Origin of the sequence: Hymenobacter canadensis, from assembly GCF_027359925.1 — a bacterium.
Lineage (GTDB): Bacteria > Bacteroidota > Bacteroidia > Cytophagales > Hymenobacteraceae > Hymenobacter > Hymenobacter canadensis.
Map to the genome: position 1 here is coordinate 57,672 of NZ_CP114769.1, position 55,212 is coordinate 112,883.

63 protein-coding genes and 1 pseudogene (1 of these 64 cut by a window edge) are annotated in these 55,212 nt (G+C 51.4%); 30 read left to right on the forward strand and 34 right to left on the reverse strand.

What is annotated here, in order from left to right:
- Positions 1–190: 190 nt before the first annotated feature.
- The 3 genes from O3303_RS21345 to O3303_RS21355 all read left to right on the forward strand — a co-directional run bounded on the left by O3303_RS21345 (position 191) and on the right by O3303_RS21355 (position 2,201).
- Complete coding sequence (locus O3303_RS21345; protein ID WP_269562372.1) at positions 191–901, forward strand: hypothetical protein; 711 nt, start codon at positions 191–193, stop codon at positions 899–901.
- A gap of 120 nt (positions 902–1,021) precedes the next feature.
- A complete protein-coding gene (locus O3303_RS21350) occupies positions 1,022–1,444 on the forward strand; it encodes a hypothetical protein (protein WP_269562373.1) in 423 nt (140 codons plus the stop codon).
- Positions 1,445–1,541: 97 nt separating this feature from the next.
- The gene (locus O3303_RS21355) at positions 1,542–2,201 is read left to right on the forward strand and encodes a hypothetical protein (protein WP_269562374.1); all 660 of its coding nucleotides are present in this window, start codon (positions 1,542–1,544) and stop codon (positions 2,199–2,201) included.
- A gap of 58 nt (positions 2,202–2,259) precedes the next feature.
- On the opposite strand, the gene O3303_RS21360 is transcribed toward O3303_RS21355, so the two are convergent.
- The 3 genes from O3303_RS21360 to O3303_RS21370 form a co-directional block, all read right to left on the reverse strand.
- On the reverse strand, positions 2,260–2,682 hold the full coding sequence (locus O3303_RS21360) for a hypothetical protein (RefSeq protein WP_269562375.1): 423 nt from the start codon (positions 2,680–2,682) through the stop codon (positions 2,260–2,262).
- A 230-nt stretch (positions 2,683–2,912) separates the two neighbouring features.
- Positions 2,913–3,452 carry a hypothetical protein gene (locus O3303_RS21365; protein ID WP_269562376.1) on the reverse strand — a complete coding sequence of 180 codons (540 nt, stop codon included), beginning with the start codon at positions 3,450–3,452 and terminating at the stop codon, positions 2,913–2,915.
- Between the two features lie 125 nt (positions 3,453–3,577).
- Entirely contained in the window at positions 3,578–4,192 is a 615-nt protein-coding gene (locus O3303_RS21370) for a hypothetical protein (RefSeq protein WP_269562377.1), read from the reverse strand.
- A gap of 180 nt (positions 4,193–4,372) precedes the next feature.
- Between O3303_RS21370 and O3303_RS21375 the strand changes: the two genes are divergently transcribed.
- The 6 genes from O3303_RS21375 to O3303_RS21400 all read left to right on the forward strand — a co-directional run bounded on the left by O3303_RS21375 (position 4,373) and on the right by O3303_RS21400 (position 9,263).
- Complete coding sequence (locus O3303_RS21375; protein ID WP_269562378.1) at positions 4,373–4,795, forward strand: hypothetical protein; 423 nt, start codon at positions 4,373–4,375, stop codon at positions 4,793–4,795.
- A 93-nt stretch (positions 4,796–4,888) separates the two neighbouring features.
- Complete coding sequence (locus O3303_RS21380) at positions 4,889–5,356, forward strand: hypothetical protein (protein WP_269562379.1); 468 nt, start codon at positions 4,889–4,891, stop codon at positions 5,354–5,356.
- 178 nt (positions 5,357–5,534) lie between these two features.
- Entirely contained in the window at positions 5,535–6,599 is a 1,065-nt protein-coding gene (locus O3303_RS21385) for a sensor histidine kinase (RefSeq protein ID WP_269562380.1), read from the forward strand.
- Positions 6,596–7,318, forward strand: a complete 723-nt coding sequence (locus tag O3303_RS21390) for a LytR/AlgR family response regulator transcription factor (protein ID WP_269562381.1) — start codon at positions 6,596–6,598, stop codon at positions 7,316–7,318. The genes O3303_RS21385 and O3303_RS21390 overlap by 4 nt, the downstream gene beginning before the upstream one ends.
- Positions 7,319–7,455: 137 nt before the next feature.
- Complete coding sequence (locus O3303_RS21395; protein WP_269562382.1) at positions 7,456–8,808, forward strand: hypothetical protein; 1,353 nt, start codon at positions 7,456–7,458, stop codon at positions 8,806–8,808.
- Positions 8,805–9,263, forward strand: a complete 459-nt coding sequence (locus O3303_RS21400; protein ID WP_269562383.1) for a toxin-antitoxin system YwqK family antitoxin — start codon at positions 8,805–8,807, stop codon at positions 9,261–9,263. Before O3303_RS21395 ends, O3303_RS21400 begins: the two co-directional genes overlap by 4 nt.
- Positions 9,264–9,325: 62 nt before the next feature.
- On the opposite strand, the gene O3303_RS21405 is transcribed toward O3303_RS21400, so the two are convergent.
- Both O3303_RS21405 and O3303_RS21410 read right to left on the reverse strand, forming a co-directional pair.
- A complete protein-coding gene (locus tag O3303_RS21405; RefSeq protein WP_269562384.1) occupies positions 9,326–9,556 on the reverse strand; it encodes a DUF7336 domain-containing protein in 231 nt (76 codons plus the stop codon).
- A 551-nt stretch (positions 9,557–10,107) separates the two neighbouring features.
- Positions 10,108–10,776, reverse strand: coding sequence for a hypothetical protein (locus tag O3303_RS21410; protein ID WP_269562385.1), 669 nt, complete (start codon positions 10,774–10,776; stop codon positions 10,108–10,110).
- A 604-nt stretch (positions 10,777–11,380) separates the two neighbouring features.
- On the opposite strand from O3303_RS21410, the gene O3303_RS21415 reads away from it, so the two are divergent.
- Positions 11,381–11,881: an SMI1/KNR4 family protein gene (locus tag O3303_RS21415; RefSeq protein ID WP_269562386.1), complete on the forward strand. Its 501-nt coding sequence runs from the start codon at positions 11,381–11,383 to the stop codon at positions 11,879–11,881.
- Positions 11,882–11,939: 58 nt separating this feature from the next.
- Here the strand turns inward: O3303_RS21415 and O3303_RS21420 are convergent, their stop codons facing one another.
- Complete coding sequence (locus O3303_RS21420; protein ID WP_269562387.1) at positions 11,940–12,428, reverse strand: hypothetical protein; 489 nt, start codon at positions 12,426–12,428, stop codon at positions 11,940–11,942.
- A 699-nt stretch (positions 12,429–13,127) separates the two neighbouring features.
- On the opposite strand from O3303_RS21420, the gene O3303_RS21425 reads away from it, so the two are divergent.
- From O3303_RS21425 to O3303_RS21435, 3 genes are all read left to right on the forward strand, one after another.
- A complete protein-coding gene (locus tag O3303_RS21425) occupies positions 13,128–13,508 on the forward strand; it encodes a hypothetical protein (RefSeq protein ID WP_269562388.1) in 381 nt (126 codons plus the stop codon).
- A gap of 75 nt (positions 13,509–13,583) precedes the next feature.
- Positions 13,584–14,111, forward strand: a complete 528-nt coding sequence (locus O3303_RS21430) for a hypothetical protein (RefSeq protein WP_269562389.1) — start codon at positions 13,584–13,586, stop codon at positions 14,109–14,111.
- Between the two features lie 88 nt (positions 14,112–14,199).
- Positions 14,200–14,760, forward strand: coding sequence for a hypothetical protein (locus O3303_RS21435; protein WP_269562266.1), 561 nt, complete (start codon positions 14,200–14,202; stop codon positions 14,758–14,760).
- Between the two features lie 63 nt (positions 14,761–14,823).
- Here the strand turns inward: O3303_RS21435 and O3303_RS21440 are convergent, their stop codons facing one another.
- Both O3303_RS21440 and O3303_RS21445 read right to left on the reverse strand, forming a co-directional pair.
- Positions 14,824–15,297: a hypothetical protein gene (locus O3303_RS21440; RefSeq protein ID WP_269562267.1), complete on the reverse strand. Its 474-nt coding sequence runs from the start codon at positions 15,295–15,297 to the stop codon at positions 14,824–14,826.
- An 85-nt stretch (positions 15,298–15,382) separates the two neighbouring features.
- Positions 15,383–15,673 carry a colicin immunity domain-containing protein gene (locus O3303_RS21445; RefSeq protein WP_269562268.1) on the reverse strand — a complete coding sequence of 97 codons (291 nt, stop codon included), beginning with the start codon at positions 15,671–15,673 and terminating at the stop codon, positions 15,383–15,385.
- 157 nt (positions 15,674–15,830) lie between these two features.
- Between O3303_RS21445 and O3303_RS21450 the strand changes: the two genes are divergently transcribed.
- From O3303_RS21450 to O3303_RS21475, 6 genes are all read left to right on the forward strand, one after another.
- On the forward strand, positions 15,831–16,172 hold the full coding sequence (locus tag O3303_RS21450; protein WP_269562269.1) for a DUF805 domain-containing protein: 342 nt from the start codon (positions 15,831–15,833) through the stop codon (positions 16,170–16,172).
- A gap of 80 nt (positions 16,173–16,252) precedes the next feature.
- Positions 16,253–16,696, forward strand: coding sequence for a DUF4262 domain-containing protein (locus tag O3303_RS21455; RefSeq protein ID WP_269562270.1), 444 nt, complete (start codon positions 16,253–16,255; stop codon positions 16,694–16,696).
- A 96-nt stretch (positions 16,697–16,792) separates the two neighbouring features.
- The gene (locus O3303_RS21460; protein WP_269562271.1) at positions 16,793–17,248 is read left to right on the forward strand and encodes a hypothetical protein; all 456 of its coding nucleotides are present in this window, start codon (positions 16,793–16,795) and stop codon (positions 17,246–17,248) included.
- A gap of 99 nt (positions 17,249–17,347) precedes the next feature.
- Entirely contained in the window at positions 17,348–17,770 is a 423-nt protein-coding gene (locus O3303_RS21465; RefSeq protein WP_269562216.1) for a hypothetical protein, read from the forward strand.
- A gap of 241 nt (positions 17,771–18,011) precedes the next feature.
- Positions 18,012–18,737, forward strand: a complete 726-nt coding sequence (locus O3303_RS21470; protein ID WP_269562272.1) for a hypothetical protein — start codon at positions 18,012–18,014, stop codon at positions 18,735–18,737.
- 174 nt (positions 18,738–18,911) lie between these two features.
- A complete protein-coding gene (locus tag O3303_RS21475; RefSeq protein ID WP_269562245.1) occupies positions 18,912–19,223 on the forward strand; it encodes an immunity 53 family protein in 312 nt (103 codons plus the stop codon).
- Between the two features lie 39 nt (positions 19,224–19,262).
- Here O3303_RS21475 and O3303_RS21480 read toward each other — a convergent pair whose 3' ends face one another.
- Complete coding sequence (locus O3303_RS21480; protein WP_269562273.1) at positions 19,263–19,808, reverse strand: hypothetical protein; 546 nt, start codon at positions 19,806–19,808, stop codon at positions 19,263–19,265.
- Between the two features lie 96 nt (positions 19,809–19,904).
- Here O3303_RS21480 and O3303_RS21485 point away from each other — a divergent pair, with 96 nt between their 5' ends.
- The 3 genes from O3303_RS21485 (at position 19,905) to O3303_RS21495 (ending at position 23,505) form a co-directional block, all read left to right on the forward strand.
- Positions 19,905–20,492, forward strand: a complete 588-nt coding sequence (locus O3303_RS21485; protein WP_269562274.1) for a hypothetical protein — start codon at positions 19,905–19,907, stop codon at positions 20,490–20,492.
- A gap of 111 nt (positions 20,493–20,603) precedes the next feature.
- A complete protein-coding gene (locus O3303_RS21490) occupies positions 20,604–21,254 on the forward strand; it encodes a hypothetical protein (protein WP_269562004.1) in 651 nt (216 codons plus the stop codon).
- 790 nt (positions 21,255–22,044) lie between these two features.
- On the forward strand, positions 22,045–23,505 hold the full coding sequence (locus O3303_RS21495; protein WP_269562018.1) for an IS1182 family transposase: 1,461 nt from the start codon (positions 22,045–22,047) through the stop codon (positions 23,503–23,505).
- A gap of 1,038 nt (positions 23,506–24,543) precedes the next feature.
- On the opposite strand, the gene O3303_RS21500 is transcribed toward O3303_RS21495, so the two are convergent.
- Positions 24,544–25,005 carry a hypothetical protein gene (locus tag O3303_RS21500; protein ID WP_269562276.1) on the reverse strand — a complete coding sequence of 154 codons (462 nt, stop codon included), beginning with the start codon at positions 25,003–25,005 and terminating at the stop codon, positions 24,544–24,546.
- 200 nt (positions 25,006–25,205) lie between these two features.
- Between O3303_RS21500 and O3303_RS21505 the strand changes: the two genes are divergently transcribed.
- Positions 25,206–25,949, forward strand: coding sequence for a peptidase associated/transthyretin-like domain-containing protein (locus O3303_RS21505; protein WP_269562277.1), 744 nt, complete (start codon positions 25,206–25,208; stop codon positions 25,947–25,949).
- Positions 25,950–26,104: 155 nt separating this feature from the next.
- Positions 26,105–26,485: a hypothetical protein gene (locus tag O3303_RS21510; protein WP_269562278.1), complete on the forward strand. Its 381-nt coding sequence runs from the start codon at positions 26,105–26,107 to the stop codon at positions 26,483–26,485.
- A gap of 392 nt (positions 26,486–26,877) precedes the next feature.
- Here the strand turns inward: O3303_RS21510 and O3303_RS21515 are convergent, their stop codons facing one another.
- Together O3303_RS21515 and O3303_RS21520 are read right to left on the reverse strand one after the other, a co-directional pair.
- A complete protein-coding gene (locus O3303_RS21515) occupies positions 26,878–27,258 on the reverse strand; it encodes a hypothetical protein (protein ID WP_269562279.1) in 381 nt (126 codons plus the stop codon).
- Positions 27,259–27,440: 182 nt separating this feature from the next.
- Positions 27,441–28,247, reverse strand: a complete 807-nt coding sequence (locus O3303_RS21520) for an IS5 family transposase (RefSeq protein WP_269558484.1) — start codon at positions 28,245–28,247, stop codon at positions 27,441–27,443.
- 155 nt (positions 28,248–28,402) lie between these two features.
- On the opposite strand from O3303_RS21520, the gene O3303_RS21525 reads away from it, so the two are divergent.
- Entirely contained in the window at positions 28,403–28,870 is a 468-nt protein-coding gene (locus tag O3303_RS21525) for a recombinase family protein (protein ID WP_269562280.1), read from the forward strand.
- Positions 28,871–29,579: 709 nt separating this feature from the next.
- Here the strand turns inward: O3303_RS21525 and O3303_RS21530 are convergent.
- From O3303_RS21530 to O3303_RS21595, 14 genes are all read right to left on the reverse strand, one after another.
- Entirely contained in the window at positions 29,580–31,766 is a 2,187-nt protein-coding gene (locus O3303_RS21530; RefSeq protein ID WP_269562281.1) for a peptidase domain-containing ABC transporter, read from the reverse strand.
- 116 nt (positions 31,767–31,882) lie between these two features.
- Entirely contained in the window at positions 31,883–32,908 is a 1,026-nt protein-coding gene (locus O3303_RS21535; protein ID WP_269562282.1) for a hypothetical protein, read from the reverse strand.
- 248 nt (positions 32,909–33,156) lie between these two features.
- A complete protein-coding gene (gwsG, locus tag O3303_RS21540; protein ID WP_269562283.1) occupies positions 33,157–34,146 on the reverse strand; it encodes a grasp-with-spasm system ATP-grasp peptide maturase in 990 nt (329 codons plus the stop codon).
- A 149-nt stretch (positions 34,147–34,295) separates the two neighbouring features.
- Positions 34,296–34,439 (reverse strand): ComC/BlpC family leader-containing pheromone/bacteriocin, encoded by a 144-nt coding sequence (locus O3303_RS21545; RefSeq protein ID WP_269562284.1) that lies wholly within the window; start codon positions 34,437–34,439, stop codon positions 34,296–34,298.
- A gap of 40 nt (positions 34,440–34,479) precedes the next feature.
- Positions 34,480–34,623, reverse strand: coding sequence for a ComC/BlpC family leader-containing pheromone/bacteriocin (locus O3303_RS21550; protein WP_269562285.1), 144 nt, complete (start codon positions 34,621–34,623; stop codon positions 34,480–34,482).
- A 32-nt stretch (positions 34,624–34,655) separates the two neighbouring features.
- The gene (locus O3303_RS21555; RefSeq protein WP_269562286.1) at positions 34,656–34,799 is read right to left on the reverse strand and encodes a ComC/BlpC family leader-containing pheromone/bacteriocin; all 144 of its coding nucleotides are present in this window, start codon (positions 34,797–34,799) and stop codon (positions 34,656–34,658) included.
- A gap of 40 nt (positions 34,800–34,839) precedes the next feature.
- The gene (locus tag O3303_RS21560) at positions 34,840–34,983 is read right to left on the reverse strand and encodes a ComC/BlpC family leader-containing pheromone/bacteriocin (protein WP_269562285.1); all 144 of its coding nucleotides are present in this window, start codon (positions 34,981–34,983) and stop codon (positions 34,840–34,842) included.
- Positions 34,984–35,015: 32 nt separating this feature from the next.
- The gene (locus tag O3303_RS21565; protein WP_269562287.1) at positions 35,016–35,159 is read right to left on the reverse strand and encodes a ComC/BlpC family leader-containing pheromone/bacteriocin; all 144 of its coding nucleotides are present in this window, start codon (positions 35,157–35,159) and stop codon (positions 35,016–35,018) included.
- A gap of 40 nt (positions 35,160–35,199) precedes the next feature.
- Complete coding sequence (locus tag O3303_RS21570) at positions 35,200–35,343, reverse strand: ComC/BlpC family leader-containing pheromone/bacteriocin (protein ID WP_269562288.1); 144 nt, start codon at positions 35,341–35,343, stop codon at positions 35,200–35,202.
- A gap of 40 nt (positions 35,344–35,383) precedes the next feature.
- Positions 35,384–35,527: a ComC/BlpC family leader-containing pheromone/bacteriocin gene (locus O3303_RS21575; RefSeq protein WP_269562289.1), complete on the reverse strand. Its 144-nt coding sequence runs from the start codon at positions 35,525–35,527 to the stop codon at positions 35,384–35,386.
- Positions 35,528–35,567: 40 nt separating this feature from the next.
- Complete coding sequence (locus tag O3303_RS21580) at positions 35,568–35,711, reverse strand: ComC/BlpC family leader-containing pheromone/bacteriocin (protein ID WP_269562289.1); 144 nt, start codon at positions 35,709–35,711, stop codon at positions 35,568–35,570.
- Positions 35,712–35,751: 40 nt separating this feature from the next.
- Positions 35,752–35,895 (reverse strand): ComC/BlpC family leader-containing pheromone/bacteriocin, encoded by a 144-nt coding sequence (locus tag O3303_RS21585; protein WP_269562289.1) that lies wholly within the window; start codon positions 35,893–35,895, stop codon positions 35,752–35,754.
- A gap of 40 nt (positions 35,896–35,935) precedes the next feature.
- A complete protein-coding gene (locus O3303_RS21590) occupies positions 35,936–36,079 on the reverse strand; it encodes a hypothetical protein (RefSeq protein WP_269562290.1) in 144 nt (47 codons plus the stop codon).
- Between the two features lie 243 nt (positions 36,080–36,322).
- Positions 36,323–38,725 (reverse strand): outer membrane beta-barrel family protein, encoded by a 2,403-nt coding sequence (locus tag O3303_RS21595; protein ID WP_269562291.1) that lies wholly within the window; start codon positions 38,723–38,725, stop codon positions 36,323–36,325.
- A gap of 781 nt (positions 38,726–39,506) precedes the next feature.
- On the opposite strand from O3303_RS21595, the pseudogene O3303_RS21600 reads away from it, so the two are divergent.
- A pseudogene (locus O3303_RS21600) lies at positions 39,507–40,250 on the forward strand (IS5 family transposase).
- Between the two features lie 586 nt (positions 40,251–40,836).
- Here O3303_RS21600 and O3303_RS21605 read toward each other — a convergent pair.
- Both O3303_RS21605 and O3303_RS21610 read right to left on the reverse strand, forming a co-directional pair.
- Positions 40,837–40,998: a hypothetical protein gene (locus O3303_RS21605; protein WP_269562292.1), complete on the reverse strand. Its 162-nt coding sequence runs from the start codon at positions 40,996–40,998 to the stop codon at positions 40,837–40,839.
- A gap of 79 nt (positions 40,999–41,077) precedes the next feature.
- Entirely contained in the window at positions 41,078–42,163 is a 1,086-nt protein-coding gene (locus tag O3303_RS21610) for a lanthionine synthetase LanC family protein (protein WP_269562293.1), read from the reverse strand.
- 1,231 nt (positions 42,164–43,394) lie between these two features.
- Here O3303_RS21610 and O3303_RS21615 point away from each other — a divergent pair.
- Both O3303_RS21615 and O3303_RS21620 read left to right on the forward strand, forming a co-directional pair.
- On the forward strand, positions 43,395–44,438 hold the full coding sequence (locus O3303_RS21615) for a sensor histidine kinase (RefSeq protein WP_269562294.1): 1,044 nt from the start codon (positions 43,395–43,397) through the stop codon (positions 44,436–44,438).
- Between the two features lie 21 nt (positions 44,439–44,459).
- A complete protein-coding gene (locus O3303_RS21620) occupies positions 44,460–45,173 on the forward strand; it encodes a LytR/AlgR family response regulator transcription factor (protein WP_269562295.1) in 714 nt (237 codons plus the stop codon).
- Between the two features lies 1 nt (position 45,174).
- Here O3303_RS21620 and O3303_RS21625 read toward each other — a convergent pair whose 3' ends face one another.
- Together O3303_RS21625 and O3303_RS22080 are read right to left on the reverse strand one after the other, a co-directional pair.
- Positions 45,175–48,255, reverse strand: coding sequence for a lantibiotic dehydratase (locus O3303_RS21625; RefSeq protein ID WP_269562296.1), 3,081 nt, complete (start codon positions 48,253–48,255; stop codon positions 45,175–45,177).
- A gap of 86 nt (positions 48,256–48,341) precedes the next feature.
- The gene (locus O3303_RS22080; protein ID WP_350356637.1) at positions 48,342–48,656 is read right to left on the reverse strand and encodes an integrase core domain-containing protein; all 315 of its coding nucleotides are present in this window, start codon (positions 48,654–48,656) and stop codon (positions 48,342–48,344) included.
- A gap of 311 nt (positions 48,657–48,967) precedes the next feature.
- Here O3303_RS22080 and O3303_RS21630 point away from each other — a divergent pair, with 311 nt between their 5' ends.
- Positions 48,968–49,258, forward strand: a complete 291-nt coding sequence (locus O3303_RS21630; RefSeq protein ID WP_269562297.1) for a transposase — start codon at positions 48,968–48,970, stop codon at positions 49,256–49,258.
- Positions 49,249–50,121: an IS3 family transposase gene (locus O3303_RS21635; RefSeq protein ID WP_269562298.1), complete on the forward strand. Its 873-nt coding sequence runs from the start codon at positions 49,249–49,251 to the stop codon at positions 50,119–50,121. The genes O3303_RS21630 and O3303_RS21635 overlap by 10 nt, the downstream gene beginning before the upstream one ends.
- A gap of 346 nt (positions 50,122–50,467) precedes the next feature.
- Here the strand turns inward: O3303_RS21635 and O3303_RS21640 are convergent, their stop codons facing one another.
- The 4 genes from O3303_RS21640 to O3303_RS21655 all read right to left on the reverse strand — a co-directional run.
- Complete coding sequence (locus O3303_RS21640; RefSeq protein WP_269562299.1) at positions 50,468–51,616, reverse strand: hypothetical protein; 1,149 nt, start codon at positions 51,614–51,616, stop codon at positions 50,468–50,470.
- Positions 51,579–51,929 (reverse strand): hypothetical protein, encoded by a 351-nt coding sequence (locus O3303_RS21645; protein ID WP_269562300.1) that lies wholly within the window; start codon positions 51,927–51,929, stop codon positions 51,579–51,581. Before O3303_RS21645 ends, O3303_RS21640 begins: the two co-directional genes overlap by 38 nt.
- Positions 51,930–52,115: 186 nt before the next feature.
- A complete protein-coding gene (locus O3303_RS21650) occupies positions 52,116–53,138 on the reverse strand; it encodes a peptidoglycan recognition protein family protein (RefSeq protein WP_269562301.1) in 1,023 nt (340 codons plus the stop codon).
- Between the two features lie 530 nt (positions 53,139–53,668).
- Positions 53,669–55,212, reverse strand: the 3' portion of a protein-coding gene (locus O3303_RS21655) for an amidohydrolase family protein (RefSeq protein WP_269562302.1). The gene runs 154 nt beyond the window's last position; only the last 1,544 of its 1,698 coding nucleotides appear in the window; its start codon lies off the right edge, out of view; its stop codon occupies positions 53,669–53,671.

Sequence of the window (55,212 nt, forward strand, 5' to 3'; positions counted from 1 at the left end):
TTTGGTCCAACGGGTTGCCCCGTCAGCGTACCTTCTACAAACAGGGTAAGCCACGCTCATGGGGGCAAAAGCAGTATGATAAAAAGGGGTATCCACTGAATGGCATGAGGCCTTTCTAAGTTGCCCTCGTTTTGCTCTAATCACTCTTTTATTGAACAGCCTATCTTGAACTTAGCGGGCTAGCACTACTATGGGAGCGTACCAAGAGGAATTGCACGCCCTGCGCCAACGCACCCCCATTGGCGTGCGCCACGGGCTGGCGCTGTTACAGCAAACCAACGGCGATGTGGCAGCCGCCGAATCCCTGTTTCAGCAGGAACTCACGCGGCTGGTAGCCCACCAAGCACAGGTGCCCGATGCCGCGGCGCGCCACGCGTTGGAACGAGCGGGCTATGATGTACCGCGCACCTTGCAGCAGCTGGAGCAGGCCCGATACTCACTCACGCAGCGCATCCTGCGGCGGTATCCCGTATCCGACGATGCCGTGCGCCGGGTGGCCGACGCGGTGGAGCAGGCGCACCAAGTGCCCCGCACGTACTGGCTCGACTTCGAGGCCGCCCAGTTGTTGCCGCCCCCCGTAGCCTGTGTGCTGGTGGTGAGCGAGTGGCTGGCCTACGAAGACTGGGAAAGCTTGGAAGCAGCCGTGTATTTCTACCTCGAGCCGGTGCTCGCGTACGTCGACCAGCTGTTGGCGCTCCCACAGGTCAGCCAGGCCCTGCTGTCTGTAGCCGCGCTCGAACAGGCGCAAGCTGAGCCCCGTCGCCGCCAACTGGCCCGCACGGAAAGCTACAGCCCTACGCCGGAACTTGAGGCGGCCAGTGCTGCGTTTGAGGCGATGCGCCCGCGCATCGTGCAGCGCCTGTACGAGTTGATTGAACACCATATCGCGCTCTTCCCATAAGCAACGGTACCGGGACCGTTTAGCTTCGGACCGTTTCGCTGAACAGTTTAAGGGACTACCCCTTGCCAGGTGGCTAGAACCTTTTCGCCTCGTTGCGTCCCTCCGCATTACTTTGTCGCCATGTTCAAAAACCGCGTGTTCGCTAGTTGTTGTGTGGTACTCCTGACCACGTGTGGCGAGGCTGGCGACGGTGCGAATGGGGACTATCGCGCTGCGGCGCTCGTGTCGAGCAAAGGCGATACGGTGTTCGTCAAGAGCTACAATTGGGGCCTTATTGGCGACAGTCAAATCTCTACGGTCGCTGATAATGACCGCCCCATTGGGTGGGACGACCAAGGTCATCCGGGCATCGTCAAAGGACTGGACCCATTTCAGTACCGCTTTGCCCACGACACGCTGACGCTGTACGCCCGCTCGCCACTCCCAGCTTTTGCCATTCGCTGTCCGTCCATCGTGATCCAGTACCAACTCGTGGACAATTCGCACTATATGCCCTTGTATCAACCACTCGGCAACTCCGCTTACCATCGCGTGCCAGAGTAAGCCTCAATCGCTCGTTTCGACGAATCACCCTTTCGCTAAACTTTTCTCAGCTGTTGCCCCCTTGTTTGCGCGGTGCTGCTGACCTTGTGCCGTGCAAATGAACAAGAAGACATGGTGGCTCGTGGTGCTGGGCGTGTGGGCACTGGCCGAAGTCGGCTACCGCACTTACGTGAATCACGCCTCCCATTTCGGTGGCCGCCCCTACTGGCCCTATTACGCCTACTACCGCAACCGCGCCGCCATTGGGCGCCTCTACGCCCTGACCGCCCCAGGCCGGAACCAATATGCCTCGCTCGAAGCCCGCGAGGGGCGGCTGGCCGACTCGGCGGGTCACCTGCCGCCGGCCGCCCGGGCCCTGGTGCAGCAGCTGGCCCGCGACATCGCCCCTGCCGGGTACTTCTATTTCGCCGTGAACCCGGTGCAACAGGGCGACTCCCTCATGGTTACGGTGTCGGTGCCGTGCCCGGTGTCGTGCGGCTGCTTTGAGTGGCTGCGCCCGGCCGCAGGGGGCAGCGTCTTGTTTACTCTCTCGGGTAGCGGCCCTGAACGCCGCCATACCCCGACCGAACTCGAGTACGTCCGGACCGACAACGCCTCCGTGCAGGCCGCTTGGCGGCAGTACCCGTGCTACGCCCCCCTTGGGCCCGGAGAGTTCCTGAACGCCCAAGCACTGCGCGCGAATGGACCGTTGCCCTACAGCGAGTACCAATCGGACCTACTGCTCTTCAAGCCCCTGCGGGCGATTGGACTTTTATAATGCTCGTTTTACTATTTGAACTGTTTCGCTGAACCTGCTCGGTAGTTTGGCAACGCCCCTATCCGTAACGGAGGGATATACCACTGCTGCCGCCTTTTGCGTCATATACAACCTCCACGGTGCCCCATGGGAAACGCCCTTCATGTCCCAGCTCGTCGCGTACCCACTGCTTATACTCCCCCAGTCGCTGCCGTTCGGCGCTTTCCGACCACGTATCCCAGCTGCTGGATAATTCAAGTCGAGTGGGCGAAAAAACCAAATGGACTTGCCTTAAGCGGTTGTTATAAAAGGCAAACCCGATAGAGAAGTACTGACTTTCCTTGCGCACGTTTTGAGTCCGCAACCATGTCCACCCGGTGCCCATGTCCTGCACCTGATGGCCCTCGCCTAGCGCAAGAGAGGCAACCGTTTCTAGCTGATCGCCGACGCAGACACGCACCGACGGGAAAAAAATCAAGTCTCCGGTTGAGCGGTCAATCATGTCAGTAAAGGAACGCTCGTTTTGCTATTCAGGTCTTTTCCAGGAACGGATAGAGACGGATGGCTAGGAAGATGGACCATACAATTTGGTCCCAAAGGCGTTGCGTAACCTCTGCCGGTAGAAGAGGCCGTACAAAACCAGGCTGAACCCTCGTTTTGGCAAATTTGACTGTTTTGCTGAATGAATCAGCGCGTTTGCCCACTGCAAGCAGGAAGCCCCCGCTCTTTGGCTCAGTCGAGGGATGAGGCCATGAACCGCTTGTGGCGGGTATATCGTCCGGCCGTGGCGGCTAGCAAGTGCGAAAACGCCTGTTCCAAGGGGCGGTTTGCCAGCAAGGAGGTCAGCAAATGGGTCTGGCCCTGATGCTGTATTTTCAGGTAGTGGTAGGACTGAAAAGCGTAATTCTCCCAATCTATTTGCAGGTACGTGGCCCCAGCGGCATGCAATTCGACCGCCTCCATCTCCCTGTACGGCAGGACGACCATTGCTCCCCCCTGCGTCACCTCCAGTCGGTCCTCAAACGCGGCGACGGTTGTGTGGCGGTTGCGTAGATAATACTCCCCGTGCATGTAAAGCCCAGGGCCGAAGTAGGGCACCATGCCTAACAGAATGAAGCCTACCGGTAAGGCATAGTTCCCTGTCACGGCCAGTAAAATTCCGAGCGCGATGAAGGAATAGAACAGGTGCCGCAAGGCGTAAACATGCGTGCGCAGCGTAATTACAAAAGGGTTCATCCAGTAGTAGCTGCCAGCATAACGGGTACCCGACAAAGGTGCGTTTAAAAAGCGTTGTAATCCCTCGTTTAACGTCAGACCATTTTAGTAAACTTAAGCGTTCGTGGTGGCCTGTAACACGTGACCCTGCGGTAGTGGCCGTAGGACCAGCACCCGTGCCTTTATAGCTTGCAAGCGAAATACTGCCCCCGCACGGATTGGAAGTACACCACACGGCCGTCCGGCGAAAACCACACCCGGTCCCGTCCCCGGGCGTGGGTCTGGGCCTTTGCGAGCGGCACCGTCTGGGTGCGCACGACTTTTTGGGAGGGGGTGACGCGCCAGACGTAAAGCGTGTCGTGTGCGTCGGTGTCGCGCTCCTCGTTGAAGCAGACGATGACGTTGCGGTGGCGCATGGGGTACCCGCGCAATTGGTACGGCGCGCACCCACCGGGGGGGAGCAGCAGGTACGCGGAGCCGTGGTACCGTTCCTGTTCAAGAACGGCGAACCGTGGCGCCGGGCCGAGGGCACCGACCGCCCGGTAGGTGAAACGGGAGTCGTCGGCGCGGTTGTTTTTGAAGAATGGACAGCCCGCCACCGCCACGCCAGCGCCGCGCGTTTGCAAGGCCGGGGCCGGGGTTGGTTTTTCCGGCGCCACGCTGCGTGCCCGAAACCGCGGGTCGGCAGGCATCACTTGACCCGAACAGGTCGCCCCGGACAACAGCGCCAGCAGCACCAGATGAGCGTTCAGCGAGGAAACCCGAAGCGGCGCGGAAGGAAGGAATCGAGTTGGCATTGACGTGCTTTAACCGATTGCCCAAGAGGGGCAGTGGCGACCGACAATGTTACGGCACAGCCCCGGGTTGTAAAAGAAACTACAGAACGGATGACGTATATCCTCCTTCAACTGAACTGAGCACGTTTACCTTGCCACCGTTTGACTGTTCACCTTTCTTTTTTCTGACAATCCTGAAGCATGCGTAAGCAAGGATTCCTTACTCAGTTCCTCTACCTTATTCTCTACGCAGCAAGTGGGCTCTTCACCTTGTTCTGGGCCAGTGTCTTCTTTCTCGGGTCGGAGGATACCGTTTTCCGGCAGATTGAAGAGCACGGATTGTTGGTACTGTTTTTAAAGCGATTTCTAGGTTTTGCGATGCTGGGCGGACTGGTCGCCTTAGGCATCACGGTGCCTAGTATCCTGCTTCAGGTTTGGCGGGAGCAAAAGGATTGGTCGGAATCCAAAGAGGTATTTAAACGGGCCCTTTTCTCGCAAGTACTTTGTGCGTTGTTCGGTAGTGCGTTTTTCTCCCTTTCGGTAAGGGACAGTATACCAGATGTAAAATCTGCCATTGACCACTCCCTGATTAGTGAAGAAGCAAGCATGCCACTTCGGTCTTAAATCCAGTCTACACACTCTTCATTCCGCTATTCGGACCGTTTTCTTGAACACAAGGTGAAGAGTTATTACTTGCCTTAACACCTGCTCTTGTCTATGCACCCCGACACCATTGCCGCCAACCTTCTGCTTCAACGGGCGCTTGGCCGCTCGGCTGTCGAAAGTTTTGGCCTATCTCACCAGATTCACTTTCTGGAGTTTCGCGACGACGAGCCCCACGATCACGTACTGTCCATTGACACGGACATGTCCTCAAACGTCAGCTTCGACGGGGACCCTAGGCTCACGGCAGACGAACAACGGCTGCTGGTCTTTAACCGGGTTAACCTGCGCACCGTGACCCGGGTGGTCTGCGATGATGAAGCCAACCTGTTTCTCGACTTTGACAACGGGGTCCAACTCCGATTTGCCGGCACCTCGGCGGAGGGGTATGAACCCTGGCAACTAGGCAGTCGGATGCCCTTGGACGAGCCCGGCGGGTACTTGCTTATCGCCCAGTGCAGCGGTGGGTATGCTATTTGGGATGGGTCAGCGACGCCTACATCCCACCCTGAAAAGGTCTAACTCACTCAGTTGCTTTCCTCGTCTAGCTTCCGACGGTTTGGCTAAACTAACGAGGCAAAAAGAGATTTTACCACTGACCAGCGGGAACGTGTCTAGCCGTTCTAACCACAGAAGTGCGAATCTGCATTCAGCATCATAAATACGATCTCGTTCGCCGGTTTTCTGTATTTTGACTCCCATGCTCCGCATCACAAACGCCGCCGCCCTTCCTTTTACCCGGCGGGACGCGGTATGGCTGGGTTTGTTTTACCTGGGGGCGGCCCTACTGGACCGCACGACGGTGTGGCTGCTGTGGGGCGGCAGGCAGGCGGCGCAGCCGCCCTACTGGGACCCTAGCGAATTGATGGCCAGCTCCGGAATTGACTTCCTGCTCCGATTTCTGTGCGCGCTCGGTATAAGCTACCTCGTGTGCGCCCGGCTGCACGCCCTCGCTCCGGGCGGGCAGGTCGTGGCATACGCCGTATTGGGGGTGGCTTTTGTGTTGATTTGCGGACTGCTAGGTGCGCAGATAAAGGCGCGGCTGGGGTGGGTGGAGCTGTTCGGCGGCAAGCTGGGGGTGTACGCCTACTACGTTTCGGCGCTGTTTTACCTGCTGCAGCTGGGCCTGATTCTGCTGCTGGTGCACATGCGCAAGTACAAACAGGCCGTGCACGCGCAAGCCGAATTGCGGGACGCGCTGGCCCGCAGCCAGCTCGCCGCCCTCAAGGCGCAACTCAACCCGCACTTCATCCACAATACGTTCAACAGCATCAACGCCGCCATTGAGCCGGCCAACGAGCGGGCCCGGGAGCTCATTATTGAGTTGTCGGACCTGTTCCGACACCAAAATGCCGTAGCCCAGCGGGAGTTCGTGACCGTGGCCGAGGAAATTAGCTTTTTAACCAAGTACCTGGGGCTGGTGCAGCGCCGGTTTCAAGACCGGCTGCATGTGACGTTTGCCGTGGACGAGACCATATTGTCGCGCCAGATGCCGGCCATGCTGCTGCAGCCGCTGGTGGAAAACGCTGTGCAGCACGGCGTGACGCCTCATATGGGGCCGTGCACCATCCACGTATCGGTGCAGCCCATGGGCAACCAATTGCTATTCACGGTCGCTGACACGGGCGCGGGGCTGCCGGAACAGGGCGTCCAATTGGGCGTGGGCTTGCGCAACACCCAGCTGCGGTTGGAAAAACTAGGTTACGCGCCACTGCGCCTCACCCCGAATACGCCCCGCGGCACGCGGGCCCACTTCCGCTTATGAAACGGGTGCTGCTGGTCGACGACGAGCCGGACGCCCGGCTGCTGCTGCGGCAGTACGTGGGCCAGGAACCCGGCTATGAGCTGGTGGGCGAGGCCCGCGACGGCCCGGAGGCTGTGCGGGCCATTCACACCCTGCGGCCCGACCTCGTGTTCCTAGACATTCAGCTCCCAGGCTGCTCGGGCTTCGAGGTGCTGGCCCGGCTGGAGCAGCTGCCGCAGGTCGTGTTTTCGACGGCCTACGACGCGCACGCTATTGAGGCCTTCGCGTTTCACGCCCTGGACTACTTGCTCAAACCCTACGGCCGCGCCCGGTTTCAGCAGGCCCTGGCCCGCGTGGTTCACGACGACGCCCGCGTGGAGGCGCTGGCCCAGCGCCTGCTGCAGGCTGGAGCGCCCTACGCCCCGCGCGTGATACTGCATAAGGGCGCACGGCGCGTGGTGGTGGACGCGAGTTCGATTCGCTACGCGGAGGCGTACGGGGATTACTGCAAGGTGTACCGGCAGCACGAGCAGCTGCTGGCCCTGAGCGGTATTTCGGAGCTGGCACTGAAGTTGGACCCGACGCTGTTCTGCCGGGTGCACCGCTCCTACCTAGTCAATCTGACCCACGCGCAGGAACTGGTGCGGACTGGGCGCCGCTGCTACCTCGTGCTTGACAATCAGGCCCGAGTGCGCGTGAGCGACTCTTATCTGCCCGCACTGCAGCGGCTGCTGCTGTAGCGCCCCGGCAAATGGTCCGTGTGGGCCGCCAACGGGCGCGCCGGACAGTTTTGTCGGCTGATGGGCGGCTTCGTCGGATTTCCCCTGGATTACTTGACCAGATGACCGAATATCGGGGGCCCACTCGCTTTGCTCCGATGGAACATCTGAAATACACCTGCCTGCTCGGCGCTGCTCTGGTAGGTGGCTGGCCGCTGGCCCACGCGCAACTGCGGCCCGCTCCCCGCCTCTACGTGCCCGGCCGGGACTCACTGCGCACGTTCACGGGCGTGGAGCAGGCCGCCTACCCGGACGGCAAGCAGCGCGTCTGGAAAGAGCTGGTGAATGGGCAAGCCACCGGCACGTGGCTGGAATGGTACCCCGACGGTACGCTACGCTACCGGGCTGCGTGGCGGCAAGGTAAGGGGCACGGCATGTGGGAGTACTTCTACCCGACGGGCGTACGCCGCTCGGCCGAAGTGTACGAGCAGGACCGGCTGGTGGGCCTGGCGTATCAGTACCACCCGAACGGCCAGGTGGCCACCGAGAGCTCCCACCTGCAGGGTAGGCGCCAAGGGTACGTCCACACCTACGCCCCGGACGGGACGCCGCTTACTGCCCAGCTCTACCAGCAGGACCAGCGGGTGCTCAACCAGCCTGTGCTGTTTGAGCCGGGACGGATTGCCACCACGGCCCATCAGGAGTGGGATATCACCTTTGAGCCCGACGGCCACACGCTCTACTTCACCCGGAAGCTGGCCGGCACCAGTGCCCAGCGGATTTACCGATCCGTGCGGACGCCCACCGGCTGGGGCGAGCCGCAGCCCGCGGCGTTTTCCACCGGCCCCGACGAGGGCGCCTTCATCACGCCGGACGGCCGCCAGTTCTACTTCGCTTCCCTGCGCCCGCTCCCGGGCCAACGCCCGCGCCCGGCCACGCCCGACATGAACCTGTGGGTGATGGACAAAACGGCGAAGGGATGGGGCATGCCGCGCCCCGTGCCTGGCCCCATCAACGGGATTCGGCAGCCCGGCGAGGCGTGGCCCGCGCACTACGAAGCGGGCCCGGTCACCGACGCGGCCGGTACCCTCTATTATTGGGCGGGCAGCCGCACGGGCCCTGATGCCAATTTATACGCGGCCCCGCGGCTGCCGGACGGGCGGTTCGGCCCGCCCCAAGAGTTGCCCGCGCCCCCCAACCACCGCGGCACCGACAGCAGCCCCTGCGTGTCGCCTGACGGCAACCTGCTGTTTTTCGCCTCCTATAACCGGGACGACGGCCTGGGCCGGGAGGACTTGTATTACTGCCGCAAAGTGAACGGGCAGTGGACCGCGGCCCGGAACTTGGGACCGGCCATTAACTCCGAGCACAACGAAATATGCCCCCGCTTTTCGCCCGATGGCAAGCACTTCTTCTTCAGCAGCGACCGGGGCCCGGAGCTGGATGCAGCGGGGGAACGAGTCTGTAGCATCTACTACCTGGAAACCGCTTATATGACGTTGCAACCATGAAATACCCGTTCCTAATCCTGTCCGGACTGGCCGCGCTGGCCAGTTTCGCTACCGCCCAGCAAGGGCCCCTGGACACCACCCGCCAGAAGATGGTGGCCATGAGTCAGACCACTCAGCGCCCCGCGGCTGAGGGCAGCCAGTATTTTGAGCAGGGCAGCTCGCGTCCCTACACGGGCTTGCTCTACGGCCGCTATGCCAACGGCCGCTACCAAACCATCCAGCAGTACCGGGACGGCCTGGGCAACGGCTACTGGACGGACTTCGACCCGGAAGGCCGCAGGGAATGCCAAGGCACGTACCGGGCCAACCGAGTGGAGGGTCCGGTCACCTTTTTCTACGAAAACGGCCGCGTGAAGTCCAAAGGGCAATACCGGGACTGGAAGCGGCCCATTGGCGAGTGGGTTTACTACGACCAGCAGGGCCGCGTAGCGCACCGCATGACTTACACCCGGTAAATGGAGGACAGTGCAATACGAATCGTCGTTTCGACCCTTTGGTTGAACTTCTGTGTCGTAGGTTATTCCTCCCGCACCGTGATATAGCCTTCCGTCCACTCGCGCCTATCTAGCTCATAAGTAGCAATCTCTAACCCTGCTGGCTGGTCTCTAAAGCCTGGCTGCGTTAAGCTGGCATTTAAGGCTTCTTCAGCCTTCAGGTAGCTGGAATAGACTCCTAAGAGTTTGACATCCTCGCCGCCTGGCAAATCCTCGTCTTCGTGAGTATGCCATAAGAGGAACACGTGTGTCATGACAGAGCGCTGTTTGTTTTAGGGTAATGTAAGGCTCGTTTTGCTAAAGGCCCTTCTTAGGGAATGAGGCATAGAAATTTGCGACGGTAGTAGCTTTGCGCATGGGTCGAGCAATAGAACACACCACCATAAACGAACAGACTGCTGAGTTATTAGAAAGGGAAGCCATTCCCCAGTTAGTGTTCCTGTTTGGAAACGCGGGGACATCAGAATCAACTCTGTTGGAAGTGCTCTCCGGTGGCCTCGATACTCTTCTCTACCATCAACCTGAGAAGGCAGCGTATTCTTTCCGCATCTGGCTTAATAACCCTGTCTGGAGTAGCAACGACACTACACACTTGGCAACCTTTTTCGAGCGAGTCGCCGAACGACTAAACACATACAAGGGTCTACAGCAGCAGTTCATTGCGGAGATATTACGTGCTCCTACTTATCAATCTAATTCTCTGCGGCCGCGGGGTGATGATGAAGGTCGATTGTTTCCTCTTTTCAATCTTGCCATAGAACTTCGGTGATCGACCGTCTTCCTGAACACATCCTACATACAGACGCTACTCCTTCGTCAACCGTACGATCAACAGTTGTGCTTGCTTGGTAAGTGTGATTTGAATCTTCGCATCGGTAGGCGCAGCAGCAACTTTATTTAGGGTGGTGGTCAACGCCACTAAGTCACTCATTTTACTGCCTTTTTCTGGCGACCACGTTTGGCCCCCACGCAAGCCAATACCCAATTGAAAGTGGCTAAAGTGGTAGCTCGTGCCATCAGATCCATTGTCGTGATACTTGCTCGGCGCTGGGTAGCGGGTCTTGGCGATGGCTTGCTTGAATGCTTTAGCTACAAGTAGGGCGGCCGGTTTGCTAAGCTCTACTGTGGTTGTGTTCACTTGAATCCGAATCGCTGGGGTTTTTTCATAGTTCGACCACACTCTAGTTTGGCAAATTCGATAGGTCAGATAGTACTTCGCAGCCCGCTGTTCTAGCGAGAGGACGTATTCGGGGCTAAAAGACGGTAGGACCACTACCCGAGCTAGCGGTGAATCAGTTAACCCGGCAAGAAGCACGTCACCGACCCGTGAGTAGTACGCCTGTTCATGGGAATAACTGGTGAAGATGCCCTCGGTAGGCACCAAATGGTCTTTTCCCTGTTGGGCAGAGGCGTTGATCGATAAAATCCAACAGCAAAAGGTCCAAGTGGTAACCAGCGTCCAGCGCAACATCATACACGGGAAAGAAAAAACAAGAAGAAGCCATCAAATACCCTTCATTTGGCCATTAGGGCCGATTGTTGGGCGTCGTACGTTAGAGCAGAACTACTTTCCTACCCGCGCATCGCTTTGTGCTAGGCGGGTCGCGCAAGCCTGCACTACCCACGGCGCCACTAGGCCGGCCACGCCGCTACTTAGGAGGTACACAAACAGGTACGGGCGGTCCACCGCCCCCGAAAATGCCCCGCACAATATTGAGGCCACTACCGTGTAGAGCACGCTAGTAATAGCTACGGCGGGCCAGCGCCGGCCACGTTGGTCCAAAGCCGCCCACGCGGCCAGCCCGACCGCCAACAGGCAAAACGTGTACGCGCAATACTGGAGGGAAATACCCCAGGAAATCGGGACCCCTAATGACCGACCCCGCAACTGCTGCACGCTCACGGCGGCAAACCTGCTAGCGTAAAACAGGGACCCTGAAATAACCAGGCGCCAACTTAAAACCAAGCCGATGCGCAGCAACTTGTTCATGTGCAAAAGAACACTCCTAATTTTGAACGGGCTGCGTTTAGCTTGCCACCCTTTTGGTGAACGTTTTTAACAGCACAGACTCCCGCTCATGGACGAACAAGACAACCTTTTATGGTCAAAGCAGCAATGGCGACATACGGGAACCGTTACCTTGGAAACGGCTTCTGCCGCGGAAATAGCTCGTTTTTCCCAGGTGCACCAGGTCCAGCTGCCCGCCGATTTAGTCCGCTACTTTGCCCTCGTGAACGGGACTGCGGGCACCTATGACAAGGAGTTCTTCTGCTTTTATAGCTTAGCGGAAGTACAAGCAGTTGCTGAGCGGTTTGGCGATTACCACGGGGCCCCTAAGTACAGCGACCTGCTCCACACTTGGTCGGAGCACCCGACGTTTTATGCCTTCGCCGATTACATGATTCACTCCTTGGCTTACGCCATTCGGCTGGATGCCCAAACGACCGCCACCAACCCCGTGTTCGTGCTCTGCGGGGGTATCTATCGGCCTATTGCGAAAAGCTTTACGGAATTTCTAGCGCTTTACCGACGGGATTCGCCCCTGCTGTATATGAGCGATGAGGAGTTGGCGGAGTAAATCAGTTCGCTCGTTTTAACGATTCGGACCGTTTGGCCGAACTGTACTTCACGCCTTATCAATGGCCGTCAGTAGCCCGTTTGCGGTAGTTGCGGGCATTGTGCTGCATCAGCTGCAGGAGTTCTTGCCGGGAGGCTTCGTCCAGTCCGGGTAACCGGGTAAGGCCAATCACCATCTTATCGACGGAGCGGAGTGAATCCTGAGCCATTTGGTAGCTGGATAGCTGCGTATCAATAACTCCCTTCTGGCTAATGAGCATCCACGTCGGGCTCGTGTGATTACCGACTCCGTCGTAAATCGTGAGCAGGGCGTACCGACCGTTGGAGGTAAGCTCTTGAAAAACGCAAAAGTCGCGTGCCTCGTACGCCCGGCGGCGGGTATCGACCTTGAGGATGAGCGTGGCATTGACCACGGCCCGCGTTTCGCGCGTGAGGTGCAGGTTGTCGACCCGGATGCACTTTTCGGGCGTGGCCACTAACCGATTCTGCCCCGCACAGGCCGTTGAGAGCGCCGTAGCCAGCAACTGCCAGCATGTAGAAAGAGTCATGGAGAAAGGAAAGTTGGGCCGTATCCCCAGCCCAAGTGTACCGCCGGTTGAAATTACCCTCGTTTTGATTTCAGACCGTTCAAATAAACTACCCTGACTAAAAAGATTACAGCTCCCTCATTCTTTCGACGGTGATACCTCGGCTTTTAACCAGACCCCTTTTCATTTGCACGAGCAGTTGTCTGCTCGGTCTTAGTGGTTTAGCCTCGTGCGGATTCGACTACCCTTGTGGGGGCGAGCAGGCCTCGAATTCCCTCCAAGACGCAAAAAGCACTGGGGTCTTTCTGACGGCGCTTGTTCCCAGCAAGTCGGACTTTGTCCTGCCCAACGGCATACGCTTTTCAATAACGCATGTCTGGCTTGAAAAAGGGTGGAGCCGTAACTGCCAAACTCGGAAAGATGTGCTAACCGATAACAACCAAATTCTTATCTGCTTTCGCGACAGCAGTAGCCTCATGACGGCATACGGAATAGGCACTGATAAGAAAGGGATGTTTGGCAGTAGTGGCGCCCAGGCGCAAATTTTGGTAAGCAAAAGCGCGGCCGCCTCCAGCTATAAGCTCTTTGTCTTTCAATTGGCTTCCTCGCGGCGACCCCAGGTAGTGGACAGTTTGTCCTTGAGGCCTGTTCGGGACTAACGTTTTCGGTTATTCAGACCGTTTCGATGAACAACGAGGGCAATAATTGTACGTTCGCCTCATGGAACCCGAAACCGCACTCTTAGCTGCCATCCTACGCCAATCCCCCGAAGGTTCGCTGTGGCGCCTCTCGAAGGATTCATGGCAAGAGCTGCCACGTGTGCTCGGGCCGGACTTACTCCACCCCGGCGAAACATTCTGGTGGCACGTACGCATCACGACCGCAAATCGCCAGCGGCTACTGGCCGTAGCGGAGGCCCACGAGTTACCTGACAAAGTGGTGCATATGTCCCTCACCACGGCCCAAGGCCGCACGTTCTTTCGCGGCGAAGACCACTTGGATACCATCATTTGTGACTTCGATTTTCAGGGTCTGAGAGACATTTGCGGTAAGTTTCCCCGGCTGGAGCAAAGCATTGTCAAGATGGAAGGCCCTTTGTAAATGCTCCTTACTTTGAATTACGCGTTCAGAGCACCACCCTTTCGCTGAACGAAGTTTGCGTTCCTGCTAGCCCTTATGCAATACATCGCCTTGGCCTTCAACACGCCGGAACCCCACCTCACGGACTTGACGCGGCACTTACTAGTGTTGGCACAAGCGGCCGGCTATAGCCCCCGCGTCGATTGGCTGGAAATGGCTGGGGACGGATTGACTGCCTTCGTACAGAGCCGCTGCATCACCCGCGTGGTGTTCTTGAATTGTCCCTCCCGCCCGTCACTGAAGATATCGTCCGACGGTATTACGCAGGACGTGTTCAACAGTGCCTGGGACGGACGCTCCTCTAAGTTTGAGCAGTTCTTGGCCGACGTATCCGTTATCTGCGCTGAGCAGCCCTACTACGTCATCATGGGTGAAGAATGGTTTGTATACCAGTATGTCCGCTACCACGAGGGACCGTTGGCCAAGCTGGCAACCATACTGCACCTGAACCGCAGCTGGCGCTTCCAACTCTACAACTTCGAAACAGAATCCAACAGCGACGACAGTGAAACCCCACTCATCTTTCGCGTCATTCCCGGCACGGCGAACCCGGCTCAGTGGTAATAAGTGAACGTTGATTTGCCTCAACCACCATTTGTGTTGGCTTAAAAAGAGTTTTGTTCACTATAAATTCCACTCTTCTGTTGCCTCAATGTCCAACCGTCTTATCGTTCGCTATTTCAACCGCGTGTTATTTGGGTGCGTCATAGTACTGCTCGCCCTGCAGCAAGCAGGAGCCCAACGCTCGCCTACTCTGACTCTCCAAATTATTCCCACCACGTATTCCAGCCAGAGTTCACCTATTGCGGCTATCAATTTTGATTATACGAACCATTTTCATGTACTACTCACAAACACATCGACGGCTCCCATCAATCTGTTCGAAGAGTGGAACAGCTTTGGCTATTATGGTCTTTCTTTTGAAATCACCTACCCAGATGGTCGAATCGTGCGCGTGGGGAAAGCGATCCGCGGCTGGGACAAGAATTTTCCTTCTACGATCACCATTGAGCCCGGCGGTTACTATGTATTTAATGTGACTTTTAAACCGGACCAGTGGGAGAATTCCCCCTTACTTAAAAGACCGACCACACGCGGTATTCCCTGTCGAATGCGAGCAATCTACTCGATTGAGGCTGACCAATACTCCCGCGGAGAACATGCTTGGACGGGCAAGATTACAACGGCAGAAAGACCTTATATCATCTGGTAGCTCTTGCTACTGATGGTGATCGGACGATAAAATTATACTCGTTTTGATCGAATCACCGTTTCCCTAAACGCTCTGCTGGCCAACTGGCTTGGCCTCTTCCTTGTAAAAACCACCTCGGATACACGAGAAGATGCCCTCAGCTCCTTGGAGGAAATAATCGCATGAACTGTACTCGTCGAGGGGCATGTCCTGGGTGACGCTATCCACAAATAGCTTGATTGCCGCTCCGGACTGCAGCGTCAGCTCCACGTCCCCGCCGGAGGCCACGCGGGCACTTTCCACCGTTTCGCCTTCGTGAGCTGACAGGGTCGCTACCAGATAGGCTTCCGGGTCTTGCCAGGTGCAGGCCACGCGGCCGGCCCGTAGCAGCTTCCAAGCGCAGTACACCATGAGGTAGCGCACCTGGCCGGCTGCTGGCCGCAGGTGCAAGGTGAAAATGGAGCCGGTCCCGGGCCCGGCCTTCACCGCCACAACTTTGGTATCAGCGATGAGCCGCATGAGGGACGCGGAAAATGCCGATTCAGCGAGTTCTTCCATAGCCGAAGGTAGACTAGCAATCGCTCCTTCAACTGAACGGGCTGCGTTTACCTTCGGACCCTTTGGCTGAACGAACTTCTTTTCGTCACGCTCCCCATAAGCGTTGGTAGAACAGCTGGACTTCCTGGCGCAATTCTTCCTCACTGATTTCCCACGGAGATTCGGGGTGTTCCTCGTAGCAATCGCCACTAGTGAAGAGACGGTTCATCATCTCGTGAAACTGCTCTTGTCTTGGCGCCTGTTTTGGCAAAGGCTTGCCCCACGCTTCGTTGCGGTCATGCTTCCATTGCTTCATAAAGGCCGAAATGTATTCGTCCACCCTCAGGCGGTTACCCAGGTAATCCGCTAGAATGGGTTTGTAATCCGCTTCATTCATGGCCGCAGGGCAAGTAAAGTAGTTTGGAAGAAAAGTAGGGAACCAATAGACGTCCGCTTAAGCATGAACTTATGCTCGTTTCGCCGAATCACCGTTCTGATAAACTCTTTGAGTAATTTTGCCAGCAAAATTCTGCTCCCCCGTATAGCTCTGCCTGGTGTTTCGAGACGTTTCTTCCCCTAAAGGCCGAATTGGGCGCTTAGAGTACGGCCTGAGCTACTTCGCTTACCTAGTCGTTTTGGTCGTCCTCCAGCTCGTGTTTGGTCCCAACGAGAACGACAACCTTTTACTAGCCCTCTTCTACCTGGCGTCCTTTCTGCTGTGCTTGTGGTTCCTCGTGGCCCAGGGGGCCAAGCGGTGCCACGACCGCGGCAATAGCGGCTGGTACCAATTCATCCCTTTTTACGTGTTCTGGATGCTTTTTGCGGCGGGGGATAGCGGGGACAATGCTTATGGCCCCAACCCGAAAGCAGCTGCCCCAGCGGGAGAACGTAAGTAAGCCCGCTTAATTTCGAGCGCCCCTTCACGGCCGGATGCCCTTGGGACCGTTTTCTTGAATTGCACATTTGACCTATGGCCATGAAGAATACGACCCGTGCGGAATTAGCTGCCAACATCAAACAGCACCGGTGGTTGGTGTTCAACATCATGGAAGGCAACGAAACCGAACCGGCCTTCTCTTACACAGTGGGTTTGTTCGAGACGTTTGGCCACCCCGAAGTAGTGATTTCCGGCGTGAAGCAGGAGGCTGCCATGGGCATTCTCAACGAAATTGGTCACGGTGTCGCTGAAGGGCTGAAGCGAGAACCTGGGGTTCTCTACGACGATATCTTGGAGGGCTACTCCTGTGTATTTAAACCCGTTTCTTCGCAGAAGTACGAGGCATACTTTGGCCGAGCGTTAATCTTTTATGAGGGGCCTACCTTTCCGATGATGCAATGCGTCTGGCCCGATGCCCTAAAACGGTTTCCCGGCGAAGCGGGCTATACCCTTTCCACCCAGGAAGTATTATTCGAGCAGTAGAACGCTTGTTTTGGCGAATCCGACCGTTTCGCCAAACGAAAAGAGGCGATACCTTTCGACCAAGAGCTTCCAGTAGTAGAAGGTTTGCCGCTGCCCATGAGCCATAAAGAAGCCTATTTCCAAGACTTAGAATCCATCGTGACCGAACCCGTTTACTTGACTGCATCGCGGCAGGAACTGGAGAAAGAGACCGCCGAAAACATGTGGTCCCTTGGCGTGAGCGAGGAACTAGCCGGGGCGATTGCGCCCGAAGAGGTGCAGGCCTTTTTGCAGCGCGTCAAGCGCAACCGCCGTGAGCAACTCGCCCAGTGCGGGTGGCACGGTGGGTTGCGCTACTACCTCTGGCACGACCCGCAAGCGGGGCAGCTGCGGTTCAACTTCATCAGCGCGCTACACAACGCCTTGCCATTTGCGGCCCCTGTCGATGAGTGTGCGGACGAGGCCTCTATTATCCGCGCTTGGCTGCAAAAGAGCGGCAGTATGACCTCACAACTGCTGGATTCAGCAGAATACCGGGTGCGGGTGTATGAGGAAGTACTCCTGAGGCAATAATTGTGTTCGTAGACCGTAACGCTCATTACTTTGAGCAGCGCGCGTGCAGCGTTCTACCGTTTGACTGTTCACCTTTCTTTTTTCTGACAATCCTGAAGCATGCGTAAGCAAGGATTCCTTACTCAGTTCCTCTACCTTATTCTCTACGCAGCAAGTGGGCTCTTCACCTTGTTCTGGGCCAGTGTCTTCTTTCTCGGGTCGGAGGATACCGTTTTCCGGCAGATTGAAGAGCACGGATTGTTGGTGCTGTTTTTAAAGCGATTTCTAGGTTTTGCGATGCTGGGCGGGCTGGTCGCCTTAAGCATCACGGTGCCTAGTATCCTGCTTCAGGTTTGGCGGAAGCAAAAGTATTGGTCGGAATCTGAAGAGGTATTTAAACGGGCCCTTTTCTCGCAAGTACTTTGTGCGTTGTTCGGTAGTGCGTTTTTCTCCCTTTCGGTAAGGGGCAGTATACCAGATGTAAAATCTGCCATTGACCACTCCCTGATTAGTGATGAAGCAAGCATGCCACTTCGGTCTTAAATCCAGTCTACACACTCTTCATTCCGCTATTCGGACCGTTTAGCTGAACAAGTAATTGTCACTGCTCGTGGCCTATTTGCAGACACTTGCCCGCACGTCTGTTGAACCTCGAATAGTAGACCAACCCGGGAGGCTAGGAGTTGCTGCGCTTTTTCCAGGGCTATAACCTTGCAAAATCCAGGTAAAACAGGCTCACATTTCCTTCCTTATCATCCATTCTCTCTTAAGTGAAATGTTGTGTATGATTCGCACTTCTACTATTGCCCAGTTGACCCTCCTGCTCTTGTCCAATTTATTGATCGCGTGTAAACCGGATTTGGGTTCTGCAAAGGGCAACTTTGGCCAACATCCTCAACTGCATCTTCAACAACACAGATTCTCTGCCTCGAGTCAGCGCCTGTTAAACCAGTTTGCAGAGGCCCATACCCTAGCTGATAGCGTCGTGAAGCTGGCAATTCCCGATAAGAGGCACTGGCAATATTTGATCACCGACTATGGCTTGTCGTACCCTTACTGGGAGGCACATCCCACGGATACGTTGCCGGGTCCAGCCCTCGAGTACAAATTCTACTATGGGTTGCTGTACCGTGGTGATACCATTCGTTCTGCCATTGTCAGCATCAGTCCTAACATGCGGGTCAACACAACTGAATTAGCGGAATTAGTAGCCTATAATCACTTTCTGATGGGGAATCTGGAAATAGGCCCTAAACAAGCCTTTGCGATTGCCTCCGCTTATGGAGTAAAGGAAAAAGAGGCATCCATTACTTTCCATGGTAATAGCTTTTACAGCGATCAATTCTTCACCCTGCAGCAAGTCAAGGCTACTTACCACGCCATGGGGGAAGTCGCTCCGGCAAGCTTTTATTGGGATATCCAGAGTACGTGTGATGGTTGCGCCTCCTTAAAAGTGAACGCAGCCAACGGAAAGGCTTTTGCCGTCGGCAAAACGGTATTTATATATTGATAAAGTATAGTTTTATCAAGAGTTCAGGAAGAACCCTCGCTTAATAAATGGAGCGTGTTTACCGTTGGACCGTTTCCGTGAACACATCACTAGTGCTTGGATTGGTCTATTTCGTAGCTTGCTCGCACAAATAAGCGGAATACCCCGCTTTGCTTACCCCATACTCCGGCAAGGATGGAAACGCTGACTTGGCTGCAAGACTGGTACCGGGCCCGGTGCGATGGGGAATGGGAATTCCGTGAAGGCATCAAGCTGCTTTCCACGAGCAACCCGGGCTGGAGCGTGGAAATCAACGTGTCGGATACCCCTTTAGAGGACGCATACCTTCCCTTGACTAAGTTCGACCGGTCGGAGAGTGATTGGTACGGCTACTTCCTGGAAGACGCCTTGTTTGTCGGCTCCGGCGACCCGGCAAAGCTGGAAGTCATTTTGCGTGTGTTTCGCAACCTGATAGAAAACGGCATCCCTTCGCCATCCAACGCCTAAACGCTCGTTTCGCTATCCTGACCCTTTGGGTGAACGCGTCTACTCTAGTGCTAAGTCGTATTCGCGGGGTGAAGAAGCGTTGGTGACCAAACGCCATCCGAGCCGGAGTTTCTCTTCCGCTTCGGGGCCAACCCAGAACATGCCGATTCGGCGGCTACGCTGTTTGATGAGTTTGACCAACGCCCTAAATAATAGGCCAGAGTAGGAGACGCGCGAGAAGGTTGTTACAAAACCCGCTACCAGTACGGCCTCCCCAAACTGGCCGCTGGGTTTGAAACGGGCTAGTTCTGGATTCAGCAGCTGGTCGACGGGATACGCGTAACCGCCCTTGCGTAAAGAGATTTCTCGTACGACAATGCCCTCGTCTGGATGAGTGAGCAAGTAGTCAGGAGAATGAATCCAATCCCCAATGGCTAAGTGCCTCAACGATTCTGCCACCAGGGAAGAAATGGCCGGGACATTGGGTACAGTAGACGTGCCCGTGCAGTAATAAGACCGGTTATGGTGTGCTTCAAAGGACTCGAGTACCGCTACTTGTTCGGCAGGAGTGAGAAAGAAGTAGAAGCTGTGGCCGCGAGTTGACATAGGCCTCAAAGTAAGTAAATCCTACTTTCGCCAGAAGCACCGTTTGGCTGAACTTCGGAAAGAGCTATCTATTGACACTTGATAATAGTAAGGAGTATGCTCAAAATTGACCAAGAGCAATTTTTTGCCAGTCTAAAGATTACGCAAGCCTATTGTGCCCAGCAGCTACAACAGCCGTGGCAGAGTGAATTTTTGGCACTACGCACCAGCTTACAGCCAGTTTATCAGAATCAGCAGTGGTTTATAACCGCACGGGGAGTAAAGGGTGAAGCAGCGAGGATAGGACTATCGGAGTGGCTACGCCATACTGACCCCTATCATTCAGCGCGCTTCGCTGAGGTGTTTGCCCAACAGCTTGCGTATAAGTCGGCAGCAAGCGCTGAGTTAACGCGACAGGTTTTCTATCCAGGCCGGATACTGGTCGCCGAATATGGTTCGAACATTCCCGACGGCGCGGTAGAAGTAGAGACAGCTGGTTTTTTCGACGAGTGTGACCTGCCACCAATTGATACCTGGTTTTACAATGGCTACAGCGAGCCTGAAGGAGGCATTCTATTTGCCTGGATTCCGGAACAGTTTCTGGGCCTTGCTCAACTGGCGATAGACATGCAATTTTTGGGCATTTTGCACTGGTTCGTTACCCCTCAAGGGTGGGAGTGTGACCCGTACGCATCACACCCGTAGGTAACATAGGCCTCCTTCAATTGAACGGATCGCGTTTACCTTCGGACCCTTTTCTTGAACAGTAAAGGGGAGGGGTCCACTCTAGGAAAAGTGGTAGCTTTCCCGCCCGTTATGCTTCACCAACCTGCCCTGCCCACTGCTCAAACGCCTCGCGGGCTTCGGCTAACCTGCCTGCTGGGCTTGCTGGGGGCCCAGTTCCCCGGCTGGGCGCAAGAAGCCCCGACGCCCTTGCATGCCTTCTTGCAGCAGCACTACGACAGCACCATCGTCTACCACGTCGGGTCCTCGTGGTACAACGCGCCGAACTATATCATCTTGGCCAAGCACCGGGGCGGGGTGGACGCCTTCACCTATGCCAACCCCTACCGGGACGGACTAGGCCACTACTACCCCGGCCAGCTCGTCCGCCACTTTAGCAAGGAGGACACCCGATTTCGGGCGACGCGGCCCGATACCAACCGCTACCTGGTGCCCCGCGCCGGGGACCCAGCGGAGCTGCGGCGCGCCTGGCAGCAGCTGCACCCTACGCGGTTCTGGTCCGTACGCGGCGACGGGGAGCGGCCCGCTACACCGGCGTCCTGCTTCATCGACGACGGGCCCGAGCACGTGTTTTACCTGCTTGACAAACGCGCCATCCGGGTCGTCCGCTTTTACGCCCCGCAAGAGTTGCAAGACTGTGAGGATGCGAGGCAGGACCCGGGCCGAGCGCAGGCTTTGGCCACGATTCAAGTATTGCAAGCATTGATTCCGCGTGTACGATAAAGGCTCGTTTTGGCGAATCCGACCCTTTCACTGAACTCTTATTCAAAAACGGGGCGAAAGCATTTTCTTGCGAAAGAACCCGCCCGCTTATGGCGAAATTACCAGCATCCCTTCTCCAAAGAATACGATAACGTGTCCAGTTCTAAAATCCTTGCTGTCTTGGTATCTTCTTTAGTCTCGCATACTGCTCACAGTCAATCCAAAGTAGGTATTGTGAAGATTAGCTCCGTTGATACGGTTATAAACAATAAGCCAATTCACTACGAGACCTTCTACAACCGATTTAATCATAAAAGGGGAATCGTGCTAGGGCGCAGCAGGATTGAGTGTGAGATCGTTATCAAAGAAAAGACATTTGCCATCCTGCCCGGCAACAGAGATACCCGAAAATTGTATCTGCATACAAATTTAACCCGCAACGATGTGGTCTTCAATTCCATGAATACGGAGAAGAACAAGGACGGCATATGGGTACATTATTCGGCTGCACATCGGGTTGATTCAGTGGCGTGTTACGACGATCAGGGGCTACGCCTAGTGCTGCAATTCCGAAAGAATGGTTCGCCGAGAGTGATGCATCGCTATAAGAATGGCCAGCGACAAGCCCTAGGGCCCTGGCTGTATGATAGAAGAGGCAGAGTTATGAATATCTCCCCAGATTTTTGAGGGGTAGTTCGTAAAATGCCTCGTTTCGCTTTTTGGACCGTGGCTGTTGCAGAAGTGCTAGCCGGCAAGTTGCTGAATTCGTAGCAAGAGGATGCAAGGCAGGAAAGATTTCACCGACAAGGTCGTGACTCGTTTTCGGCTCTCCGAACGGGTTCCGACTCATAACCTGTACCGGCGGCTGGCCGAGCTGGTCGACTGGCGTTTTCTTTACGAAGAGACCAAAGCGCTCTACAGTCACACGGGCCAGCCCTCGCTCGACCCGGTGGTGTTTTTCAAGCTCGTGCTCGTGGGCCGGCTGGAAAACCTGATCAGTGACCGGCGCTTGGTCGAGCACTGTGCCCTGCGGCTCGATATCCTCTTTTTCCTGGGCTACGAAGTGGATGAGGAGTTGCCTTGGCACTCGACCGTGAGCCGCACCCGCCAGCTATTTCCAGCCGCCGTATTTGAGCGCCTGTTTGACCACGTCTTTGCCCAGTGCGTAGCCCAGGGGCTAGTGGCCGGCGACACGCAAGCCGTCGACTCCGCCCCGGTCAAGGCCAATGCCTCGCTGGAAGCGGTGCTGGAAAAGGGGCAGGTGAGCGCCCGCGGCCCGTTGCTGGTCACAGGTGAGCTGGTGGCCACGGCGCCTGCGGCTCACCTGGTAACGGCCCCGGCGCACCAGCTGCGGAATCTGGCCACGGCCCAGGCTCGGCGACAGGGCACGCAATCGGGCGCCTTGGGCGCACAGCATGACAAAGCCCGATTGCTGAGCAACAAGACCCATTATAGCCCCACCGACCCGGATGCGCGCATTTCCATTAAGCCCGGCAAAGCCCGGGCGCTCAATTACCTCTGCAGCCTAGCCGTGGACACGGCCCACGGCGTGATCAGCCACGTGCAGGCTGATTTCGCCGATAGCCGCGATAGCCTGCACTTACCCCGCCTGCTCACTGGGCTGCAGCAGCGGTTACGAGCGCAGCAGCTGCGCATGCATGAGCTGCTGGCCGACGCGGGCTACGCCAACGGCTTGAATTACGCCCTGCTCGAAGCCCAGCAGGTCACGGCCTGGATTCCGGTCTTTGGCCAATACAAGGCCACTATCGAAGGCTTTACCTACGATGCTGAGCAGGACGTTTACCACTGCCGGGCGGGCAAGGCGCTGCCGTTTCGCAAGTGCGATATGACGGCCGACGGCACCGGGCTAAAAATCTACTGGGCCACCTGCTCGGACTGCCAGCAGTGCCCGCTCAAGTCTACCTGCATACCCGGGGCCAAGCGCAAGCAGCTCACCCGCACGCTCTACGACGCACCCTACCGCCGGGCTTGGCAGCGCCAGCAAAGCCGACAGGGACAGCGCATGCGCCGGGTGCGCCAAGGCACCGTCGAGCCCGTCTTCGGCAATCTGATCCAGCACTACGGCCTGCGCCGGATGAACGTGCGTGGCCAGGCCGGGGCCCACAAAACCATGCTGCTCACAGCCGTGGCCTACAACCTGAAAAAGCTGCTCAAGCACCGTGTCAACCGGCAAGTGAGCCTGGCCATGGCCCTGCCACAGCCGATATTAGCCCTTATTAGGCGCTCGCAGGGCCCAACTGGCCGACCTTGACGCACAGATGAGACCTCGGACAGCAGCTGGCAGGAAAAAGAGGGTAACGAAACGAGTTCTGCAACAGCCACGAATGTCCTCTTTGTATGACTAAAAGAGAAAATGTCTTCTGCGAATGTTGCTAGTAGGCCAGTAGGAATATAGGTGAATTCCTCCATTCCCGTCGTCACTTCTTGGCGTTTCTTGAGCGTGAAATGCCGCCGGGACATCAGGCGATTGTCATCTCCATAACGAAACTCCACGCCTGTTGTCTCTAGCTGCTCTATGGAGGTCTCCTTGCTTTTCGCTCCCTTAGGGTTGTATTCAGTCAGTTGCGTAAAAAAGAGCTTGCCTTTGTCAAAAAGCTGCTCTTTGATGGGCCGGTTCTGCTCATCATAGGCGGTGCGTTTGAGCCGCCCGGTAATGCCGCCACCGTCAATCGTGGATTCCACTTCATTGCCTCGCTTATCATAGACAAACGTTTCGTCACTGACGAGCTGCCCTGTTGGGTCAACCAGTGTTTTGCGCGCTAATTGCCCGACAGCATTATACTCCAGGTGCTGTACTTCCTTTCCTGTATACCCATCGGTTACAGAGACTAGCTTCTGGCTTTCATTATAGCGATAGCGCCAAAAAGTTGTATCCTTAATGGACGAATGCGTGCGCTTAGAATAAAGTACTTGATTGTCTGCGTTGAATTGCTGGACGAGGGAGTGCTTGATGGTCTCGACTAAAAAACCATCGTCGGAGGAAGCGATGGTATTGCCGTTTAGATCATACCGTTCAGTAGCGGCTAGCCTACCCGCTAAATAGATGTTCGCCGTGGTTATGTGCTGGGCTTTAAGAAGCGACGCGTCGTTCGTCTGAGCAAATGCAAAGGCGGGCAGAATAGCAAACACGCAGAGTAGCTGCAGCTTCGTTTTCATAAGGTAATCCTGAAGGGAAGTAGGCAATGGCAGCCAAAGGTAGAAGCCCACGTTCACCTAAACGGTCCTGCCGTGAACGCGCTCTGTTTAGTCGAAGGAGCGATAAATTTGGTGCTATTCTAACTTCTCCGGTTCATTGATGGCGCAGTGCTTGCGATTGCGCCCGGTATTGCTGGAGCAGACGCGTGAGGTGTGAGGCACTAATCGCCAATTCGCGAATATTCAGCTCGCGCACTTCGTTTCCTGCCCGGTAGTAGAGAATTGTATCCGTGCCCCGGCCGAGCCGAACCTTTCGCACTTCTTCGTCCCGAATGGTTTTCCATACATCTACTGGTGCTGAGCCGAGTTGTATTCCCCGTTCGCTGATAGTCAATTGGGGCCGATTATTCCCTAAGAGCCAGAGCTGGCGGCCGATAACAACGAAACTCCCCAGTCCAATCAAGAAAATGAAGGGCGCCCCGAATCCCAAAGGCCTGACATTCCACAGCTGGTGCACGGCAGTAGCTACAAAAGCTACGCACACGACCAAGTAGCTTAATAGGTTAACAGTAGAGTAGCGAATGACAGATTCAGGCGGTAAGGACTCGTTTTCCATTAGAGGCGGGGTTCGTTCTAGTGACCGAGAAGCTAAAGCGAATGGGCTTAACCAAGTCTTGTTCAGCGAAACGGTCCGCAGGTAAACGCGGCGATTCAGCTCAAGGAGGGTTATTTTTAGGGATGCGAACACGCCTTCTTTTCACCGTTGGGTTCTTGTTGGCCCGGCTGCCGCCTGAGAGTCAGGCACAGGGTAGTTGTGTGTCCGGCCACCTCGTAGAGGCCTCGTCGCAGGCGCCGTTGCGCTTTGCGGCCGTGCGGCTGCAACGGGACGGGGCGGGGGCCGTGGCCGACGAGCACGGCTACTTCGAGTTGGAAAGCAGCGCGGCCTGGGTCCAGGATTCCCTGGTGGTCTGGAGCGATGACGTGCGCGCGGCCCATTGGGTAACCAGCGGCCACGCGGTGGGCCTACGCCTGGCCGTGGCCCTGCCGCCCGGTCGAGAGGGGAAATGGGGTTACGTTGGCACCCAGCATGCTTTTCGGGTGAAGAATGATTCCCTCGCGCGCGGCGGTACCCTACGCACGGCCTCGTTTTACATTGGCGCGGGGGCCCTGCCGCGCAAGGTGTTTCGCGTGCGCCTGTACGACGTGGCAGGCAACAGGCCCGGGGTGGATGTGCTCACGGAAAATGTTCTCATGCTGGCTTGGCGAGAAAATCAGTGGTTCACGGTAAACCTGGCTCCTTATCACTTGGCCGTACCGGATGCGGGCTACTTCATCGCCTTGGAGTATTTTCCGGATGAGGGCATACGCAATTCGTATTTTGACTCCATACTGGTCGACTACATGCCCACCGGGCCATTCATGTGGCCGGTGTGTGAGGCGAATACGCGCAATGTCTGGAGCTACGTCATCGGCACGGGCTGGAAGCTGTTACCGCTGGATAACGGGCTGTATGGCCGCTACGGCGCTATGATAAAGCTGGAAGTAGACCCGCCGAAATAACGACACGGCCTTGAGTAGCCAGTGCATCGAACGGAGTTCACGCAAACGGTGGCAAGGTAAACGCGCTGTTCAAATGAAGGAGGCCAAACTTTGGCGAAACCATTGATCAGATTTGGCAATCCATTTAATTCTTTCATTCGTTACTCTAACTCAAAATGAAAATTTTTATAACACTTTTTCTTGCTAATTTATCTCTATTAACTGGGTGTAACAAGTTGACACCATGCGATGTTTATAAAAAACGGTTCCTTAATAAACAAGCTTACCTGGTAATTAGCGACAGAGGAAATAACGGAAATGATTTGCACCTAAAAGGATACAATCCGATAACTAGTCAGCGCGCTGAATATAAAGGAATGGACGGATTGTATATATATTTAAGAAATAGTATAGATGTTGGAGATACTCTGGAAAAGAGAATTAATGAACCTAATTTTATAGTTAGAAAAAAGCGTTATAATATTAGTATAGAGTATAGCTGTAATGGAAAATCATACGATTTTATTGTACCTGACACTTTGCGTAAAACAAAATAGTGTGAACAAGTCAATTATAGTATTTGCAGTAATAACTCTTTAGTGAACACCACTTTATAGGCCCAATGGACCAACCAAGGTCCAGGTGGTCAATCACTCTCCTCTGTAACGTTCCTTAATGCCAATTCTGGTTGGGCGTGTGGTTCTGCGGGGAGCTTGTAAAAGACCAGTGACGGCGGCACGACATGGCAATACCTGTTTTATTTTGCTACGCCAAGACTGCTCAATAGGCTGCGGGCAGTAGGGAATCCTTTCCAGCGACAAGTGCTGGTCATAGTCGATACGCCGCTTAATCCGCAGCCCACCGCAACCTATATCAGCACCAATACGGGTACATTTCAGGTACAGGATTACGGTGGTGCTCTGAACGCGTAATTCAAAGTAAAGAGCATTTACAAAGGGGCTTCCATCTTGACAATGCTTTGCTCAAGCCGGGAAAACTTACCGCAAATGTCTCTCAGGCCCTGAAAATCGAAGTCACAAATGATGGTATCCAAGTGGTCTTCGCCGCGAAAGAACGTGCGGCCTTGGGCCGTGGTGAGGGACATATGCACCACTTTGTCAGGTAACTCGTGGGCCTCCGCTACGGCCAGTAGCCGCTGGCGATTTGCGGTCGTGATGCGTACGTGCCACCAGAATGTTTCGCCGGGGTGGAGTAAGTCCGGCCCGAGCACACGTGGCAGCTCTTGCCATGAATCTTTCGAGAGGCGCCACAGCGAACCTTCGGGGGATTGGCGTAGGATGGCAGCTAAGAGTGCGGTTTCGGGTTCCATGAGGCGAACGTACAATTATTGCCCTCGTTGTTCATCGAAACGGTGGTTCAGAGGCCGAGAAAGGGCCGCTGCCTGCGTCCCCTCACATAATTGTACTTATACGACAGGATTATGAGATCCTTCCTACTTGCTTTTGGTGCTTTCATCATACTTGCTCTGCAACAAGCGCCCTCTAGAGCCTGTTATGGACTAGTGGCGCGAAAAACGCCTTTTGCCAGCAAGAGTGTCGCGAAGGCCAGGAAATGAAACTGTTGCATGGTCAGGGCCAGGCGTTCGTAGTCGCGGGCCAAGCGTCGGAAGCGAGCGGCCCAGCCGAAGCTGCGCTCGACGACCCAGCGGCGGGGCAACAGCACAAAGCCGGTTTGTCCGGCTGGCTTGGCAATAACCCGTAAGTCAATATCGTGCACGGCAGCGGCGTATTCGGCTGCCTCGCCCGTGTAGCCCTGATCCACATACGCCACCTGTACCTTTTGGCCCGTGACCTGCTGCACTCGCTGGCAGAGCGCCTCCACCTGCCCGCGGTCGGATTCGTTGGCCGGCGTGACGACGGCGGCCAGCAGGTGGCCCAGCGTGTCGACGGCCACGTGCACCTTGCTGCCCTTGCGCCGCTTGGCCCCGTCGTAACCGGCGCGGGCCCCGCTTTCGGGTGTGCTCTGCACCGTGCGCGAGTCCAGAATCACGGCCGTGGGCTCGGCCTCGCGGCCGGCCAGCACCCGTGCCAGTTCGCGCAAATCGGCCATCATGTGCTCAAAACAGCGGTTATCCCGCCATCGGGCCCATTGTTGATACACGGCGGCCCAGGGCGGCAAGTCGTGGGGCAGGTAACGCCAGCCGCAGCCAGTTTTGACCAGGTAACGCAGGGCGTTGAACACATCGCGCAGCGCATGCTCGCGTTGCGGCGCCTCTTCCCGCACCAGGGCCAAATAGGGTGCTACAAACATCCATTCTGTATCCGATACGTCGCTGGGGTATCCGCTTTGCTGTGCCATACCCCAAATTACGCTACCAGTGCATAACAGGCTCTAGTTTAGTGGCTAATGGCAGTTCGTCGAAGTCGAGAGCGGCAAGCGCAACCACCGCCCGCAGCTGGCCGCCGCCATGGCCGAGGCCCGTAGGGTAGGGGCGACACTGCTCATCGCCAAGCTTGACCGGCTTCTCGCGCAACGCCGGCTTCATCTTCGCCCTGCGCGACTCGGACGTGGACTTCGTGTGCTGCGACATGCCCGATGCCAATACGCTTACCGTGGGCCTGTTTGCTGTCATTGCCCAGCACGAGCGAGAAACTATCAGCAAACGCACCAAGGAAGCACTGGCGGCCAAGAAGGCACGCGGGGCCCAGCTCGGCACACCGGCCAACCTGACGGCCTCGGCCGTTAGCAAAGGCCTGGTAGTACGGCAGGACAATGCCCGCACCCACCAGGCCAACCGACAGGCGGCCCGGCTCGCCTCGCTGCTGCAGGGCCAGGGCCTCACGCTGCAGCAGATTGCTGAGGAGTTGAACGAGGCCGGCTATCGAACACGGCGGGGCAAGGCGTTCTTCGCCATGACCGTGCAGCGATTGCTGACCAGGAATGTCGCCGGCATGCTTCCTGGCAAAACAGAAAAATCATAGGTTTGTGGCGCCGGCCGGGTTTAAAGGTGTGTGTCCCGGCGCCGGCCCATCTACTGCAACGCAAAAGCCCCTTCCGTCAGGTTGGGGCTTTTGTTATCGCTAGCTATAATACAGACTTATTAGCTGTCAAAACATGCGGGCAGCGAATGCTTATCCCAATGGCTCAACGCTACCAGAAACCACGCTACCGATCTAACTCTTCACCGGTAAACCAATTGGTATTGCACGAATGCCAGGCAATCTGGCTGCAAATACAAAGCCCCTTCGCTTCGGCTACCCCCAGAGAACACTACGACTAGTTAGTGGAACTCCCTATAATGCGCGCGGGGTAAGCCGACAGACGCCAGCACAGGTGAAAGCATTGGATTGCAAGAATGCACAACCGGATCCTGGTCAAAACTAAAAAAGCAAAAGGCAATTCAACAGAATACAATCTATTTCAAGTTGAATAGTTTATGCATTATGATGTTAAAAACATCAGGGAAGAACCCAAATATAGATATCAAAATAATAGTCATAAACAAATATACTATTAAATATCCATATCTAACAATAAACAAAGGACTTTTATTAATCGTTTTTTCGAATTCAGGAGAGTTTTTCATAAATTATTATTGACTTAAACTTGATTTATAGGATTCAATTAAAACAATGAAACCTTTGATGTGTATTATTATTACTAGGGTAAAGATTAGATCATTTTCTACGATTAATCACCAAGTTCAAGCTGGTTTTTTATCAAATTAAGATAAGCCCCATTAGCCTTCACTAATTCGTCATGAGTCCCTTCTTCAATTATCTTTCCTTTCTCAAGAACAACAATTTTGTCCGCATTTTTGACTGTACTTAGCCGATGCGCGATAATGACAACTGTTTTGTTCTCAAAGAACTTATTAAAATTCTCAACTATCACTTTCTCATTATTAGCATCAAGGGAGCTAGTAGCCTCATCCAACAATATAATATTTGGATTTTTATACATAACCCTGGCAATCAAAATGCGTTGCTGTTGACCTGTACTTAAACCAATGCCAGCATCGCCGATTTTGCTGTTGAACTTCTGAGGCAAGCCGTCAATGAAATCTAGAATATTTGCCATTCTGGCCGCGTTCCTAAGACGCTCTAGGTCTACATTTTCAGAATCCAAAGTTATATTCTTTGCGATTGAATCAGAAAAAATGTACCCGTCTTGCATTACAGCTCCACAATTACTCCTCCATTTCGATGAGCACAAAGTAGAGAAATTTACGTCACCTACTACTATATTTCCTCCAGTGGGATTATAAAATTTCAATAATAATTTCAGCAATGTTGTTTTCCCACTGCCACTCGACCCAACAATTGCGGTAACTTTATTGATCGGTATTTTTAAATTTAAGTTATTAAATATCTTAGGCGACCCAGGACCATCATAATTGAAATCAACCTTGTTAAATTCAATATAGGAGTCCAGCTCAGAGACATTCGTTAAATTTGTAAAATTCACGATTCCATTGTCCTCATCAGGCTTAGAATATATATCGCCTAAGCGTTTAAAACTTATCTTAGCATTTTGCAAGGATTTAAAGAAATGAACAAAATCTTCAATGGGAGCATTCAACTGGCCAATTATGAATGATACGCTAAGCAAGACACCCAACGAGATATCACCTGTAACTACTGCTTTTGCTGCAATAAATATTATAATAATATTTTTCAATTGATTTATAAATTGAAACCCGGTCTTTTGATTTTGCTCAATAGACAGATATTCATTCTTTAAATTAAATAAGTCGACCTGTATTTTCTGCCATTCAAATCGCTTATATGATTCTGCATTATTAAGCTTAATCTCTTTCATACCTTTAACCATTTCCATTAAACTATTCCTGTTATAACTATTGAGCTCGAATAGTCGGTAGTTAATAGATTTTAATTTATTCATAAAAAGGTATATCCAACCTATTGATAGCAAACTTCCTGATATAAAAACCAGAAAAAGTGCAAAGTCATATACACACAATAGTATAGAGAATACCAAGAAATTGAAAAATGAAAATAAAGTATTTAAAGATGAAGAAGTCATGAATGACTCTACATTAGAATGATCGTCAATACGAAGTAAGATGTCAGTATGAAGCTTAGTATCAAAAAAGGCAATTGGAAGACGAGTGAGCTTATAAAGAAAATCGGATATTGCATTAGCGCCAATTTTAGTTGATAGGAATAGCACTATTCTACTTCTGACGAGATCCAACGAGGTTGAGCCAAGAAACAACGCTACTTGGGCTGTCAATAAGCCAATTATGAGAGATATATTTTTGAATTTTATCGCTTTATCAACCAATTGCTGCGTTATTATTGGAAATAACAAGTTGATTAAAGAACCAACTAACATACCAATAATAATTTGCAAACATAGTGATTGATGAGTTTTCAGATATTTAAAATAGCTAAAAAGACCTGCTTTTTTTTCAACTATATTTTTTACTGTGTGAAATTTCTCGTTCGGTTCTAGAATCAAGGCGATGCCTTTACTAGAGGTATGGTCAAGCCAGTTATTGCCAAATTCAGTTTCGTTAAGGCTAATAATTCCAAACCCTGGGTCGGCAATTTTAATTCCTTTGTTTGTTTTTGACAACGCGATAACATAATGATCTTGTCGCCAATGCAAGATACAAGGAAACACTGCACTAGATAACTGATCATAAGTGACCTTGACAGGCATTGTTTTTAATCCAATTGCATTGGATCCAGCAATGATGTTGGCAAGCGAAGTTCCAGATCTATTCAAATGGCATTTATCGCGCAAATCTAAAATATCATATTCTTTTCCATGATATTTAGCAATCATTTTCAAACAAGTTGGTCCACAGTCCAAGCTCTCTAATTGTCTATAGAATTTAAAGTTTTTCATGCGAATTATTGTTTAAATTAATATGAGCAGGCTATTAAATACTTGCAAGTATGCGAGCTTTTAACAGTATTAAATACACAAGCTGATGAATCAACTTTCACCCATTTAGATCAAATTTAATGGATGTCATTTTCATAAATCAGATTATTTGTATGCGAAATAGCAATAATACTTTTATTACTACTTCCAGTTTTGTTAATTTCAAATGTGCCATCACCTAAATCTATTAGGTCATCCATTATAATGATATTATATCGAGTCTCAAGATCCATAACTCCGATAATCCTATCGTGTGATGCGTACCAAAGTTTCTGAAATTCTCTTGAGGAAATTATTTGTTCTAATGGATTAACACCTACGTGCCCAAAACTTTTTTTATGATGTAGACAGTTTTTTACTTCTCCTTCACTATTAATACACACCTTCTTGTTATAGTAAGGATTATACTTCAAAGCTTCAGTGAAATAATCAACATCGACAATATACTTATTTCTATCGCTGCTTTCCAATTCATTAATACTTTTATTCATTACCCGAACCGAATTTTGTTCACTATGAATAAAATCAGGGCAGCTATACCAAACCACTGCTTCCAACTTTTTAAAAGTGGTCGTCAACGAGTAGAGATCTCCCAATGATATCAGATCACTATATTTAATAGCTAAAATTACCGATCGTGTTGTGGTCTGGTCAAGACGATTCAATACGTTATGTAAATCGGGGAGCGAAAAAATATCTGTCAATTCAACTCTTAGTTCAACGTAAGCACAAATAAGATCGTCCAGTTGATCAATAAGGCCATACAGATCAAAGCCACCACCATTATATTCAATTACGGCACTACTGATATGTTGAGAGGAAAGGTATGACAGGTCTAACTCAGGAAATGCACTTGGCTCGCAAGTGTAAAAAGCAAGATTATTATCTAAAAGGAAATAAATATATGAAAACACAGTTTCCCTATTATTATTTCCGTAGCATTTTACCACATCATCGATAGGAGAACAGCTTATTTTTTCAATAAGATCCAACATGGAATTAGGGATAAACTTCATATTACAACGTTGCAAGTCACATATTAAGCTACGGTCTTTGCCCCTAACCGGAATACAAAACGCATATAATTTCAAGTAATTTTCCATGATGTATTTTGTTGATTAAATTTTAGTAAAAACCAATTTTGAAATTGGCTTATTGGAGCTGTAACATTTAAGAAACGTTGATTGGTGCTTAATTGACAAACTAAATTCAGTGTTTGCATACATTTCACCAACTTCCGATATCTCTTCTTTATCCATTATTTGATAGAACAATGGCAATTTATTTAAGTCTTGTTCAAGAACAAATGTTTTAGATTGGTCCATTTTTAGATCGTTTAAAATGTCTGTTGTCAGTTTTTAATGCATGGATTATTATTCTCTGCTAACCAACTAGCAATCTCTCTTTCGACATTATAATTACAGCGTTGAGCTGGAGCACTATATTGCCCGACTGGATTGACTTCCAGAAAATAATATTTATTATCCTTAGTCTTGATGGTGTCGATAGAACCAGTATTTAACTGAAGATGATGCATTAACTTTATCAAGTTTGCCTCATATTCTTCAGGAAGACTATATGGAACCCATGCAATATTTTTTTTGTTCTGATAATTTAGTTTTATATCAACGTTTTTGTTTGAATTATCATTAACAAGAATAGCTGTAGAGTAAAATTTATTCGCCATAAAAAAAGTACGAATCTCAAAATCACCTTCTACTCTCTCCTGAAATAATGAGGGAAAGAAAGTTTCATTGCCTTCAAGTATTTGATTTTTAGTAATAGAAGTAGTGTAAGCTGAATAAGCAAAATTGTCACGCACAAAATATCCACTATGATGAATAGGCTTTGTGATAATACGTTCATTACAATCTTGATAAAAATCCAATAGGCTACTTTTAGATTTAAGGATTTTAGTTTTAGGTACTAGAATTCCCAATGAATGTGCTTCGGCGGTTACTTCAAGCTTATTGACATCTATATTTTTGTAGTTAGGCATCCACTTTTTACCTTGTAGCGCAGTGAAAAGATAGTCAGCTAAGAAACTAAGTTCTACATTAGCTTCTCTTTCAAGCTGAGAGTTTAGCTTTTCACATTGCTCATCTAATTGCAACTCAACTTTTTTATTAAAACGCCTGTACCAAATAACATGAATATCATTTATCAGGTCGATGCCTTTATAAAATATTTTGTTTTGAGTTACATCAATATCTAAATCGTTCTTTAGACTCGCTAAATCATCAATGGTGATTTTAATAAATTCTTCTTTTTGATGTAGTAACCACTCTACAACAGCATCAGTACCTTGTTCATAATGCTGATAGGTTAATATTAGTATCATATTACAAAAAGATTTATTTTAAGCGATTGATTAAAATAAGTAAGGCAGTTCACACGTTGGTATGGACTGCCTTACTTATTTATTTGAATCACATGAAACTATAAATTACTTTTCAACTAGCAAAAGTTTCACGATATTCTAATTCGGGATTAACCGTCGTAGCTATTCGAGTCGACGTCGTCCTTCTTTGAGCAATCGTAGTCGAGTGCCAGTTCGATACCGCCAGCGATGAGGTCGAGCTCCTGCTCGTTGATTTGCTCGAAGCCTTCCAGAGTTTGCAGAGAATTTTGCATTGTATTGGTTGTTAAAAAGTGGATGAGAAAAGAATTACTATTAGTTGTCGTGGCTATTCGAGTCAACGTCGTCCTTCTTCGAGCAATCGTAGTCGAGTGCCAGTTCGATACCACCGGCAATGAGGTCGAGCTCTTGCTCGTTGATTTGCTCGAAGCCTTCCAGAGTTTGCAGAGAATTTTGCATTGTGTTAATTTTTAAAAGTGGATGAGAAATTATTAACCGTCGTAGCTATTCGAGTCAACGTCGTCCTTCTTCGAGCACTCACCGGGAGCGTCGAGAACTAGACCGCCAGCGATGAGGTCGAGCTCCTGCTCGTTGATTTGCTCGAAGCCTTCCAGGGTTTGCAGAGAATTTTGCATTGTGTTGGTTGTTAAAAAGTGGATGGGAAAAGAATTACTACTAGTTGTCGTGGCTATTCGAGTCAACGTCGTCCTTCTTCGAGCAATCGTAGTCGAGTGCCAGTTCGATACCACCGGCGATGAGGTCGAGCTCCTGCTCGTTGATTTGCTCGAAGCCTTCCAGAGTTTGCAGAGAATTTTGCATTGTGTTAATTGTTAAAAGTGAATGAGAAATTATTAACCGTCGTAGCTATTCGAGTCGACGTCGTTCTTTTTTGAGCAATCGTAGTCGAGTGCCAGTTCGATACCGCCGGCAATGAGGTCGAGCTCCTGCTCGTTGATTTGCTCGAAGCCTTCCAGAGTTTGCAGAGAATTTTGCATTGTGTTGGTTGTTAAAAAGTGGATGAGAAAAGAATTACTACTAGTTGTCGTTGCTATTCGAGTCGGTGTCCTCTTTCTTCGAGCACTCACCGGGAGCGTCGAGAACTAGACCGCCGGCAATGAGGTCGAGCTCTTGCTCGTTGATTTGCTCGAAGCCTTCCAGGGTTTGCAGAGAATTTTGCATTGTGTTGGTTGTTAAAAAGTGGATGAGAAAAGAATTACTACTAGTTGTCGTTGCTATTCGAGTCGACGTCGCCCTTCTTCGAGCAATCGTAGTCGAGTGCCAGTTCAATACCTCCGGCAATGAGGTCAAGCTCCTGCTCGTTGATTTGCTCAAAGCTTTCCAGAGTTTGCAGAGAATTTTGCATTGTGTTGGTTGTTAAAAAGTGGATGAGAAAAGAATTACTACTAGTTGTCGTTGCTATTCGAGTCGACGTCGCCCTTCTTCGAGCAATCGTAGTCGAGTGCCAGTTCAATACCTCCGGCAATGAGGTCAAGCTCCTGCTCGTTGATTTGCTCAAAGCTTTCCAGAGTTTGCAGAGAATTTTGCATTGTGTTGGTTGTTAAAAAGTGGATGAGAAAAGAATTACTACTAGTTGTCGTTGCTATTCGAGTCGACGTCGCCCTTCTTCGAGCAATCGTAGTCGAGTGCCAGTTCAATACCTCCGGCAATGAGGTCAAGCTCCTGCTCGTTGATTTGCTCAAAGCTTTCCAGAGTTTGCAGAGAATTTTGCATTGTGTTGGTTGTTAAAAAGTGGATGAGAAAAGAATTACTACTAGTTGTCGTTGCTATTCGAGTCGACGTCGCCCTTCTTCGAGCAATCGTAGTCGAGTGCCAGTTCAATACCTCCGGCAATGAGGTCAAGCTCCTGTCCGTTGATTTGCTCAAAGCTTTCCAGAGTTTGCAGAAAATTTTGCATTGTGTTGGTTGTTAAAAAGTGGATGAGAAATTTTTAATTGAAAAAAGAATTTATTATTGTGTTTTTTTGACAGCAGTATGTTTATAATTAATATTTTCAAGTTGACTAATAATTATCATAAACACTGTTTCATTAATGATAACCGATGTTTCAATACTGCATTACCACCAAGTGATATTTATATATTCGCTAGTTTAAACTGGCGTTTTACATCAACAGTTATTTCCTGACACATCCTCCCATTTAATGCACTACCCTTCTAATTTCTTCTCTGTTAGCATTACTATTAGCAGAAGATCGTATTTTTGAGTTTCCAAATTTATAAGCCAGGTTAACTCTAACACTTCTCTGATCTTTATATGAACTATAATACTGAGGAAGACCGTTAACCGTACTCAAATATTGTGGTCGATCAGTTTTAAGGATATCATTCGCAGAGATGGTAGTCTGTATTTTTTTATTAAAAGCATTAAACTTAAATCCTGCATTAAGCGAATAATAGCTTGTAGTTACATCAATTCCTGATAGTTCCGGAAATTGATACCACACACCCATTTCAGCGATAAGCCCTTTTTCTTCATTTATAACAATACTATTATCAATTGACAGGTATCCACTAAGCCCACTTAAACTTTTTCGAGTATTAGGAATGTATGATTCTACTGAATTGTAGTAAAGCTTTGCCTGAGCATTAATCTCAACCCACTTAAGCTGATTATTTGTAAAACTCTCGGCAATACCGTACGAATATTTTGTTAAGAAATTCAGTGGGGTAGTAATAATATCTTTGGAATCTTGCGGAGTATAAGTTAATTGTTCGAATGCATTATTTTCGCGAGAAAAGAACAATGATGTATTTATATTCTTATTATAAATGTGATTGATTTCTAAATTATTAGTTATCGAAGGTCTAAGGAATGGATTACCAACACTATATATCTGTGGAGTATTAAACCATTTGAATGGACTTAGTGCCCAATATGCTGGTCTGTTTATTCTTTTTCCATAACTGAACGCTAATTCGTTCGCTTTGCCAACTTTATATGTTACATAAGCCGTTGGAAATATCTTGTTGTAAGTATACTTATTGACTTCTCCGCTAATTTCAGACTTTCCAATCGCTTGGGTCAATTCGTTCCGAAGCCCTAATTGAATTTCTAGATTATTTATCTTCTTAGAAGCACTCGCATAAAATGCTTGAACGTTCTCATCATATTTGAAAATATTTCGCAAGCTATTATCTATGATGTATTGGTTGTCTATTTGATTATAGAACAGTAAATCACTTTCGCTTGAAACACTGCTTAGCTTGCTGCCAAAAGATAAATCCGCAAATTTTACTGGCAATATGAAATCCACCTTAGCACTAATAACTTTAATTTTTTCACTACCCGAATTCAAATAATTACTCTCCTCGTTATTCCCATTTACAAGTCTATTGGAAAAATATCGACTGTTATTATCCGCATTATCAAGTACATCAAAGTTTAATTTTAGCTGCTTACCTAGCGAATCAATAAGCACGTTATAATGTAAGTTAACGGTATTATATCCTGTCTTCCTTACTCTATTTGCGATAGTATTTATAGTTGAATCAGCACTTTCTCCTTTATTTCGGTAGGATATTCTACTATTTTCTGAAATTTCTGGACTACTTTTACTAGCCAAATATTGAATTCCAATAGTTGATTTTTTATTTATTTTATAATCTATAAATAACCTGGCACTCATGTTCTTATTAAAAACAGTTGAGTTTCCGTTTTTTGAATAGTACTGATCATAGAGTTCTATGTTTTGTTGATCAGTTATCCTGAATGATCCTTCACCTACATTAATACTACTTGCTATAGTTACTTTATTTTTTTGAAAATTTACACCAATATTCCCCCCCAATCGGCTATAAGTTGCCTGAGTATTACTTGCTCCAATAACTACGCTATAGGAGTCCTTTAGTGGATTTTTAGTTTTAATATTTATTAACCCACTATTACCTTGTGCTTCATATTGAGCAGGAGGGGTAGGAATAACTTCAATCGATGATATATCATCAGACTTGATAGATTTCAGAAATGCTGTCAAATCGTCGCCGGATAAGTAGACTAACTTGTCGTTAATCATCACGGCTGCTTTACTTTTACCTATAATACCGACTTCACCATTTCTCACTCTTAGTGATGGGGTCTTTTGAAGTAGCTCTAAAGCATCACTCCCATTAGAATTAATACTATTTTCAACATTATAGATGAGACGATCTATCTTTCTTTCTACTAATTGTTTTCTACCTTTAATCACAACTTCTCTCAGCGCTGTGACTGCTTTAGTAAACTGACTTTTAATTATAGTATCCTTACTCAAAGTAATATTAAATTGCATTGGATCGTATCCCAAATACAGAATTTTAATTTTATAGTTTTTGTTTAATTCGCCTTTAAATTCATAACCTCCATTTGCACTCGTATAAATAACTTGCTTTTCTATACTATCTTGATAAATTATTACATTGGCATATTCTAGTGGTTTATAAACTTCATCTGTAACATTGCCCTTAATGATTGGATTATAATTTTGCCCAAAAGAATTGACACTAGCTACGATGAAAAAAATTAACATCAGTAGTTCTTTCCTCTGTTTCAATTTATTTTTCATTGCATTTTCATTTAACTATGCTGAACTATTTAAACCAATTAACCGGTATTAGTGACATCTATACTCGAAATTTGTCAGGAATTTTCTGTGAACTCATTTCGCAAACGTCCTCCCGTATTTATATTGAATTCAATACTCATCGGCTTATTCATTTAAATCATTCAACGTTATCTTTTCCCCTTGTATCTGTAACAAACTTACTTTAGTCCCTTGGCCGTAGAAAGATTATTACACCAACTGGACATTCGTATGGACGAACGCACGTGGATGCAGCCGAGCGGTCTGAATATCCAGCTAGTAAAGTCCGAGCAAGTCAAGTCTATCAAAGCACAGATTTGCGCACAATACTCTGACAATCAATTACTTGTATATTAATTTGTTGCGCTATTGGAACGAATACCGTTCCTTCCCTGACAAATGGAGTTGCTGTAGCTATTGATCTGCGGAATCACAGGCGTAAGCTGAGACGAGCTGTAGCCGCCAGCTTGGGTTTTGGAGCTGTTGGCGCATAACTACTGCTACATAATGCTGACCAAGCCTTCCCTGCAGTGATGAGCACATTCCCGTATTCTTAGTGCAAGCGTACTTATCGGGGAAGTGGTGCTTGAATAAGCTTCGTCAAAAAAGCAATGTTGAGTAACCCAGGAGTTGTCTACACGTTAGGCGTTGCCGACCTCTACGAATTACCTCCTCAATGCATGGACCAGTTAAGGGTACCTAACAAAACTGGGGTTTGTATATAGGAGCTATGGCAAAACCACTGGTTTAAGATGAGTTTTAGATCTTGGTAGCGCCGTTGCTACCGCCGGCCGCTGCGCACCCGAAAAGAGGCCGGCCGCGGGTAGGAAACCGCGCTGCGCTAACAGGTATCCTATTCGCGTTACGCAGCAGTATTCCGGGATAAATGCTGCCGGCCGAAATGGACTGCGGGTGGGGCATGACCTCTTGGCGCCACCCACGTGCCTGGCACAAGGCCGGGGTTGTGGCAGCGTCTGCACCAGGTGTTGCAAGACCAACTTAACGTGGCCAGACAACTCGATTGGTCCTGTGCCAGCCCAGACGCGCCAAGCATTCCGGCTGCAAAAGCGGGGCTTAAACCGGGCCGAATCTGATGGATTGCGGCAAGCCGGGCACCAACTGCCACCTGCTCGTTTACCGCCGTGGCACGCCGCTAGCGGTGCAGTCGAGTAGGGCTAACCAGTACGAATCGACTGTATTCAACACGTTGCTGGATGCGGTTGAGCCCGTATGCCAGGTGCGCGGCCGCCCGCGCAAACGCCCTACCAGACTGCATGCGGAAAAAGGCTACGACTACTGTAAGTGCCATCCAGCGCTACGCAGCCGCTGCATCGAGTCGAGCGAGCGCGTGGGGTGCCACCGCTGGGTGATCGAGCGGATCTTCGCTTGGCTCAACCGCAACCACCGTCTGCGCATGCGTTACGAACGCCGCGACGACATCCACCTGGCCTTCACTAAGCCTACCTGTGCCCTCATTAATCTTAAGGCATGCATCAGGTTTACTTAGTTACTCTAAGTCCCGAAAGCGCGTGGCCGTGTACTGGCTGCCCTGGTCGGAGTGCACGGCGAGCCCGGGTGCGGACTGGCGCACAGCCAGCGCCCGGCGCAACGCTTCGTGAACCAAGTCTTCGGGCATCGCCAGAGCGCATGTCCCAGCCCACAATTTTTCGCGATTAGGCGTCCTGCCAGCTGGCCAACTAGAGCCAGCCGCCGCCCTGTTTGGGCAGGCACGTGATGTTGCCTACCAGGACCTGGTTAGGGGCCGTGGGGGCCGGCTGGACCAGCAAGCGGTTAACCGCCACGCGCCTGCCGTGACCCCAGGTAGCGGTAGTGCGAGGTACAAACAGCGGGGCTGCTGGGCGCGCAGTAGCTGCTTAGGTCTACCTGCAGCACCGTGCAGAGCGCCCGCACCGGCACAGCTGCGCGGTGCTGGTCAATGAAGCAGTAGCAGCTCACGGAGTTTCGCGGTTGAAGATGGCCAAGGCTTTTTTTAATATGACCAATTCGCGCTGCAGACGCTGGTTCTCGGCCCGCAGTGCCCGCCATTCCGAGTCGCGGGTCTGCTCCACGCTACCCGCTGCCACAACGGTTTGTTACTGCTGCCGGCGGTAGCGCAGCTTCTTGCTGATGCCCAACTGCCGGGCCGCCGCTTGGGGCGAGTGGCTTTTGCCGGCCAGACGCAAGGCTTCGGTCTTGGATGCATCGTCGTATTTGCGCCGCTTATCCGGCTTGCTGACGTGCAGAGATGTTGCCATGACGGCAGGAAAATACGTCCTTATTCCGTCCAGCCTCACTAGACCACCTCATAATAGTCTCCACATCCTGGGAGCTTTCCTATAACATGAACTCTTGCCAGTCAAGCTCCTGCTCTGTAAGGGAGGATAGTAACACAAGTCCAACGCCCATTAATCCTTGACGCAGGTCGTCAACTGGCAATACCTCAATACCAGCTGCCAATTCTTGCCGGACTAGCTTCAAGGTTTGGTCTAGCCAGGAGTGATACCCTTGCTTGTATGCTGGATGGCCACTTAACTGATAGAGCTTCCGATACAACATCACTACTCCAGCTGCGCCCCGGTCAAACTGCGCGCAAACTATGCCCGTAGTGCAGCTCGTAGTTCGCAGCAAAGTACTGAGCCCAACTAACTCCGCAATCTTCGCTAATTCCGCATCCTTGAGTAAATCATGGGCCTCGTACAACACCCAAGCTTGTCCTAAGTCGCCCTGATGCCAGTTCATTTCCGCACTATAGCTGATCTGTCCCGTAGCTTTGCAGAAGTGGTCCGGAAAAATTGAATATCGGCATTCCCCAAAGTCAACTGCCTGTCGTAACGGCAGTAGTGTTAGAATCCCGTCCCGGACTTTTTGCTGGGTATGGGAATCCGATAGACCTTTTCGGCACAACCTCACCAGCAATAGAAGTTCACCTGCTTGTCCCGACGTCAGTCCAAGTAGTATAGGATCTGCCTGCTCCAGCTGGGCACATAAAGGCAGCAGTAATTGAATGTTTCCCCGGATGCCTTCATCATCTAGGCGTAAGCTGAAGTAGCGAAGAATTGAGAAGATGCGCGCACGGTTGGCCGCCGCGGGAAATAGCATCAGGCATTCCTGTAATAAATTCTGATCATGGGCACGAAGAACCGTTTGGATTCGCTGAGCTACTACAGGCTGTTGCACCCTAAGCCGTGGATAGAGCCACGCCAGCAAAACCAAATGCTCATTCTCTATTTTCAACGGGGAATAACTTAAATAATCAAGGATTTGTACGCCCATCTTTTGGATAAGAACAGCATCCTGCTTCTGCCCAAAAACGGTGTGAACGCAATATTGATAACAAGTAGAACTAAGTAATTGCAGCAGCGTGACACCCTCCCGGTTCCGCTCTATAAGCAGCGAATGTAGGAGCTGCCAACCCTGCATAACGTTTATTGGCAACTGGTACACAACGTCTATTGAGGAAGATCCACTGAGTGGAGGTAAAGAAAAGATTGCATCCTGCGCCTGATGATAAAATCCACAACGACAGCTTGTTGACAACAAGCTGTCGTTGTGGGTGCCCAGGTTAGCCGCAAGGCAGTGAAGCAACCACGCGATTAAAGGCAGAATTAGGACTGTGCTCTCATCACTTTGCGTAGTAAAGCCAGTTTTTTACAAGAAAGTAATCTCCGTAACGGTAGCAACGGAGGTAGGGGCCGTTGCAGAACCATGAGCAGCCTTCTTGAATCGGGTAACAATAGTCTTCGTGAATTGAAACTTGGGGTTATTATTCGCGTTTTTCATCAGATTCTATTGTTTGAAGAAATATGGATAGAAATGCGTTTGACTTGAACAAACGTAGATGATTGGTAAAATTTACTAAAAACTGTTACACCAATCCCCCTATTAGATAGACCAACCCTGCTTTTCTTGCATTTTGAAGCAGTACCGAATCTGCCCCCCCCCCCGCCCGTATGGATGCAATGCACGGGGCTAGCGACCAGGGAGGGCTTGATAGCCTGGAAACAGAATATCCAGGCAAATTGGAGGTTCTGGCGATCTAAAAGCTCCCCAGAACCTCCCGGAGCAAAAACCTTATGCCTACGCCCGCAGGATGGCTAACAAGTAGCTCATTGTTGCTTTCGACTGCATCAGACAAGGTGCCTTTGCCGAGCCACCGCGGGCCACGCGCGTAATGGGCAGCAGATTATTGAGCCGAGTACTGAAGATGCCATCCTGTAAAGTCCGCCCCGTGCTGACTGACGACTTAGGGTATTTTCCTGGGCAGCTGCACCGGTGAATTGGTGGTTTCCGGGCGATTACTGCTTGACCCGCAGCTGCTGCTGCTTCACTTCAACGCGCCGCGCCGCTTAGTTGACTCGCCCACTACTAACGGCAAAGTCGAGCGCTTCAACTGGCTCCTGAAGGCAACCATCATTCGGCGTTGAACAAACTATAGTCCCGGTCAAAGAGCACCCACAAGCCTGTCTACTGTTCTACGATCACGCCAAGCAGCAAGGATACCGATGCGGGTTGACGCCACGCGAATTTTTCTGTGCCTAATGGCATAACCGCCTAATTAGCTTCCCTTGTAACCCGCCCCAACTAAGTTCGGGGCTATGCTGCTAGTAGAGTGAACGTCCATATTTGATAGTTTAGCACTTACTTTCACTGTATGAGAAATAGTGCTATAAAACTTAAGCCAATCCTGCTTCACTCCATGGCTTGGGTTGGCTTCATCATATACGAACTACTCATCGGAATTGCGATTCGCCCCGCATCGATCAGCCTGCTCGAAACAGGGATGGGATTTTGTATTAATGCGACACTGTTTTACACCAATTGCTTAGTACTAATGCCCTGGCTTTTTGCCCGGCGGCGCTATGTGCTTTACTTCCTCTCCCTTGTAGGACTATTAGGGTGCTTCATTGTGATACGACATATCCTTAGGGTTGATGTCTTTCCGTTGTTGGGCATCCCCGTAGCCACCCCCATAGTTTCGCTAAGGATCTTCATTGCCGAATCACTTTACCGGGGCATGTACTTTTTGTTGCCAAGTATTGGCTATTGGTTCGCGCGCAATACTATCCAATTGGAACAGCAAAAACGCGAGCAGGAGCATGAGTTGCGAGTAGCCGAAAAGAGCCTGATGGAAGCCAATTTATCGTTTCTAAAGAATCAGATCAACCCACACTTCTTATTCAACTCACTTAACTTTCTTTACGCTCAAGTGTATCAGTATTCTGAACAGACGGCTAAAGGCATTCTGTTACTGTCAGATATAATGCGTTATGCACTGCAGGAGGACGACGACAATGGCAAGGTGATGCTGAACAAAGAAATTCAACACCTTCACAATTACATTGCTATCAATCAGTTACGATTCAACAATCAACTTCAGGTACAGTTTGAAGTCCGTGGCAACTTGCAGTTCATGATGATCCTGCCACTGGTCCTAATTACATTCGTAGAGAACTGTTTCAAGCATGGAGAGCTATCAGACCCGCGTAATCCGCTGTTGATTCAACTCAGCATAGTCAATAACCAACTAACTTTTCACACCCATAACATGAAACGTAACGGTCCCAAGGAAAAATCAATGGGCATCGGCTTGGCCAACACCAAGCATCGGCTTGAATTGACATATCCAAACCGCTATACTTTGACTATAAACGATGAGCAGAATCACTATACTTGCCATCTTACTATTGCCTTGTAAACTATGATTTCTTGTCTAATCGTGGACGATGAACAGGGAGCGATAGATATTCTACGCACGTTTATCGAGAAAACCCCTTTCCTGAGTCTGCAGGGTAGCACAACCAATCCTATTGAAGCTCTAAGTATAATTCAAAACCAGCCGGTAGACCTGCTGTTTCTGGATATACACATGCCTCAGCTTTCGGGTCTTGACTTTATGCGCCTACTGAAAGGCCATACCAAAGTTGTTCTTACCACTGCCTACAATGAGTTTGCTGTCGACGGATTTGAACTGGAAGCCTTGGACTATTTGCTCAAGCCCATTGCATTTGAGCGATTCCTGAAGGCTGCTCAAAAGGCTCTTAACGTCGCTATGGAGCCTTCTTCGCACTGGCAGGTAGCCGAGAAGAAAGATGATTATATCTTTGTTAAGACGGAGAGCAAAGGCAAGATGACCAAGGTTAACTTCGATGAAATCGTATTTGTGGAAGGCATGAAAAACTATCTTTCCATTAATACTTATGAAGATCGAATTGTCACGCTACTCAATATGAAGGACTTAGAAGACCGGTTACCTTCCCAACAATTTATGCGCGTGCATAAATCTTACATTGTGGCTTTAAACAAGATTAAGGCGCTCGACGGCAACCAGATATTGTTCAAGAACATAAAAGCCTACGTGCCATTAGGGGAAACCTACCGTAATGCCTTTTTCGAAGCCTTAAATGAGAAGATGATGGGCGGCAAGAAGTGACTCAGTTCTGTTTCCGGTGAATCGCCTGCTGCGACGTATGGTGCCGGTGCAGAAAATCGTAAAGTAATAGTTCGTGTAGGCGTGCCTGAACCGGGATCAAACGGTTCAACAACATGTGCAGGTAAGAGCCAAGCAATTGCTCCTTACTCAGACTTACCGCGCGCTGCTTAATCAGCAATGTTAGCTCTTGCGCTGTGGCTGCCAGTGCCGGGGGGACTATGGCTGCTTCGGTCCGCGCCAGTACTTGCTTGATGGCCGTCCGAGCCGTCCTGTATTTAGTATCGAGCTGCAGTTTTAAGTTCTTATCGAGATTGAATTCCCGCCCAAACTGGTCCTTCAGCCCCTGTAACAGTGCTATTTTTTCCGCCGCCGAACACTCAAAAGCCATCAGTAATTCTTCCATTGCTCCCAATCCCCACAGCCAGCTATCTGCCTCTCCATTTTGGCTGGCCAGCACCTCCAACACTGCCTTGCTCTGGTAACCAAAGAGTTGTTCAGCCAACTCAATAGCTTGACTACCGTAGCGCTCCAGCTCACGCCGGTAAGTATCAGTCTGTAATTTCCAGATTACCCCGCTAGCAATAAAAGGCTGCAAATAGCTGCTGATGAGCAATATTATCTCCCCAATGCGTCGAGGATCAGGCAAATGGAATCGCAGGCGCAAGTGGTTCTCAGGATCAGCGTAGCGAATAAAAAACCAGTTATCTATTAAGCTTTGTTGCTGCAACTGCTGGGTTAAGGGCTGAATAGCTTCCAGTAGGACACTATCGGCCGCCTTTTGACCGCAGTATAGTTTATAGTAAAGCCACTCCGACCCTATTGAAAATTCACGCTGCTCGGTTGTTGGCCTGCCGGCAAGCGGCCCAAGCCGGTTTACGGAGTAGCTTGGTTGCTGCCGCACTAATTGTGCAATAAATTGGTGAGCATACGGCTGCCCCATTGAGTCGCGTACAGGACTCGTGATGGGATCAAACAAGAATTCTTTCACCTCAATACAGGACCGGTTGCGAATAATATCAAGCCAAGTCTTTACCACTGAATCGTTTTCGGCATCCACCAGAAGCTCATTATCACCATCAGCAAGAGTGAACAGCCGAGGCAACTTCCACTGTTGTCGGAACTGACGAAAGCAAGCAGCACTACTGGCCGGCTCCGCAGCTAGCAGTGATTTCAAATCTGCCTGGTTGAAGCGCCAGCAAGCAGGCTCTAGCACCACTTGCCGATAAACAAGGCGGGGCAGAAACGTATGGTGCTCCGATACTGATTGCCAACTGAAACCTAGCTTTGGCTGCAGGCCCTGAGTTTGCAAGTCGCCTAGCAACTGATACACTGGTAGCGCTTCATGCGCAAAATTGTGTGCTGTGCTTAACCGCGGAATAATCTGCTGTCCTGTGCGGCTGGAGCGTAACACTAGTTGCTGATCCCTTACTGATAGCAGCAGTTCCTGTACCTGTACTTGCTCGGTCGCGGGCCGCGTCGACTGGGCCAGATAAGGAATTTCCACAGCTCGTAAACTCGGCCGTAACAGTATATTACCAACGCGGCTAGCGGGTAGATGACAGATTTCGGCAAATATTACTGCCGGATTATAGTCTTGCTCTTGCTCCACAATAGTGCGTACTATGTGCTCAATTGCCGGTACTGCGTGCCCAAAGCGGCTTAATAAATTGACGGCACTTGCGCCCCCTACACTTTCAAGTAGCACTTGCTCAGCTCCAACTAACCGAAACATTACGCTCACAGAAGGGGGAAGGGGCTCGGCAGCTGGTGTAAAATTCTCTACCTCAAGTCGCGTTATTTCAACAGTATACTGTCCAGCTCGCGCCGCTGACAGTAGCTTCTGATACATGTACTGCTGCACCGGCGATTGTGCGGTAGCGGATCCAAGCGGCTCAACCATTGGTAGGACCAGATCGTCAATCAGAGGGGAATAACTGCTCTGGCCGTACTCGGTGTAGGATAAACCGCTTTCGTTATCAAGTGCTTCTAGCAGAGGCACCTCCCGGTCCTCGTAGCGCGCCTGAAAGCGCCGCCGAAAGTCATTGAGTCGCGTTTGTTGCGGCGCCGGAGTCAAGTAACGCAGTATGTCCAGCGCGTCAAGCAATTGGTCCTGCAGAGCTGTCGCTAGCGTAGAATTAGCCGACAGGCCCGTTACTGCATCGGTCTGAAACAGTTTACCAGGCTCAATAGGGACACCTAAAGGGGCTAGGGTTTCTATGATTCGTTCGTAAGAAGCCGCGAGATTAACGGGTGCTTGGTCTACTGCCGCTAACTGCTGGCGAACATTCTCTAAAATATGAGTTGCAGTGGTAAGTTCCCCTGCCTGAGGGGCAGCCTCTACCAGCCGAGTTAGGACTTGCTGAATACGGAAAAAAAACTCTTTGCCAGTAACAGTAGGTTCAAGTTCATGTACCAGTACTTGGGCCTTAATTAGCTCATCAATGAACTGCGCAGCGTGCTGCTGATCATCTTCTTCGTCACTAAGTACGGCAATCAGTTCCGAGTACTGCAAACCTGCCTGGGCAGCTGTCAGCAACTGGTACAAATACGCAGATCCTTCGACGGCACTAATCTGATGGTGTCGGATCCCGTGGCGGTACTGATGCTCAATGTAGCGCAGTTCGTCTCCTACTCGGTAAATACTAGTATTGGGCCAGTAGCGCAACTGGGACTTACTAGTGGGATGCGCTGCCAGTCGGTGGGCTAGAGCACACAAGTAGTGCATATCCAGACGTGTGTGCCGAGTCGCATTTTCTGGTACTACTTCTATCTGACTCTGCTTACCCCACGTTACTATACCACACCCAGCAAACAGGCCAAATGGAGTACACCGGCTGAAACTACGCAGATAGTAGCGGGTAAGGGAACCACGCAGCTTTTTTACCTTATGGGAATCAGTAAGCTCACCATTTTGCCACTTATGGCACTGCTCGTACAGCGCTGGGGAGGCTAAATATACTGCCTCCATGAAGCGCTCATTGGCTAAGAAGGTCTGAATGGTAGCGTAGTCGATGGTCAGCTGAAAAGGCTGGGTAGGAGTACGCAAAATGAGGTGAGGATGGAAGCAATAAACATCTTTCATGAAGAACAGATTGCATAAAACTCCGAATGCCGGATAGTTTAGAATGTACTGCTGCCCAAAAAACCGGGCATTTTAAGGGGGATTTGTTAGGCAAATTTGTGGTGGGTTGAAGGTAGAGGTTTGGGCGAAGAATTAGGCGGGAGGGGCCCTATAAAGGCTTGATGGGGACGGTGGTAATTGTAGTAGGGAAAGTAGGCCTGCCGCTGCTCGTAGAGGTAGTGGCTATTGATGGCGGGGTTGAGGTACAAGCACTCCCTTTTGACCGAGCGCCAGAGGTGTTCGATGAAGGCATTATCGGTGGCCCGGCCGCGGCCGTCATGGCTAATCTGGCAGCCGACAGCCAGCAGCGCCTGCTCGAAGGGCTGGCTGGTAAACTGGCTGCCTTGATCGGAGTCGAAGATGAACGGGGCGGGTTAGGTGGCCAACGCCGTGTGCAGGGCCGTAAGGTAGAAACCCACGTCGAGCGTGTTGCTCAGCTCGAAGCTCAGCATATAGCACGAGTGCCCGTCAAGCACGGTCACCAGCTAGAACAAGCCCCGGTCCATCGGCACGTAGGTGATATCGGTGCTCCAAACTTGGTTTGGCGCCGTCAGCACCTGTTCGCGCAACAGGTACGAATAACGCGTTTTGCCTTCGCCAGGTACCGACAGGCGTAGTTTTGTAGTACTCCCTAAAAGTTGGACAGTTTCTGGCGGCTATCTTAGTCAACGCCATGAACCCAAAACGCACCCGTCGCCGCTTTACTGCTGCCTTCAAAGCAGAAGTAGCGTTAGCCGCCCTGACGGAGCGGCACCCGCTGGCTGAACTGGCCACGCGCTACCACTTGTCCGTCGCACAGATTAGCCGCTGGAAGCTGCAGTTGCGCCAGCAAGCGGCGCAGGTCTTCACGGAGGCCAGCCCGGCCGCACCAGCCTCGTTGGATGTAGAACCGCTGTACGCCGCCATCGGCCGGCTGCAGATGGAAAATCAACTGCTAAAAAAAACGTTGCCGCCATGCGCGTAGCCCAGCAACGGGCCCTGGTGCAAGCCAGTGCCGAAGGCTCGGTGCAGGCCCGCTGCCAGGCGTTGGGGCTGGCCCGCAGCAGTTACTACTACCAGCCCCGGGGCGAAAACGCGCTGAACCTGGCGCTGATGCGCCTACTCGATGAGGAGTTCACGCGCCACAACTTCAAGGGCGTGCTGGGCCTGCGCGACCACCTGCGCCAGTTGGGCTACCCAGTCAACGAAAAGCGGGTGCGCCGCCTGGTGCGGCTCATGGGCCAGGAGCCGGTCTATCCCAAACCGCGCCTGTCGGTGCCCGGCCAAGGTGTCACGCGTTATCCGTACCTGCTGCGCGAGCGGGTGCTGACGGCTCCCAATGAGGTCTGGAGCACCGACATTACCTATTTGCCTATGGCCCGGGGCTTCCTCTACCTGGTGGCTGTGCTCGACTGGCACTCGCGCTACGTGCTGAGCTGGGAGCTGAGCAACACGCTCGACGTGGGCTTCTGTCTGAGCGCGTTGTCCGGGGCGTTGCAACAGCAACCGGCCCCCTTTATCTTCAACTCCGACCAGGGCAGCCAATTCACCAGCCAGCCATTTGAACAGGCCCTGCTGGCCGCCGGCTGCCAGATCAGCCGCGACGGCCGGGGCCGCGCCACGGATAACGCCTTCATCGAGCGGCTCTGGCGCTCGGTCAAATGGGAGTGCGTGTACCTAAATCCGGCCACCGATGGCCAGCACCTCTACCAGCAGCTGCACGCCTACTTTACCTACTACAATCACCAGCGGCCCCACCAGGCGCTCAAGGGCCTGACACCTGCCCAATTCTTCGCCCAAACCCCTACCTTCAAACCTTCGTCAATTTGCTTAACAAACCCCGCCTAAACTGTCCAGGTTTTGGGGAGTAGTACATTTAGCCGCAAGCTAGCTCCTGGCCCATCAGGGGCACGAGGCGACGTACGCGCATTTCATTGACAGCATAGCCCAATAGGCACATCAGCGCCAGAATTAGTGCACTTTCGACTCAGGGCTGGTAGTAGTAGCTGCTACGGGCTAGCTCCAGGGCCTAACAGCGGGCCTGCACCGAACCATCGCTGCGGGCCTGTATTAAGGCGCGTTACTGGATTACGCACATGGCAACAGCATTTTTTTAGCTGGTTTTGCATTTGCAGCCGCCTGATGGCTGCGTAGAGCGATTCCACGGCCAGCGCGGCGGGAGCAACCGCACTCACTACTTGCGCAGTTGACTGCTAACTAAGTTAATACGAGCTGCAATAGATATGGCTATTTTGCTTGTAGTGCGCTTATCGTCATCGGAAGAATCCGTGTCAAACAAGTCGTAATAGCCAAAGGTAAAGCCCGCGACTGGATTGAACGGATTCCGTTCTTTAAGAAAAAATACACCAAAACTTGGGTTTACCCGGGTGTTGTGACTAGCAGAGAAGTTCATTGTATTGCTTGCCAAAAAGCCTACATTCTCCAGATTAAGCGGCACAAAGTAAAAATCCAGGTTCAGAGGATAAATCGTTTCTTCCTTATAATTGCCAGTATAAATGGTCTCTTTAGTAACCACTTTTCTGGTGACTTTTGTTACTGAGTCTATGAGTGTACGTGTGTCTTCGCGCGTACTTTCTTCTAGCTTGTTAAAATTATTGTCGCGTTTGCGCCCAATAGTAACACCCGATAGGATGGTACTGTTGATACTGCTGACCCGTGCTTGCCAGTAGTTTAGCCCAATACTGAAGTCCGTACCGGTGAACCCTTGCTTTTTGATCTGTTTATCGAATGCGTTGTTAGGTAAAAACAGCTTAAAAGCAGAACCGGTTAGGCCTCCGTTACCCACGAGCCACAAATCCCAGGCAGGGGGCACTGTATCTAGTAACGCTTGTCGCCTCGCTAAACGCACTTCTCTATCCGGCTCTTCATTCACACCCGCCAGTTTAGCAGCCCAGTCAATTCGGTTTGTCTTTAGCAGAATTCCTAGGCGCAAAGAGGCCCCGGCTCCAGTTACCAAGTTGCCACTGGAAAACACGTTTGCGATACTGTTTTTTATCTCGGCAGATCCGGTTACGCCGATAAAGAAATCACGGCTGTGCTTACCATTGGGGTTGAAATAGCTGTAATAACTTGCTTCCGCCTTCTTTTCAAGTGTAGAAAAAGCAAGAATTCCCAAGCTAGAGGGCAGTATTACCTTAGTTGCTTTTGCCGCTTCTTCTTTCTCCTTGGCAGAAGTGTCTTTGGCCGTAGTTGGAGAAGGCCCGTTGTTGAGACTGATAGAGGAGCCCGCCGACCGCAAATTCAAGAGGTTTTGTCCCCATGAGACATGCGTTAGTAAACAACAGCTAAACAATACGATACCCTTGCGCGAAGTTCGTGTCATCACCGTCTAGTGGAATTTCAAAGTCAAATTGCGCGTACCCACTGCTGTTGAAGGGCTTGTAGGAATCGTAGGGGCCGTATTTGACATCATCTATTGAAACAGTCATATTGCATTTCACCCCAGGGTTGCCCACAACCACAATCACTAGGTCCAGGTCATCATCATTTTCTATGGGAAATCCATCTAGTTGGATTTTCCAACGCCCATTTTCCAGTTCGAAATCATTGGTATCAATATCCCGTCCCTCAAGATTACAGTAGTCTACTCTGCGAACGGTTTCACTAAATTCGATGATGACTTCGGACTTTGTCATAGTGAGGGAAATGGAAAGCCGTTTCTGTGATGTTGTGAGTTGTCAGAAAATAAGACAACGCGTTGAGAAGGTAACAGGCTGTAGCACTGAACACATCAGTGCTACCACTACTTATTGATTTACACACACGCCTGCGTCACCCTTTGGCATACTTTACTCTCCATAAACGGTAATCGAGCAGGCATTTCATCGCGGCTTACGAACCGCGGCCACCATCTGCCGGATAATAGGTGCCTGTTGCTTCATGTCTGCCTTTCGGCCCAACGGCAAGGCCACTTCCGCATGGCTCAAGATCCGTTCGGTTGGGATATGCCACCGATCTGCGACGTCCGCCACGAGGCGGATTAAGCTTTCGAACTGCCGCTCGTTTTCTAGAGCAGCGATCCCCGTTACTTCGATGCCAATAGTATTAAAATTAGACAGGCCGTGAGCGGCTCGCCCCACATGGTTGGCTTTGCTTGCCTCGTCGGCAATGAAGGAAATCGTCCCATTCGACTGCACCGCCCAATGTGCCAGTGGCCCGGGCAACTGGGGTAACCCCTCTCGCAGCGTAGCCACCGCAAAATCGCCAACCATTGCGTCGTGTAGGATGATAGCCCGGCGCGTCGTATCTCCCGGATGCGACGCGGGCCGCATGCCGGCCGGGTATGGCACCCCAGGGGCCGCCCGGACGCGCTCGACCATTGCCGGCACGTATGCAATCGGCCGTGCTACGCCCGGCGGCAGGTTGGTCGCTTCGGCTGATGAGCCGGGTACCGGTTGCCCCGTGCCCGCGATCCCAATGAGCGAGGTCAGGGAACGGTCGTCGAGCGTGATCAACCCATTTTTGGCAAAAAAGACGAGGCTCTTGGCGCGTTCCTCTGCTGTCGCGGGCTTGATCGCTTCCTTGATAAGGTCGTTTTGCAGCTGCACCCGCTGGTTGGTGTTGCTGACGAACCCGTTCACAAACGTGCCAACCAAGCCCAGCGCCCCAGCAAAGATGCCCACCACGAGTGGATTTGACCACCGGTCAACGCGGCTAGCACCCTCTTTTAGTCGCAGTTCGCGGTCCCGCAGCGACTGGTCGGCAAGCTGCAGCAAAAGGCCATATTTTGTTTGTAGACACTTCAAGGTTTGCTCGTCTGCCGGTGTGGCTGGCGACAGTTCTGGAAACTGCTCGATGATCACTTGCACCTCATGCCGCGGCCTGTCCGTCAGAGGGGTATCCATGTCTCAGTCAATTAATATCAAAAGGAAAATGCACTTCTAATTCCCCCCAGAGGCTGCGCAACTGTTCCCCTGCATATGGGTGCCAGCCCGCTTAGTCCTCATGCCTTGGCTTTGTTACCTAACCGACGGATAGCCACCAACGACAGATAGCCACTGCGTGAAATACCTCCTTCGAACCGGTTCATTTAACTAGTCTCAAATGGGGGTTGCTCTCCGCGCACCTATAATGCTTACCGTCGCGGCAGACCGGAATTAACTATGTCGAATTGGCCCGGACGTCTACATGACGAAATCGATAGCCGATAAGCGTGGAGTGACTGGACTGTCTATAGCCTAATCCCCGCTAGCACCCAATACTGCGCCCAGCTGCAGCAGCCAGCGCACATACGCCTGCAGGCGGCTGTAACGGTTTGCTATGCTGGTCACGGTTGGTGGAAAAACGGAGCCAGACCTAAATGCCAACGGGTAGTTGATTACGAAGAATATAGGCGGCTTACGACTGATCGTCGTCCGACTCAGGACAGCTTAGCTCAGCCCCACCAGTCGAGCAAAAACCGGTGACCGTTGCCGAAGAACAGCGCTTCCAGTACTGGCTCCACCTCCGGCAAACCATTGGAGCGGGGCAGCAGTTCGGGCGCGTCGTCGCGTAACTTGCGATACGCTTTTTCGGCTTTAGGAAAAAAATCAAGTAGTTCCTGCCGAAAGCCGGGCAAGTGGTCGACGGTACGGGCTGCCTTGATGGAGTCGATTAGGCCGTCGTAGTCTGAGCCCAGACACACGAAATCCCAGGCATTGCGCGGCACGGCTGCGCCCAAGTTTTTGATGACGGCCACTACGTGCAAAACGTTCAGGCAGAACAAGTACAACTCGCGCGTGCGGCGGTCTGCTTGCCCTAGTAATTCGTTGCCGAAGCCGACGGGCAGCAGCTCGGCACCGGGCACCGCGCCGGCCTCCTCCTTTTCCGCGAGCGGGGGCAGTGCCTGGCTCAGCTCCGGAAAGTAGGCCGCGAAATCATCCCGCGAGAAGTAATCGAAGTCGTGGTCGGGACCCTCCAGGTTGCGTTGCACCACGTCCTGAAAGCCCAGAATTCGAGCGTCGAGGCTGATGCCAATGAGCCCGCCGCTAAGCGCGATTTCTTCAATGTCGTCGTCAAACAACCCGATACTAGAAGCGTTGAAGAAGACGTTTTCCTTCACAAGTCCCTGCTTGAACTGCCCGGCCCGGTCGCGATTGAATCGCAGCCGGACACTAAACGGGTTGGCTGCTTCCACTCCGTACTGGACCAGGTGACTGCGCATCTGCCGGCGCCGAAACCCGGTCACGCCCATATGAGTGGCCACGACGGGCCAGGTGTTGTTGGGCCCGGGGGCCAGGAAGCCATCGGGCTGTTGGGCGAGCAGCTCGCGGCGGTAGGCGAAAAACTCGTCGCGTCCGCGGGCACTCATGTGTTTGATGTCAATGAGAATAGGGTGGGGGATGGCTTTTGTGTCGACACAGGCCCGCACTACGTCGCGGCCCAACTGCGTGAGTCCGCCGAACTGGGGGCGGGCGGCGGGCACGTTCTTCACCAGCTTGAACCCGAAAGCGTGGCTGCACAAGGGCTGCTCCGGCACGTGCGAGAGGTGGGTGAGGGTTAGGTAAAAGAAGTCCAGCGTGGGGTCGGTGCGGAATTTCCGCACCTGCTCTACTGGGTCGTATGGCCCCACCAGCTGCCGGATGGTGCGCTGGCTTAGTGAGTGCCCGCCCTCGATGGCCAGGGCCAGGTTCAGCATGCCAGCCTGCAGTTGGGCCTGCACCGGCTGGCCTATCTTGCGGTTTAGCAAGTTGATTTTATGGGTGAGGGTGGACGCTGGTTTTGCCGACTCCTGCGCTACCCATTGGTAAAAGGCTATTTCTTTGTCGAGCAGCTGGGCATAACTGCCCTGGCTTTGGTTCACGAAATCAATGAAGCGACTGTCGAGCACAGCCACCACATCGCGCCCGAAAAACTCCAGCTCCAGCAGCTTCAGCAGTCCCTGCCGGCTGGCGAAAACATACTCCATGGCCAGTACCGCGGCTATGCCCAGGCAGGTCT

Excerpts from the sequence above, each read along its gene's own strand:
- O3303_RS21445 (WP_269562268.1), bottom strand. The coding sequence starts at position 15,673 with ATGAATGAAGCGGATTACAAACCCATTCTAGCGGATTACCTGGGTAAC.
- O3303_RS21570 (WP_269562288.1), bottom strand. The coding sequence starts at position 35,343 with ATGCAAAATTCTCTGCAAACCCTGGAAGGCTTCGAGCAAATCAACGAG.
- O3303_RS21350 (WP_269562373.1), top strand. The coding sequence starts at position 1,022 with ATGTTCAAAAACCGCGTGTTCGCTAGTTGTTGTGTGGTACTCCTGACC.
- O3303_RS21380 (WP_269562379.1), top strand. The coding sequence starts at position 4,889 with ATGCACCCCGACACCATTGCCGCCAACCTTCTGCTTCAACGGGCGCTT.
- O3303_RS21485 (WP_269562274.1), top strand. The coding sequence starts at position 19,905 with ATGCTCAAAATTGACCAAGAGCAATTTTTTGCCAGTCTAAAGATTACG.
- O3303_RS21395 (WP_269562382.1), top strand. The coding sequence starts at position 7,456 with ATGGAACATCTGAAATACACCTGCCTGCTCGGCGCTGCTCTGGTAGGT.
- O3303_RS21440 (WP_269562267.1), bottom strand. The coding sequence starts at position 15,297 with ATGGAAGAACTCGCTGAATCGGCATTTTCCGCGTCCCTCATGCGGCTC.
- gwsG (WP_269562283.1), bottom strand. The coding sequence starts at position 34,146 with ATGATACTAATATTAACCTATCAGCATTATGAACAAGGTACTGATGCT.
- O3303_RS21355 (WP_269562374.1), top strand. The coding sequence starts at position 1,542 with ATGAACAAGAAGACATGGTGGCTCGTGGTGCTGGGCGTGTGGGCACTG.
- O3303_RS21415 (WP_269562386.1), top strand. The coding sequence starts at position 11,381 with ATGGACGAACAAGACAACCTTTTATGGTCAAAGCAGCAATGGCGACAT.
- O3303_RS21420 (WP_269562387.1), bottom strand. The coding sequence starts at position 12,428 with ATGACTCTTTCTACATGCTGGCAGTTGCTGGCTACGGCGCTCTCAACG.
- O3303_RS21605 (WP_269562292.1), bottom strand. The coding sequence starts at position 40,998 with ATGGCAACATCTCTGCACGTCAGCAAGCCGGATAAGCGGCGCAAATAC.
- O3303_RS21530 (WP_269562281.1), bottom strand. The coding sequence starts at position 31,766 with ATGAAAAACTTTAAATTCTATAGACAATTAGAGAGCTTGGACTGTGGA.
- O3303_RS21475 (WP_269562245.1), top strand. The coding sequence starts at position 18,912 with ATGGAAACGCTGACTTGGCTGCAAGACTGGTACCGGGCCCGGTGCGAT.
- O3303_RS21545 (WP_269562284.1), bottom strand. The coding sequence starts at position 34,439 with ATGCAAAATTCTCTGCAAACTCTGGAAGGCTTCGAGCAAATCAACGAG.
- O3303_RS21470 (WP_269562272.1), top strand. The coding sequence starts at position 18,012 with ATGATTCGCACTTCTACTATTGCCCAGTTGACCCTCCTGCTCTTGTCC.
- O3303_RS21430 (WP_269562389.1), top strand. The coding sequence starts at position 13,584 with ATGCAATACATCGCCTTGGCCTTCAACACGCCGGAACCCCACCTCACG.
- O3303_RS21345 (WP_269562372.1), top strand. The coding sequence starts at position 191 with ATGGGAGCGTACCAAGAGGAATTGCACGCCCTGCGCCAACGCACCCCC.
- O3303_RS21490 (WP_269562004.1), top strand. The coding sequence starts at position 20,604 with ATGCTTCACCAACCTGCCCTGCCCACTGCTCAAACGCCTCGCGGGCTT.
- O3303_RS21370 (WP_269562377.1), bottom strand. The coding sequence starts at position 4,192 with ATGCCAACTCGATTCCTTCCTTCCGCGCCGCTTCGGGTTTCCTCGCTG.
- O3303_RS21630 (WP_269562297.1), top strand. The coding sequence starts at position 48,968 with ATGAACCCAAAACGCACCCGTCGCCGCTTTACTGCTGCCTTCAAAGCA.
- O3303_RS21520 (WP_269558484.1), bottom strand. The coding sequence starts at position 28,247 with ATGGCACAGCAAAGCGGATACCCCAGCGACGTATCGGATACAGAATGG.
- O3303_RS21615 (WP_269562294.1), top strand. The coding sequence starts at position 43,395 with ATGAGAAATAGTGCTATAAAACTTAAGCCAATCCTGCTTCACTCCATG.
- O3303_RS21410 (WP_269562385.1), bottom strand. The coding sequence starts at position 10,776 with ATGATGTTGCGCTGGACGCTGGTTACCACTTGGACCTTTTGCTGTTGG.
- O3303_RS21580 (WP_269562289.1), bottom strand. The coding sequence starts at position 35,711 with ATGCAAAATTCTCTGCAAACTCTGGAAAGCTTTGAGCAAATCAACGAG.
- O3303_RS21400 (WP_269562383.1), top strand. The coding sequence starts at position 8,805 with ATGAAATACCCGTTCCTAATCCTGTCCGGACTGGCCGCGCTGGCCAGT.
- O3303_RS21590 (WP_269562290.1), bottom strand. The coding sequence starts at position 36,079 with ATGCAAAATTTTCTGCAAACTCTGGAAAGCTTTGAGCAAATCAACGGA.
- O3303_RS21560 (WP_269562285.1), bottom strand. The coding sequence starts at position 34,983 with ATGCAAAATTCTCTGCAAACTCTGGAAGGCTTCGAGCAAATCAACGAG.
- O3303_RS21635 (WP_269562298.1), top strand. The coding sequence starts at position 49,249 with ATGCGCGTAGCCCAGCAACGGGCCCTGGTGCAAGCCAGTGCCGAAGGC.
- O3303_RS21645 (WP_269562300.1), bottom strand. The coding sequence starts at position 51,929 with ATGACAAAGTCCGAAGTCATCATCGAATTTAGTGAAACCGTTCGCAGA.
- O3303_RS21480 (WP_269562273.1), bottom strand. The coding sequence starts at position 19,808 with ATGTCAACTCGCGGCCACAGCTTCTACTTCTTTCTCACTCCTGCCGAA.
- O3303_RS21460 (WP_269562271.1), top strand. The coding sequence starts at position 16,793 with ATGAGCCATAAAGAAGCCTATTTCCAAGACTTAGAATCCATCGTGACC.
- O3303_RS21550 (WP_269562285.1), bottom strand. The coding sequence starts at position 34,623 with ATGCAAAATTCTCTGCAAACTCTGGAAGGCTTCGAGCAAATCAACGAG.
- O3303_RS21385 (WP_269562380.1), top strand. The coding sequence starts at position 5,535 with ATGCTCCGCATCACAAACGCCGCCGCCCTTCCTTTTACCCGGCGGGAC.
- O3303_RS21585 (WP_269562289.1), bottom strand. The coding sequence starts at position 35,895 with ATGCAAAATTCTCTGCAAACTCTGGAAAGCTTTGAGCAAATCAACGAG.
- O3303_RS21455 (WP_269562270.1), top strand. The coding sequence starts at position 16,253 with ATGAAGAATACGACCCGTGCGGAATTAGCTGCCAACATCAAACAGCAC.
- O3303_RS21610 (WP_269562293.1), bottom strand. The coding sequence starts at position 42,163 with ATGCAGGGTTGGCAGCTCCTACATTCGCTGCTTATAGAGCGGAACCGG.
- O3303_RS21565 (WP_269562287.1), bottom strand. The coding sequence starts at position 35,159 with ATGCAAAATTCTCTGCAAACTCTGGAAGGCTTCGAGCAAATCAACGAG.
- O3303_RS21650 (WP_269562301.1), bottom strand. The coding sequence starts at position 53,138 with ATGGATACCCCTCTGACGGACAGGCCGCGGCATGAGGTGCAAGTGATC.
- O3303_RS21405 (WP_269562384.1), bottom strand. The coding sequence starts at position 9,556 with ATGACACACGTGTTCCTCTTATGGCATACTCACGAAGACGAGGATTTG.
- O3303_RS21595 (WP_269562291.1), bottom strand. The coding sequence starts at position 38,725 with ATGAAAAATAAATTGAAACAGAGGAAAGAACTACTGATGTTAATTTTT.
- O3303_RS21535 (WP_269562282.1), bottom strand. The coding sequence starts at position 32,908 with ATGGAAAATTACTTGAAATTATATGCGTTTTGTATTCCGGTTAGGGGC.
- O3303_RS21625 (WP_269562296.1), bottom strand. The coding sequence starts at position 48,255 with ATGAAAGATGTTTATTGCTTCCATCCTCACCTCATTTTGCGTACTCCT.
- O3303_RS21555 (WP_269562286.1), bottom strand. The coding sequence starts at position 34,799 with ATGCAAAATTCTCTGCAAACCCTGGAAGGCTTCGAGCAAATCAACGAG.
- O3303_RS21360 (WP_269562375.1), bottom strand. The coding sequence starts at position 2,682 with ATGATTGACCGCTCAACCGGAGACTTGATTTTTTTCCCGTCGGTGCGT.
- O3303_RS21435 (WP_269562266.1), top strand. The coding sequence starts at position 14,200 with ATGTCCAACCGTCTTATCGTTCGCTATTTCAACCGCGTGTTATTTGGG.
- O3303_RS21575 (WP_269562289.1), bottom strand. The coding sequence starts at position 35,527 with ATGCAAAATTCTCTGCAAACTCTGGAAAGCTTTGAGCAAATCAACGAG.
- O3303_RS21465 (WP_269562216.1), top strand. The coding sequence starts at position 17,348 with ATGCGTAAGCAAGGATTCCTTACTCAGTTCCTCTACCTTATTCTCTAC.
- O3303_RS21515 (WP_269562279.1), bottom strand. The coding sequence starts at position 27,258 with ATGGAACCCGAAACCGCACTCTTAGCTGCCATCCTACGCCAATCCCCC.
- O3303_RS21425 (WP_269562388.1), top strand. The coding sequence starts at position 13,128 with ATGGAACCCGAAACCGCACTCTTAGCTGCCATCCTACGCCAATCCCCC.
- O3303_RS21510 (WP_269562278.1), top strand. The coding sequence starts at position 26,105 with ATGAAAATTTTTATAACACTTTTTCTTGCTAATTTATCTCTATTAACT.
- O3303_RS21500 (WP_269562276.1), bottom strand. The coding sequence starts at position 25,005 with ATGGAAAACGAGTCCTTACCGCCTGAATCTGTCATTCGCTACTCTACT.
- O3303_RS21640 (WP_269562299.1), bottom strand. The coding sequence starts at position 51,616 with ATGACACGAACTTCGCGCAAGGGTATCGTATTGTTTAGCTGTTGTTTA.
- O3303_RS21375 (WP_269562378.1), top strand. The coding sequence starts at position 4,373 with ATGCGTAAGCAAGGATTCCTTACTCAGTTCCTCTACCTTATTCTCTAC.
- O3303_RS21390 (WP_269562381.1), top strand. The coding sequence starts at position 6,596 with ATGAAACGGGTGCTGCTGGTCGACGACGAGCCGGACGCCCGGCTGCTG.